This window comes from Rubrobacter taiwanensis, from assembly GCF_004337705.1.
In the GTDB taxonomy this organism is placed as follows: domain Bacteria; phylum Actinomycetota; class Rubrobacteria; order Rubrobacterales; family Rubrobacteraceae; genus Rubrobacter_C; species Rubrobacter_C taiwanensis.
The window spans coordinates 1-56993 of sequence record NZ_SKBU01000019.1 but is presented as its reverse complement, the minus strand read 5'-3'; the positions used below and the strand labels follow the sequence as shown (position 1 = coordinate 56993).

Annotated in this window: 53 protein-coding genes; 24 read left to right on the top strand and 29 right to left on the bottom strand. The window is 68.4% G+C overall.

Annotation, left to right across the window (positions count from 1 at the left end; genetic code table 11):
* Positions 1 to 196: 196 nt before the first annotated feature.
* Together E0L93_RS11230 and otsB are read left to right on the top strand one after the other, a co-directional pair.
* Positions 197 to 1216 carry an SIS domain-containing protein gene (locus E0L93_RS11230; protein ID WP_132691996.1) on the top strand — a complete coding sequence of 340 codons (1020 nt, stop codon included), beginning with the start codon at positions 197 to 199 and terminating at the stop codon, positions 1214 to 1216.
* 60 nt (positions 1217 to 1276) lie between these two features.
* On the top strand, positions 1277 to 2074 hold the full coding sequence (otsB, locus tag E0L93_RS11225) for a trehalose-phosphatase (RefSeq protein ID WP_132691948.1): 798 nt from the start codon (positions 1277 to 1279) through the stop codon (positions 2072 to 2074).
* Between the two features lie 4 nt (positions 2075 to 2078).
* Here the strand turns inward: otsB and E0L93_RS11220 are convergent, their stop codons facing one another.
* The 8 genes from E0L93_RS11220 to E0L93_RS11185 form a co-directional block, all read right to left on the bottom strand.
* Positions 2079 to 3554 (bottom strand): alpha,alpha-trehalose-phosphate synthase (UDP-forming), encoded by a 1476-nt coding sequence (locus tag E0L93_RS11220; protein ID WP_132691946.1) that lies wholly within the window; start codon positions 3552 to 3554, stop codon positions 2079 to 2081.
* Positions 3555 to 3598: 44 nt separating this feature from the next.
* A complete protein-coding gene (locus E0L93_RS11215) occupies positions 3599 to 4840 on the bottom strand; it encodes a glycosyltransferase (protein WP_132691944.1) in 1242 nt (413 codons plus the stop codon).
* An 81-nt stretch (positions 4841 to 4921) separates the two neighbouring features.
* The gene (locus E0L93_RS11210; protein WP_132691942.1) at positions 4922 to 5377 is read right to left on the bottom strand and encodes an ATP-binding protein; all 456 of its coding nucleotides are present in this window, start codon (positions 5375 to 5377) and stop codon (positions 4922 to 4924) included.
* A gap of 122 nt (positions 5378 to 5499) precedes the next feature.
* Complete coding sequence (locus tag E0L93_RS11205) at positions 5500 to 6390, bottom strand: slipin family protein (protein WP_132691940.1); 891 nt, start codon at positions 6388 to 6390, stop codon at positions 5500 to 5502.
* 22 nt (positions 6391 to 6412) lie between these two features.
* Positions 6413 to 6799 (bottom strand): NfeD family protein, encoded by a 387-nt coding sequence (locus tag E0L93_RS11200; RefSeq protein ID WP_165874315.1) that lies wholly within the window; start codon positions 6797 to 6799, stop codon positions 6413 to 6415.
* Positions 6800 to 6982: 183 nt separating this feature from the next.
* A complete protein-coding gene (locus E0L93_RS11195; RefSeq protein ID WP_132691936.1) occupies positions 6983 to 8548 on the bottom strand; it encodes a C40 family peptidase in 1566 nt (521 codons plus the stop codon).
* A 255-nt stretch (positions 8549 to 8803) separates the two neighbouring features.
* Complete coding sequence (locus E0L93_RS11190) at positions 8804 to 9160, bottom strand: hypothetical protein (RefSeq protein WP_132691934.1); 357 nt, start codon at positions 9158 to 9160, stop codon at positions 8804 to 8806.
* Between the two features lie 125 nt (positions 9161 to 9285).
* Complete coding sequence (locus tag E0L93_RS11185; protein WP_132691932.1) at positions 9286 to 9882, bottom strand: CDP-alcohol phosphatidyltransferase family protein; 597 nt, start codon at positions 9880 to 9882, stop codon at positions 9286 to 9288.
* 120 nt (positions 9883 to 10002) lie between these two features.
* Here E0L93_RS11185 and E0L93_RS11180 point away from each other — a divergent pair, with 120 nt between their 5' ends.
* Both E0L93_RS11180 and E0L93_RS11175 read left to right on the top strand, forming a co-directional pair.
* Complete coding sequence (locus tag E0L93_RS11180) at positions 10003 to 10836, top strand: hypothetical protein (RefSeq protein WP_132691930.1); 834 nt, start codon at positions 10003 to 10005, stop codon at positions 10834 to 10836.
* A 7-nt stretch (positions 10837 to 10843) separates the two neighbouring features.
* Positions 10844 to 11479: a site-2 protease family protein gene (locus tag E0L93_RS11175; protein WP_132691928.1), complete on the top strand. Its 636-nt coding sequence runs from the start codon at positions 10844 to 10846 to the stop codon at positions 11477 to 11479.
* A 130-nt stretch (positions 11480 to 11609) separates the two neighbouring features.
* On the opposite strand, the gene E0L93_RS11170 is transcribed toward E0L93_RS11175, so the two are convergent.
* The 6 genes from E0L93_RS11170 to E0L93_RS11145 all read right to left on the bottom strand — a co-directional run bounded on the left by E0L93_RS11170 (position 11610) and on the right by E0L93_RS11145 (position 19108).
* Positions 11610 to 13292, bottom strand: coding sequence for a sensor histidine kinase (locus E0L93_RS11170; protein WP_165874314.1), 1683 nt, complete (start codon positions 13290 to 13292; stop codon positions 11610 to 11612).
* Positions 13293 to 13368: 76 nt separating this feature from the next.
* Positions 13369 to 14034 carry a response regulator transcription factor gene (locus E0L93_RS11165; RefSeq protein ID WP_132691924.1) on the bottom strand — a complete coding sequence of 222 codons (666 nt, stop codon included), beginning with the start codon at positions 14032 to 14034 and terminating at the stop codon, positions 13369 to 13371.
* A 97-nt stretch (positions 14035 to 14131) separates the two neighbouring features.
* A complete protein-coding gene (locus tag E0L93_RS11160; RefSeq protein ID WP_132691922.1) occupies positions 14132 to 15904 on the bottom strand; it encodes a DEDD exonuclease domain-containing protein in 1773 nt (590 codons plus the stop codon).
* A complete protein-coding gene (locus E0L93_RS11155; RefSeq protein WP_132691920.1) occupies positions 15894 to 16925 on the bottom strand; it encodes a helix-hairpin-helix domain-containing protein in 1032 nt (343 codons plus the stop codon). Before E0L93_RS11155 ends, E0L93_RS11160 begins: the two co-directional genes overlap by 11 nt.
* Positions 16919 to 18172, bottom strand: a complete 1254-nt coding sequence (locus E0L93_RS11150; protein WP_132691918.1) for a molybdopterin molybdotransferase MoeA — start codon at positions 18170 to 18172, stop codon at positions 16919 to 16921. Before E0L93_RS11150 ends, E0L93_RS11155 begins: the two co-directional genes overlap by 7 nt.
* 105 nt (positions 18173 to 18277) lie before the next feature.
* Complete coding sequence (locus E0L93_RS11145; RefSeq protein ID WP_165874313.1) at positions 18278 to 19108, bottom strand: tryptophan 2,3-dioxygenase family protein; 831 nt, start codon at positions 19106 to 19108, stop codon at positions 18278 to 18280.
* 153 nt (positions 19109 to 19261) lie between these two features.
* Between E0L93_RS11145 and E0L93_RS11140 the strand changes: the two genes are divergently transcribed.
* The gene (locus E0L93_RS11140; protein WP_132691914.1) at positions 19262 to 19996 is read left to right on the top strand and encodes an HAD family hydrolase; all 735 of its coding nucleotides are present in this window, start codon (positions 19262 to 19264) and stop codon (positions 19994 to 19996) included.
* 10 nt (positions 19997 to 20006) lie between these two features.
* Here the strand turns inward: E0L93_RS11140 and E0L93_RS11135 are convergent, their stop codons facing one another.
* Both E0L93_RS11135 and coaA read right to left on the bottom strand, forming a co-directional pair.
* Positions 20007 to 21374 (bottom strand): FAD-dependent oxidoreductase, encoded by a 1368-nt coding sequence (locus tag E0L93_RS11135; RefSeq protein ID WP_132691912.1) that lies wholly within the window; start codon positions 21372 to 21374, stop codon positions 20007 to 20009.
* 62 nt (positions 21375 to 21436) lie between these two features.
* Complete coding sequence (coaA, locus tag E0L93_RS11130) at positions 21437 to 22414, bottom strand: type I pantothenate kinase (protein WP_132691910.1); 978 nt, start codon at positions 22412 to 22414, stop codon at positions 21437 to 21439.
* Positions 22415 to 22490: 76 nt separating this feature from the next.
* Here coaA and E0L93_RS11125 point away from each other — a divergent pair, with 76 nt between their 5' ends.
* Both E0L93_RS11125 and E0L93_RS11120 read left to right on the top strand, forming a co-directional pair.
* Entirely contained in the window at positions 22491 to 23204 is a 714-nt protein-coding gene (locus tag E0L93_RS11125; RefSeq protein WP_132691908.1) for an SDR family NAD(P)-dependent oxidoreductase, read from the top strand.
* Positions 23205 to 23397: 193 nt separating this feature from the next.
* Positions 23398 to 25149, top strand: coding sequence for a proline--tRNA ligase (locus tag E0L93_RS11120; protein WP_132691906.1), 1752 nt, complete (start codon positions 23398 to 23400; stop codon positions 25147 to 25149).
* Between the two features lie 10 nt (positions 25150 to 25159).
* Here E0L93_RS11120 and E0L93_RS11115 read toward each other — a convergent pair whose 3' ends face one another.
* Positions 25160 to 26413 carry a NupC/NupG family nucleoside CNT transporter gene (locus E0L93_RS11115; RefSeq protein WP_132691904.1) on the bottom strand — a complete coding sequence of 418 codons (1254 nt, stop codon included), beginning with the start codon at positions 26411 to 26413 and terminating at the stop codon, positions 25160 to 25162.
* A gap of 115 nt (positions 26414 to 26528) precedes the next feature.
* Between E0L93_RS11115 and E0L93_RS11110 the strand changes: the two genes are divergently transcribed.
* The gene (locus E0L93_RS11110) at positions 26529 to 27698 is read left to right on the top strand and encodes a phosphopentomutase (protein WP_132691902.1); all 1170 of its coding nucleotides are present in this window, start codon (positions 26529 to 26531) and stop codon (positions 27696 to 27698) included.
* A gap of 10 nt (positions 27699 to 27708) precedes the next feature.
* Here the strand turns inward: E0L93_RS11110 and ptsP are convergent, their stop codons facing one another.
* A complete protein-coding gene (gene ptsP / locus E0L93_RS11105; RefSeq protein WP_132691900.1) occupies positions 27709 to 29337 on the bottom strand; it encodes a phosphoenolpyruvate--protein phosphotransferase in 1629 nt (542 codons plus the stop codon).
* 283 nt (positions 29338 to 29620) lie between these two features.
* Between ptsP and E0L93_RS11100 the strand changes: the two genes are divergently transcribed.
* Genes E0L93_RS11100 through E0L93_RS11070 form a run of 7 tightly spaced genes read left to right on the top strand, consistent with a single transcriptional unit; the run spans position 29621 to position 36388 of the window.
* Entirely contained in the window at positions 29621 to 30925 is a 1305-nt protein-coding gene (locus tag E0L93_RS11100; protein ID WP_165874312.1) for a thymidine phosphorylase, read from the top strand.
* Positions 30922 to 31638: a DeoD-type purine-nucleoside phosphorylase gene (locus tag E0L93_RS11095; RefSeq protein ID WP_132691896.1), complete on the top strand. Its 717-nt coding sequence runs from the start codon at positions 30922 to 30924 to the stop codon at positions 31636 to 31638. Before E0L93_RS11100 ends, E0L93_RS11095 begins: the two co-directional genes overlap by 4 nt.
* Positions 31639 to 31676: 38 nt before the next feature.
* Positions 31677 to 32963 carry a nitrogenase component 1 gene (locus tag E0L93_RS11090; protein ID WP_132691894.1) on the top strand — a complete coding sequence of 429 codons (1287 nt, stop codon included), beginning with the start codon at positions 31677 to 31679 and terminating at the stop codon, positions 32961 to 32963.
* Complete coding sequence (locus E0L93_RS11085) at positions 32960 to 34405, top strand: nitrogenase component 1 (RefSeq protein WP_132691892.1); 1446 nt, start codon at positions 32960 to 32962, stop codon at positions 34403 to 34405. The genes E0L93_RS11090 and E0L93_RS11085 overlap by 4 nt, the downstream gene beginning before the upstream one ends.
* 34 nt (positions 34406 to 34439) lie before the next feature.
* Positions 34440 to 34706, top strand: coding sequence for a hypothetical protein (locus tag E0L93_RS11080; RefSeq protein WP_132691890.1), 267 nt, complete (start codon positions 34440 to 34442; stop codon positions 34704 to 34706).
* Between the two features lie 45 nt (positions 34707 to 34751).
* On the top strand, positions 34752 to 35540 hold the full coding sequence (locus tag E0L93_RS11075; protein ID WP_132691888.1) for a MerR family transcriptional regulator: 789 nt from the start codon (positions 34752 to 34754) through the stop codon (positions 35538 to 35540).
* The gene (locus E0L93_RS11070) at positions 35537 to 36388 is read left to right on the top strand and encodes a hypothetical protein (protein WP_132691886.1); all 852 of its coding nucleotides are present in this window, start codon (positions 35537 to 35539) and stop codon (positions 36386 to 36388) included. The genes E0L93_RS11075 and E0L93_RS11070 overlap by 4 nt, the downstream gene beginning before the upstream one ends.
* A gap of 299 nt (positions 36389 to 36687) precedes the next feature.
* Here the strand turns inward: E0L93_RS11070 and E0L93_RS11065 are convergent, their stop codons facing one another.
* A complete protein-coding gene (locus tag E0L93_RS11065; protein ID WP_132691884.1) occupies positions 36688 to 37035 on the bottom strand; it encodes a hypothetical protein in 348 nt (115 codons plus the stop codon).
* A gap of 43 nt (positions 37036 to 37078) precedes the next feature.
* On the opposite strand from E0L93_RS11065, the gene E0L93_RS11060 reads away from it, so the two are divergent.
* The 3 genes from E0L93_RS11060 to E0L93_RS11050 are packed head-to-tail and all read left to right on the top strand — an operon-like array spanning position 37079 to position 38811.
* Positions 37079 to 37468: an ArsR/SmtB family transcription factor gene (locus E0L93_RS11060; protein ID WP_132691882.1), complete on the top strand. Its 390-nt coding sequence runs from the start codon at positions 37079 to 37081 to the stop codon at positions 37466 to 37468.
* Positions 37469 to 37495: 27 nt separating this feature from the next.
* Complete coding sequence (locus E0L93_RS11055) at positions 37496 to 38593, top strand: S1C family serine protease (protein WP_132691880.1); 1098 nt, start codon at positions 37496 to 37498, stop codon at positions 38591 to 38593.
* The gene (locus E0L93_RS11050; protein WP_132691878.1) at positions 38593 to 38811 is read left to right on the top strand and encodes a hypothetical protein; all 219 of its coding nucleotides are present in this window, start codon (positions 38593 to 38595) and stop codon (positions 38809 to 38811) included. The genes E0L93_RS11055 and E0L93_RS11050 overlap by 1 nt, the downstream gene beginning before the upstream one ends.
* Position 38812: 1 nt before the next feature.
* On the opposite strand, the gene E0L93_RS11045 is transcribed toward E0L93_RS11050, so the two are convergent.
* The gene (locus E0L93_RS11045; protein WP_132691876.1) at positions 38813 to 41557 is read right to left on the bottom strand and encodes a bifunctional acetate--CoA ligase family protein/GNAT family N-acetyltransferase; all 2745 of its coding nucleotides are present in this window, start codon (positions 41555 to 41557) and stop codon (positions 38813 to 38815) included.
* 168 nt (positions 41558 to 41725) lie between these two features.
* On the opposite strand from E0L93_RS11045, the gene E0L93_RS11040 reads away from it, so the two are divergent.
* A complete protein-coding gene (locus tag E0L93_RS11040; protein ID WP_165874311.1) occupies positions 41726 to 43792 on the top strand; it encodes a heavy metal translocating P-type ATPase in 2067 nt (688 codons plus the stop codon).
* A complete protein-coding gene (locus tag E0L93_RS11035) occupies positions 43789 to 44703 on the top strand; it encodes a cation diffusion facilitator family transporter (protein WP_132691872.1) in 915 nt (304 codons plus the stop codon). The genes E0L93_RS11040 and E0L93_RS11035 overlap by 4 nt, the downstream gene beginning before the upstream one ends.
* Positions 44704 to 44714: 11 nt before the next feature.
* On the opposite strand, the gene E0L93_RS11030 is transcribed toward E0L93_RS11035, so the two are convergent.
* The 8 genes from E0L93_RS11030 to E0L93_RS10995 all read right to left on the bottom strand — a co-directional run bounded on the left by E0L93_RS11030 (position 44715) and on the right by E0L93_RS10995 (position 52097).
* Entirely contained in the window at positions 44715 to 45695 is a 981-nt protein-coding gene (locus E0L93_RS11030) for a quinone oxidoreductase family protein (protein ID WP_132691870.1), read from the bottom strand.
* 9 nt (positions 45696 to 45704) lie between these two features.
* Positions 45705 to 47105, bottom strand: a complete 1401-nt coding sequence (locus E0L93_RS11025) for an amidohydrolase family protein (RefSeq protein ID WP_132691868.1) — start codon at positions 47103 to 47105, stop codon at positions 45705 to 45707.
* Positions 47106 to 47119: 14 nt separating this feature from the next.
* Complete coding sequence (locus E0L93_RS11020) at positions 47120 to 47947, bottom strand: dioxygenase family protein (protein WP_165874310.1); 828 nt, start codon at positions 47945 to 47947, stop codon at positions 47120 to 47122.
* 143 nt (positions 47948 to 48090) lie between these two features.
* Positions 48091 to 49176, bottom strand: a complete 1086-nt coding sequence (locus E0L93_RS11015) for an Ldh family oxidoreductase (protein ID WP_132691864.1) — start codon at positions 49174 to 49176, stop codon at positions 48091 to 48093.
* A 12-nt stretch (positions 49177 to 49188) separates the two neighbouring features.
* Positions 49189 to 50337, bottom strand: a complete 1149-nt coding sequence (locus E0L93_RS11010; protein ID WP_132691862.1) for a thiolase — start codon at positions 50335 to 50337, stop codon at positions 49189 to 49191.
* Positions 50334 to 50714 carry a Zn-ribbon domain-containing OB-fold protein gene (locus tag E0L93_RS11005; protein WP_132691860.1) on the bottom strand — a complete coding sequence of 127 codons (381 nt, stop codon included), beginning with the start codon at positions 50712 to 50714 and terminating at the stop codon, positions 50334 to 50336. Before E0L93_RS11005 ends, E0L93_RS11010 begins: the two co-directional genes overlap by 4 nt.
* Positions 50711 to 51385, bottom strand: coding sequence for a 3-oxoacid CoA-transferase subunit B (locus tag E0L93_RS11000; protein WP_207890447.1), 675 nt, complete (start codon positions 51383 to 51385; stop codon positions 50711 to 50713). Before E0L93_RS11000 ends, E0L93_RS11005 begins: the two co-directional genes overlap by 4 nt.
* Before the next feature lies 1 nt (position 51386).
* The gene (locus E0L93_RS10995) at positions 51387 to 52097 is read right to left on the bottom strand and encodes a CoA transferase subunit A (RefSeq protein ID WP_132691858.1); all 711 of its coding nucleotides are present in this window, start codon (positions 52095 to 52097) and stop codon (positions 51387 to 51389) included.
* A gap of 110 nt (positions 52098 to 52207) precedes the next feature.
* Between E0L93_RS10995 and E0L93_RS10990 the strand changes: the two genes are divergently transcribed.
* The 4 genes from E0L93_RS10990 to lspA are packed head-to-tail and all read left to right on the top strand — an operon-like array spanning position 52208 to position 54656.
* A complete protein-coding gene (locus tag E0L93_RS10990) occupies positions 52208 to 53113 on the top strand; it encodes a LysR family transcriptional regulator (RefSeq protein WP_132691856.1) in 906 nt (301 codons plus the stop codon).
* Positions 53110 to 53979, top strand: coding sequence for a polysaccharide deacetylase family protein (locus E0L93_RS10985; protein ID WP_165874309.1), 870 nt, complete (start codon positions 53110 to 53112; stop codon positions 53977 to 53979). Before E0L93_RS10990 ends, E0L93_RS10985 begins: the two co-directional genes overlap by 4 nt.
* 32 nt (positions 53980 to 54011) lie before the next feature.
* Complete coding sequence (locus tag E0L93_RS16465; protein WP_279387491.1) at positions 54012 to 54134, top strand: hypothetical protein; 123 nt, start codon at positions 54012 to 54014, stop codon at positions 54132 to 54134.
* A 54-nt stretch (positions 54135 to 54188) separates the two neighbouring features.
* Complete coding sequence (gene lspA / locus E0L93_RS10975) at positions 54189 to 54656, top strand: signal peptidase II (protein ID WP_207890446.1); 468 nt, start codon at positions 54189 to 54191, stop codon at positions 54654 to 54656.
* Positions 54657 to 54658: 2 nt separating this feature from the next.
* Here the strand turns inward: lspA and E0L93_RS10970 are convergent, their stop codons facing one another.
* Positions 54659 to 56878, bottom strand: a complete 2220-nt coding sequence (locus E0L93_RS10970; RefSeq protein ID WP_132691850.1) for a PAS domain S-box protein — start codon at positions 56876 to 56878, stop codon at positions 54659 to 54661.
* Between the last annotated feature and the right edge of the window lie 115 nt (positions 56879 to 56993).

Below are 56993 nucleotides of genomic sequence, written 5' to 3'. Positions count from 1 at the left end.
AGATATACGCCAGCCCCCGCCTCCACCACCCGATTCTTGCCATCCCCCCTTGCAGCCCCCCTTACTCCCTCATATCATGTTGTCTATACCATTTATGCGGGGTTCTCTGCTGCGCCGGTTCGTGAGGGGGATGGCGGGGTGCTCCGATCGGGCAATCTGGAGGTAGTGGAGTGAACGGGGGTGGGTTGTGAGCAAGATGCTCCGGGAGATACACGAGCAGCCTGAGGTGCTCGGGCGCGTAATCGAGGAGGGGTGGGGAGCGGTACATGCGGCGGCGCGGGCGCTGCGCACCCGGGGGTTTCGCTCGGTCATGATCGCGGCCCGGGGCACTTCGGACAACGCCGCTCTGTATGCCAAGTATCTCTTCGAGGTCAATCTGGGCACTCCGACGGCCCTCGCTTCGCCTTCGGCCTTCACCATCTACGAGAGCGAGATGAATCTCGGCGGGGTTCTGGCCGTGGGCATCAGTCAGTCCGGGGAGAGCAGGGACGTACTGGAGACGGTACGCCGGGCGGGTGATCTTGGGGCTGCGACCCTCTCCCTCACCAACGACGAGGGCTCCGCGCTCGCGCAGGCCGCGGAGTTCCACCTCCCTCTGCGGGCGGGGAAGGAGGAGAGCGTTGCGGCGACCAAGACCTACACCGCGGAGCTGCTGACGCTCTACCTGTTCGTGGAGGCGCTCAACGGGCGGGCGACCCCGGGTGGGGCGGTCCGCGAGCTGCCGGAGCAGGTTCGGGCGGGGTTGAAGCGCGGGTGGGAGGGAACGGCCCGCTACCGCTACGCTGACTATCTGGTGGTCACCTCGCGCGGCTACAATCTGGCAACGGCTCAGGAGGCGGCCCTCAAGCTCATGGAGACCTCATACGTGGTAGCGCAGGCGTTCTCCGCTGCCGACCTCCGGCACGGCCCGATAGCCATGATCGGTCGGGACTTCCCTGTGATCGCGATCATCCCCCCCGGCCGGACGCGTCCGGGGATGGTCTCCCTCGTCCGGAGCCTCAGGCAGCGGGGGGCCGACGTTGCGGTGGTCTGTGATGAGGAGGGCCCGGTGCGGGAGGCTCCCTGCGGTTTCCTTCTGCCCGGCCCGTGTCCCGAGGAGCTCTCGCCCGTGCTGTACGCCGTGCCGCTACAGGTGCTCGCCCACGATCTGGCACGCCTCAAGCGCCTCGACCCGGACGCGCCCCGGGGGCTCAGCAAGGTCACCGAGACCTGGTAGTCGGGTGGCGAACGCGCGCATCCTTGCCGCCGCTGCGCGCCTGGCGTATCCTCAACCTGCATGAGCGAGAGAGCGTGGCAGAGGCTGGAGGAGTGGAGCCGGGATCTGCCGTCCGTCGGCGTCTTCACCGACATAGACGGTACGCTGGCCCCCATAGTTCCCACCCCGGACATGTCCGAAGTTCCGGAGAAGCTGCGGAGCACCCTCTCCATACTCGCCGACCGGTGCGCAATCGTGGCCGGCGTCAGCGGCCGGACGGCCCGCGACGCCTACGACCTCCTCCGGCTGGACGGCATGGTCTACTTCGGCAACCACGGCTTCGAGCTGCTGCGCGACGGCGCGATCTGGGTGATACCTGAGGCCCGGCCCTACCGGGAGACCGTCGAACATCTGGAGCGCCGCTGCCGGGAGGAGCTGGGACCGCTGGGAGCGTTCGTGGAGAGCAAGGGGATCACAGCCTCCATCCACTACCGCAACGTACCGCCCGAGGTCGGCGAGCGGTGCCGGGAGTTCGTCACCCGGGAAGGGGAGCGGCTGGGGCTCAGGATCACGGTCGGCCGCGGCGTCGTGGAGGCGCGGCCTCCGGTGAGCGCGGACAAGGGCACGGCCGTCCGCAGGCTGGTGGAGGAATACCGGCCGAAGCGGGCACTCTTCGCCGGCGACGACACGACCGATCTGGACGCCTTCCGGGAGCTGCGCCGCCTGCGCGACACCGGCGCGTTGAAGGAGGCCCTGATCGTCGGGGTCGAGAGCGAGGAGGGACCGCCGGAGATAGTGCGGGAGGCGGATCTCGTCGTGGACGGCGTAGAGGGCGTGGGGAGCGTGCTGAGGCTGCTGGCCCGCGGGGCGGCCTCCTGAGCCGCTACTCCCTCACCGGATGCCGCCGCATGTACCGCCGGATGTCCTCGAACTGCGCCTCGACCCAGTCCTCGATGGTATTGGAGAGGACGGTCTCCTTGAGAGCTGCGGCACGCCTCTTTCGTTCTTCCTCGGACATGTTAAGCGCCCGGTAGATGGCCTCGGCCTGCTCGTCTATGTCGAACGGGTTGACCGTCAGAGCGTGCTCGCCGAGCTCCTCGTGTGCTCCGGCGTTCTCCGAGAGGATGAGGACGCCGTTTTTGCGGTTGACCACCGCCGACTCCTTGGCGACGAGGTTCATCCCGTCGAAGACCGGGTTCACGAGGATGGCGTCGTAGTTGCGGTAGGCGGCCACGGCCCGGGGGAAGTTGTCCTCCATCGAGAGCTCGATGGGCTTCCAGCCGCCGGTTCCGTGCGCGGCGTTCACCCCGGCTATCACGTCCTGGATCGTCTCAGCGTATTCGGCGTACTCCCGGATGTCGCCGCGCGAGGGCTGCAGCTGAGCCAGGAAGGTCACCTCTCCCCTCATCTCCGGGTGCCGCTCCAGCATCCTGCCGTACGCCTGAAAGCCGCGCACGATGTTCTTGGAGAGGTCCATCCGGTCCACCCGGACCAAGAGCCTCCCCGGCAGCTTCGAGACGTACTCCCGCTCCTCTCTGAGCACCTCATCCCGCTCCGAGATCTCCTCGAACTCCCCGGCGTCTATGGAGATGGGGTACGCCCGCACCCAGACCTCGCGTCCCCCGTAGCGCACGGCACCCCTCCCGAAATCTACCTCGGCCCCTAGCAGCTGCGAGACGGTATCCAGGAAGCTGCGCGCGTAGCGCCGGGTGTGAAAGGCGAGCACGTCCGCCTGCAGGAGGCTGTGCAGCAGAGCCTCCCGGATGTCGCGGGGCAGGATGCGCCAGTAGTCCGGCTGCGGCCACGGTATGTGCACGAAGAGCGAGAGGAAGGCCGCCCGCCGCAGCCGCTCCCGCACCATCAGCGGCGTCATGTAGAGATGGTAGTCGTGCAGCAGCACTATCGGGAAGCGGTCGTCCTCCCCGATGACCTGCGCCACGGCCGCGGCGAAGTTGCGGTTGACCGGGAGATACCCCTCCTCCCAGGCGCGCCGGGTGCTCTCCCCCAGCTCGGGCTGATAGGGCATGTTGTAGAGGTAGTGCTGAACGAACCAGAGGAGCGGATTCGCCATGTGGTTGTACATGAGGTTGTAGGCCTCCGGGCCATGCTCTACCAGCCTGACGCGCAGATCCTCGACCTCCACGGCGCTCTCCGACTCGCGCGCCACCGCCACGTCCTCGTCGGTCATCGCCGAGGCGATCCATACGGTATCCCGGCGGCGGGAGACGGCGGTCAGCGCCGTGACGAGCCCCCCTGCCCCGCGGGAGTAGGCGCGCTCCTCAGACTCTCCGTCCCGCTCGAAAGCGACCGGCCCCCGGTTGGAGACGATTACCAGCCGGCTCTCCTCACTGACCCCCACGGACTCACGCTCCTTCCAAACCCCGCGTCCGACAGGCTACCATCCTAGACCCCCAGCAGCTCGGCGAAGAGCCTCAACTCGTCGCGCAGCAGGCGCGGGGTGAGGAAGTGCCGGCGCACGTACTCCTTGCCCCGGCGGCCCATCTCGCGCGCCATCTCCGGGTCGTTCAGGAGCTTTACGCAGGCCGAAGCGGCCTCGGGTATGGAATCTACCAGCAGACCGGCGCCGGGCGGGACCTGCATCGGGATGCCACCCACGCGGCTGGCCACCACCGGACGCCCCTTCCAGAGCGCCTCGGTGACCACCAGCCCAAACCCCTCCCGGATGGACTTCTGGATCACGACGTCTGCCCGGCTCTGGAAGGCGTTGACCTCGATGGAGCCGACGTTGGTGAGGTTCGAGAACAAGAAGATGTCCTCGTCGCCGGCGGCGTGCTCGACCGTCCTGTTCCAGTAGTCCCAGCCCTCGGGGTCGTCGTGCGCCATCGACCCCACCAGGACGAGCTGGATCTCCGGGACCTCCTCCTTCACCATCCGGTAGACGTCTATGACCCCCATCGGGTCCTTCCAGGGATCGAAGCGGGAGACCTGCAGCAGGATGGGTCTGCTCGCATCGACCCCGAACTGATCCACGATGTAGTGGGCATCCTCCGCGGGAAGGGCCATGTTCTTCGGCGAGAGCGGATCTATGGCCGGGGGTATGAAGACGGGCTTCTTGAAGTCGACGCCCGGCGGGGCATAGCTCTCCATGGTGAAGACCTGGGCATCGTAGTCGAGGAGATACGGCAGCAGGTATTCCATCACCTGCCCGTTCGGGGTCGAGGTGTCTATGTGACACCTCCAGATCCACTTCCTCTCTTCGGAGATGTGCTCCGCGAAGTGCCTGAGAAGCGCGGGCTGAGGGTCGTGTATGAAGAAGATGTCGTACTCGTCCTCCAGCGCCGCCGCCGACTGCCGGTTGTACTCCTCGTAGATGGCCCGGTCCTCGATGGTCAGCTCGAAGGCGGATCCCTGCAGCGCGTTGTGGAAGCCCTTGGTGACGTTGAAGAACGCCTCGGCTCCGAACATGACCTCCCACTCGCACCCGAGCCCCACGTCCCGCATCAGGGGCACGAGCGTGTAGAGTATCTCCGCCACCCCGCCGCCGAAGGCCGTGGCGTTGACGTGCAGCACGCGGGCACCCTCCAACCGTCCCGCCAGCTCGGCAACCTCCTCGTAGAGCTCACGGGGTATGATGCTCCTGTAGTCCGCGAAGGACTTGTGACCCGGATTAACCCGCTGCAGCAAGCCGTCTCCCGCCGTGTCGAATCAGCAACGCCAGGCAGATCATTTTATGCCGGCCCCTCCGGGCGGTAAAGGACACCACCGCTAGATGTCACCGCCCGCCGAGGATGTACGCTCCTCGGCGGCCCGCCGGAGCATTCTGAGCCGGGTCCCAGTGCCGGAAGAGTTCAGGCTCAGCTCGTCCACCAGGCTCCGGATCACGGCCAACCCGAACCCGCCGGAGGTGCCGGCGCCGCGCTCGAAGCTCTCCACGTCGAAGCCTCCGCCCGCATCCGTGACGGAGACCTCCACCGCGCCCTGCATGAGGTGGTACTCGATCTCGAAGGACTCGACGTTCGCGTGCCGGATCACGTTCGTGACGGCCTCCGTCACTGCGAGCTTGAGGTCGTAGATGTCGTCGGCGTTCAGCCCGGCCGCCCGGCCGACCCCGGAGACGATAAGCCGCGCCAGCAGGATGTACTCCGGCCGACTGGGTATCTCCAGCTTCACCGGTTCTGATGCGCTGAAACCTATGGCCCTCTCTTCGTCCCTGGCAACCATCAGTTTCTAACTAGTACGGTCGTACGCAGTCCGGGGATCTCTCCCGGCCTACTTGTTACCCGGTATGCCGGACCGTTAATCAGCCGTAAAACCCGGAATATTTTATTGGTTTTTCGGGAAGATTACACGTCCTCCCGCTCGGCCTTGACCTCCCCCATGGTCTGCCTGTAGATCTCTCCGGCCTCCTTCTCCTCCTTGCGCCGGACCTCGGGAGATTTCCGGTCCGCCTCGTAGCCGTCCCGGTCCAGGAAGGGACGGAAGAGGTCCAGCGGTACCGGCAGGATGATGGTGGAGTTCTGCTGGTTGGCAATGTCGTTCATCGTCTGGAACATCCTGAGCATGAGCGCCTGCGGGCTCTCCAGCCGGTCGGCGGCCTGCCGCAGCCGCTGCGAGGCCTGATACTCGCCCTCAGCGGTGATGATCCTGGCCCGCCGGTCGCGCTCGCTCTCGGCCTGGCGCGCCATGGCCCGCTGCATCTGCTGCGGGATCTCCACGTCCTTGACCTCCACCACGCTGACCTTGACGCCCCACGGATCGGTCTGCTCATCGATTATGGCCTGCAGCTCCTCGTTGATGGCCTCGCGGTTGGTGAGCAGGTCGTCGAGATCCTTCTTGCCGAGCACGCTCCGGAGCGTGGTCTGCGAGATCTGGCTGGTGGCCAGCACGTAGTTCTCGACCTCGATGACGCTGCGGTTGGGGTCCAGCACCCGGAAGTAGACGACCGCGTTGACGCGCACGGGCACGTTATCCCGCGTGATGACATCCTGCGGCGGCACGTCCATGGTGACGGTCCTGAGGTCCACCTTGACCATCCGGTCTATGATCGGGATCAGGAAGAAGAGCCCCGGCCCCTTGGCCCGGCCCTGAACCCTACCCAGCCGGAAGATGACGCCCCGCTCGTACTCGTTGACGATCCTTATGGCGCTCGCGAGGATGAACATCCCGAAGAGCACCGCCGCCAGAAGTATTACCAGCGCTCCGAAACCAGCCTCTTGCAATAGACCCAGTGTCATAGAGAAGACTCCTCCTTCTCGCCTAGCTAGCTCGCCCGGGCCCTCCCTCCGGCCCGGCGGGACGCACTATCACCGCGTTCCCTCGAAAACCGACGATCTCTACTCTATCACCTGACCCGATCACGTGCGGCGCATCCCGGGCGGCCACGGCCCGCCACCGCTCCCCGCGCACGAAGACCCAGCCGGAAAATTTCTTTCCTACCGGCTCGCGCACCACGCCGACCTCCCCGATCATGGCCTCGAATCCGGTCGCCGGAGGCTCCCCGCGCGCCTCGAGCAACCTGCCGAACATCCCGGCAAAGAGCACCCCCAGCACGGCTAAAAGCCCCAGCAACACCCAGAGCGAGACCCTGAGGTAACCGTCCCACCCACCGAACGCAACGGCCCCGGCGGGCAGAAGCCCGCACAAGCCCCCGGAACCCGAAGCGGCACACCGCTCTGGTCCCCCTGCAGCCACCGGGCACGGTGAAAGATGGAGAAAAGACCGGAACATCTCTCACCGATTCTACCACGGGGTCCGCAACCCAAAGAGAGAGGCCGGATAGGGCTCCGGCCTCCCCTAGAGAAGCGTCCCGCGCTCCTGTGTCCGGCCCTAGAGCAGCCGCTTGGCGCCCACGTAGCCGTTCTGCCAGATGGCCTCCTCGCGAACCACGGTCCCCGGGTACGGCGCGTGGATCACGGTCCCGTTACCAGTGGCGATGCCCACGTGGGTTATGCCACCCCCGCCCATGGCCCAGAAGACCAGATCGCCGGGACCGCCGTTGGACGGGCTCCCGTAACCGTACTGCCCAGCAGCCGAATGCGGCAGGGAGATGCCGAAGGCCCGGTAGACCATCATCGTCAGCCCCGAACAATCCACACCGGCCCGCGAAGCCCCGCCCCACTGATACGGGACACCCAGCCACGTCCGGGCCTCGGCAACCACCGCAGAACCCGAACCCCCGCCAGAGGAGGTCGCCGGCTGCTGCGCGGGCTGCTGCTGCGCAGGCTGCGACTGCTGCGGCTGCTGCTGCGCGGGCTGCTGCTGCGCGGGCTGTGCCTGCACCGGCTGCTGCTGCGCGGGCTGCTGCTGCGCAGGCTGCGACTGCTGCTGCGCGGTCCCGCCGTCACTCTCCACGGCGCCCTGCGCCCCGGAAGGCTGCTGCGCGGCCTCGGCCTGCTGCTGAGCCTCAAGCTCCCGCTGGCGCTCTTGCTCGGCCTGCTGACGCTCCAGCTCGGCAGCGGCCTGCGCCTCGGCCTGCAGCCGGGCCTGCTCTTCGGCCTCGGCCCGGAGGCGAGCCTCCTCCTCGGCGGCGGCCTCAGCCTGCGCCCGGAGACGCTCCTGCTCCTCGGCCTCCCTCGCCGCCTCAGCCTGCGCCCGGAGGCGAGCCTCCTCCTCGGCGGCGGCCCGGGCCTCGGCCTGCCGGCGCTCCAACTCGGCAGCGGCACGCTCCGCAGCGGCCTGGAGCTCCTCCAGCCGCTCTCCCTCGACGGCCTGCTGCTGCAGCGCGACCGGCTGCGAGGTGGGAACGGCCTCAGCCTGCGCCTGGGCCGCAGCCTCGGCGGCGAGCCGCGCCTGCCGCTCCTCTTCAGCCCGGATAATCTGCCGCAGCTCGCCGTTGAGGGAGGCCAGATAAGACTCGGCCTCGGCCTGCAGCTGCGCAGCCCGCGTCCGCTGCTCAGCTGCCTCCTGGACGGCGGCGGCCCGCTGCGCGCGCTGCGCCTGCAGATCGGCCCTCAGCGACCGCAGCTCCTCGACGGCAACCTGCACCCGGGCCACCCGCTGGCGCTCTTCCTCGAAGATCCTGAGCATCAGGTTGATGCGGGCCGCGAAGTCCCGGAAGTCCTGAACCCCCACCAGCACGTCGATGAACGCCAGGCTCCCGCTCTGGTAGACCTGGCTGGCCCGCTGCCCGAGAGCCGCCCGGGCCTCTTGCAGCTCCGCCTCGGCAGCCTCCAGCTCGGCGTTGATCTCCTGAATCCTGGCATCCGTCTGCCCAAGCTGGAAGACCGCGTTGTTGTACGACTCGTAGGACGCGGCCGCCTGCATCCGGATGCCGTTCAGCTCCTCCTGCGCAGCGGCGATCTCATCCTGCTTGCTCTCCACCTCACTCTGCGGACTCGCCCCGGCAGTCAGGGAGAACGAGAGCGATAGAACGGCTATCAGCCCGAATAGCACAAGAGACTTTACCCTTTGAGGCATAAAGCTCCGGTCTCCTTCCGGTCTCTATTGGTCTCAAAAGGGGATCTCTAGAAGGAATCCCCCCTCCTCTGCATCTGCCGGCACTCTAGCCGTTACCGAAATGTAACGCAATCCCCCCAGACCAGACTCTACCGCCCAGCCTGCGTGAAAACGGCTTAAATAAAGGGATTTCTCCGTTCCCGCCGCAACATGAAAATTTAATATTTTTTAACATTTGGAGTATTTACTTAATCAGTGGGCGAGGGGGCGGAGGCGGAGGAATGCCTGCCAGAAGCGGCGTTTGGCGCTCCGGTCTTCGAGGGCCGGGGCGAGGGGCGGCAAGCGCAGGGCGGCCGTGCCGTGCCGCCAGTCGATCCAGACTCCCTCTGAGGCTTCGAGGAGGCTGGTACGGGCGAGGGGGTATCCGGCCTCGTCCACCCGGCGGGCGGACTGAGGGCCGACGACGACGAGGGCGCGGGGTTCGGTGCACAAGATCTCCTGACGCAGGAGCCCTCCGGAGGACCATGTGAGGTACGCTCCGGCGAGGCGGATGGCGTCGAGGCTCTTTAGGATCGCCTCCGTCTCCGGGGGGGTTTCGGGGACGGGCATCACGAGCAGGACGCCGGAGGAGGCGTCACCGGCGGGGGCCGGCAGCCCTTCGGCGGCGGCCCTTCCGGCCAGGGCGTCCGCCTCGCGGCGGAGCTTAGCCAGGTACTCCCGGGGGCGTCCGGCGGCTACGACCCGAGCCTCCTGACGTGCAGGATGCGCTGCACGGTGGTCACGGCCGCGCCCGCGGCGACTGCGGCGACGCCGACGGTCATCAGGCCGAAGATGGAGAAGACGGAGAGCAGCAGCACCCGGCCCGGCCGTTCCAGGAGCCCGACCTGGCATTTGTAGCCCAGGCCTTCGGCGCGGGCGCGAGCGTAGGAGGTCATGAGGGAGAAGGTCATAGCAGCGGCGGCCAGCAGCGCGCCGGAGGGGTTGGCGGTAATGGCGTAGTAGTAGATTATCCCCATGAAGATGGCGGACTCCGAGAGCCGGTCCAGCGTGGAGTCGAAGAAGGCCCCGAAGACGGTCATCTGATTGGAGTGCCGGGCCACGGCTCCGTCCAGGGTGTCGAAGAGGCCGGCGAAGAGCATCAGGGCTCCGGCGCTCTTGATGTAGCCCAGCCCGAAGAGGACGCCGGCCATCACGGAGAGTGCCCAGCCGGTGGCGGTCAGGGTGTTGGGCCGAACTCTCATGCCCGAGAGAAACCGGACGAAGGGCTGTATCAGATGCAGAAAGCGCTCTTTGTAGGAGATGCGCCGCCGTTCGCCTTGAGGCAGACTCAACTGACCGCTCCTTCTCCTCGAGGGACCTCGCCGTTGATTCTAACCGATTGTACTCGGAAAACGACCCTTTCATCCCGCGCAGACAACGGGCTCCCCGACCTTGTATAATCCGGAGCTGTTATGAGAGGGGGCAACACCCGTCGCAAGGGCGTGAGGCCCGGGCGTCCCGCCCGGCTGGACATCCGCCCCGACGTCGGAAAGATCGCCATCAGAGAGCAACGACTCCGCAACCGGCAGGCGAAGCGCCAGGCGGAGAGGAACCGCCTCTACCGCCGCCGCCGGTCGGCCGCGCTGGGGCTGGTACTGGCGGTCACTCTGGTCTTGCTCGCGGCGGCCTTCGCGCAGAACTCCGGCTCGCCGGAGAACTATCTGCCGATAGATCCCAACGCGGCGGGGCCGGACACCGTCATCGCCGGCGTGGACGGAGTAGAGATCTCGATACCCGTCCGACCGGCCAACCTGACAGGGCTGGGCTATCATCCGGACGGCGAGCATCTGCTGGAGCTGGAGCCCCGCGGGAAGGATCTCTCCGCCAGCCCGCTGGCCCGCATCTTCTTCGGCGGCTCGACCCCGGAGGGGATCGGGTACTACATAATGGAAGCCGCAGGCCGGCCCGGTCCCGCAACCGGGGCGCTGGACGTGGGCGCAGAGGCCGGAACCCCGGTCTACTCGCCGGTGACGGGTACGGTCACCGCCATCCGGCCGGACCCGGTGATCCCGGAGGCGTTCGTCATCGAGATAAAGCCCGCCGACCGTCCGGATCTGCGGGTGATGATCTCCGGCGTGCGGGAGCTGAACAGCCCGGAAGGCGGGGTCGATGCCCCCGTGACGGCCGGGATGACCGAGCTGGGGGCCGTGGCCGATTCCACGGAGGTTCTGAAGCCGCAGCTCGCTTCCTACGTCTCCTCCGGTTCGGGCAACCACGTCACCATCACGGCCGTGAGGGTCGGCTAGCGCCGGCATGATCCTCTCCCTGTTCGAAGCCAATCCCGCGCTCGCGGTCGCCATAGTTCTGGGCTTCGTCGTGGGGATCACCATCCACGAGGCGGCGCACGCCTATTCGGCGCTCCGGCTCGGAGACGACACGGCCTACCGGCAGGGCCGGGTCACGCTCAACCCGGCGGCGCACCTGGACGTGCTGGGCAGTCTCGTGCTCCTCATGGTGGGCTTCGGCTGGGGCCGCCCGACCCCGGTGGACCTGAGGAAGCTGCGGGGCGGCATGTGGGGCCCCGTGGCGGTGGCGTTCGCCGGCCCCCTCTCGAATCTGATCCTCGTTGCGGTCTGCGCCGTCATCTACCGCCTGCCCGGCGTGCAGGGCGAGTACCTGGTGGGGATCGTCGCGGGCGTGGCGTTCGTCAATGCGCTGCTCTTCGTCTTCAATCTCATCCCCATCCCGCCGCTGGACGGGGCGAAAGTGCTCTTCCCGTTCCTCCCCCGCTCGATGGACGGGCTCGTAGGCTTCATGAACCAGTACGGCCCGCTGATACTGCTGGGCCTGATCCTCATCACCATCTTCGTGCCGGGCGTCTCGGCCTTCGGCTTCATACTCTCCGTGGTCCGGCCCATACTGGCCCTCTTCGGACTGCCCTCCCTCTGAAAGAGAGGTACGCCTGGTTCGCAGGGAGGGGGGAGAATTTCAGACGAACCAGGCGCTACCTCGTGCCCCAATTGTTGCACAGATCTGTTTCCCAGCGGCTAAGGAGAGGTTATTTAACTTGTAGTTGAGGTTAAGTTTTGTTCAGCGGGAGCGCGAGGGTGAAGGTGCTGCCCGCATCGGGCTCGCTCTGCACCCGGATCTCCGCCCCGAGGTGGGTGGAGATCTCGTGCGCCAGGGCCAGTCCCAGCCCGGTCCCGTCCGCCCGGGAGGAGCCGTGCGCCCGGTAGAAGCGCTCGAAGATGTGCGGCACGTCCTGCTCCGGGATGCCGCAGCCGTGGTCTATGACCCGGATCTCGGCCTTCTCGCCGTTGCGGGAGAGCTCCAGCTCGACCGGCTCGTCCTCGGGTGAGTACTTGATCGCGTTATCCAGCAGGATGGAGATCACGCGCTGGAGCTGGATAGGGTCCGTTCTCACCTGGGGCACGCCTTCTTCGGCTCGGACGCGGATCTCCCGCTCGGCGTAGCGGAACGCCGAGCGTGCCTCGTAGAGCAGTTCCTCCAGATCCACGTCCTCCAGCCGGAAGGTTACCGCGCCCGAGTCCAGGCGCGAGAGATCCAGCAGCGTGCGGGCCAGATTCTGCAGCCGTTCGGTCTGGAGCTTCATGTCCTGCAGAAAGGATTTGCGCACCTCCTCATCCTCCTCGTCCTCCAGCATCTCCAGATAGCCGGAGAGCGCGAAGAGCGGGGTCTTCAGCTCGTGCGAGGCATTGGCGATGAACTCCGCCTTGGCCTTCTCAATCCGGCGCTCCTCGGTCACGTCCCGCAGAATGGCCAGCGCGCCGTCCTCCAGCGGCGCGGCCCGCACCTCGATTATCTTCTCCGCCGAGTGCACCTCCGGCTCGGTCACCGGTTCGCCGGCGAACCGCGCCTTGGCCAGAATCTCATACAGCCGGCGCTGGAAGTCCTGGTCAGAGGCCGCCAGCAGCTCCCGCGCCCGCTGGTTCAGGAAGGTGGTGTTCAGGTCGCGGTCCACGCCCACGACGGCGTCGGTCATGCCGTTGAGGATGGTCTGGCCGCGCTCCTTCTCGACCTGTATCTGGCGGAAGGCCGCCTGCAGCGAGGCGGCCATCGAGTTGAAGGTCTCCCCCAGGGAGCCCACCTCGTCCCGGAGCCGGGTCTTGATGCGCTCGTCGAAGTTCCCGCGCGCCAGCCGCTGGGCCGCCAGCCCCAGCCGGCTGATGCGGCGCGAGATCTGGTCCGCCACCAGATACCCCGCGACCCCGGCGATGAGCAGCGCCAGAGCCCCGGCCAGCAGCGCGATCCGCTCGATGCTCCGGATGGCGGCCGTGACGTTGTCCGAGTCGCTCTGCGTGATGTACCGGACGAAGACCACGGCCGCCCCGGCGTCGCGCTGGCCCTGCAGGTTCACCGGCGCGGCGTAGGTGGCCAGCTCCTGCCCCTCGCGCTCCCCGGTCTCGATGGGCTCTATGCTCTGCTGCGGCCGCCCGCTCGCGACGGCCCGCTCTACCACGTTCTGGTCCCAGTTGTCCAGAGTACCGTTGACTATCTGCCCCCCGTCCCCCAGAACCACGCCCCACTGCACCCCGCGGCTGGTGGCGTAGGACTCTATGACCTCCGGCGTCAGCGTCCGGTTCTCCTCCCGCAGCTCCTCCACCAGAGCCACAAATCCCTCGCCTACCTGCGAGAAGTTGGCCTCGCTCGTCTGCCTCAAGGTGTCCTCAATGCGGGGACTCACAAAAGCGTAGGCCGTGAAGACGGCCAGAGCCGTGATCAGGACGAACAGCGCCGTCAACCAGAGACGGATTCCGGCCCGGGGCCTGAACCGGGACCATCCGCGCCGCTTTTTCGGAACCTTACCGAATCCCTTCCTAGCGGAAAACATACCCCACACCCCGCGCGGTGTGGATAAACTCGGGGTTACGGGGGTCGCGCTCGATCTTCTCCCGCAGATGCCGGATGTGCACGTCTACGGTGCGCTCGTCACGGAACTCATCCCCCCACACGCGGGTCAGCAGAGCGCTGCGCGAGAAGACCCGCCCGGGGCTGGACGCCAGCGTTATCAACAGCTCGAACTCCGTGTAGGTGAGATCCACCTCCCGCCCGTCGACCGTGACCCGCCGGCTGGGGATGTGGATCCTGAGCCCGTCGTAGTTGAGCTCCTCGGTCTTCTGGCCCGCCTGAGCGGCGACCCGCCGCATTATCGCCCGGACACGCGCCACCAGCTCCCGCACGGCGAACGGTTTGGTCACGTAGTCGTCCGCACCCAGCTCCAGCCCCACCACCCGGTCGATCTCGTCGTCGCGGGCGGTGAGCATAATGATCGGAACGTCGCTCTGGGCCCGGATCCGGCGGCAGACCTCCATGCCGTCCAGCTTGGGCAGCATGATGTCCAGGATGACGAGGTGCGGCTCGAAGGCAGCGACCTCCTCCAGCGCAGCCTCGCCGTCGCCCGCCACCCTGACCTGAAACCCCTCCCGCTCGAGAGCGTGGGTCAGAAGCTTCTGGAGCGAAGGCTCGTCGTCGACCAGAAGTATTCTGTGTGCCCTCTGAGAGACGTCCTGCTCCGTAACCTTACAATCCTCCTACAACTCTTTTTGTTAATCAAAATTCTACCACGTTAACGCCGCCGGACTACCGGCCGAGGATCTGCCGCGCGGCCGCCGGAAGATCCCCCGGCTCCAGCAGCGGGATCACCTCCACGGCCGGGTAATGCCGGCGCAGGTAGGCCGCCACGATGCGTGCCTCGTCCGCGGGAGAGCCTTTCTCTCCCGCCGGCGCCTTCAGTGCCCGGCCGGCGAGACGCCGCATCTCTTCCTCCTCCCCGGCTCCGAAGCTGCGGTGGGCGATTAGCCTCCCCCGGTTCAGGACGAAGACCTCCACCCTCTCCGGCTCCGGGGACGGGCACACAGCCGCCCGGACACACCCGCCGTCCAGCACCGAGCGCGCCAGCCGGATCCTTTCTATCCCGGAGATGATGTCCCGCAGCCGGGAGGCCGCCTCGAAGCGCAGCTCGCTCGCCAGCCGGTCCCGCTCGGCCGCAAGCGCTCTCAGGTGCCGCTCACCGCCCTCGCCCCGGAGCAACTCCACCACCTCCCGGACGACGGCGCTCCGGTAGGTCTCCGGGTCCATGCCCGTACACGGAGCACAGCGCCCCATCTGGCCGTAGATGCAGGGACCGTCCCCCGGTGCACATCGCCGCAGCGGGAAGACCCTGCCCAGAGCCTCGATGCAGACGTCCACCGCCCCCGCGCTCCGGTAGGGACCGAGCAGAACCGCTCCCTCGCTCTCCTCCCCGGCGGGCACTCGCTCGGGCACCGGATACTCCTCCCGCAGGTCGAAGCGGAGATACCACCGCGCCTCCGGCTCCCGCCCGGCGGTGTTGTACGGCGGCCGGAGCCGCCTTATCTCCCTCGCCTCCAGCACGAGCGCCTGCAGCTCGGTCTCCGTCTGCCGGAATCTGACCTCCGCCACCTCCCGCACGAGACGTCCGATCTTGCGCCGCCCGTCCCCCCCGGAGAAGTAGGTGCGGACCCGTCTTCTGAGATCCCTGGCCTTCCCCACGTACAGAACCCGGCCGGCCCCGTCCAGGAAGTAGTAGACGCCGGGCGCGGAGGGCAGCCCTTCGGCTAGGTGCCGCTTCCGGGGCGGGAGGCGGCTCCCGCGCCCCCGGACCTCCAGCGCCTCCCCGACCGTGCGGACGCCCGCCTCCCGCAGCATCTGCAGGAGCTTGAGGAAGATCTCGGCGGTGGCCGCTGCGTCGGAGAGGGCGCGGTGGTTCGGGCTCTCCCGCACGCGCAGGTGCCGGGCCAGCGCCGCGAGCCGGTAGCGCCGGAGCCCCGGCACGAGCGCCCGCGCGAGCCTCAGGGTGTCCAGGACGGGGTTGGGGAGGGGCTCGCCGCCGCGCGCCGCCGCAACGAACGCGCAATCGAAGGCCGCGTTGTGACCCACGAGCACCGTCCCCTCCGTGAACCGCTCGAAGCGGGGTATCACCTCGGCGGTCTTCGGAGCGCCGGCGACCATCGCGTCCGTGATGCCGGTGAGGCGGGCCACGAACGGCTCTATGGGCCGCTCCGGGTTCACCAGGGTGGAGAACCGGTCCACCACCCGACCGTCCTCTATCCTGACGGCCCCGATCTCGGTTATGCCGCCCCCGTCGGCCGAGGATCCGGTAGTCTCAACGTCGAAGACCACGTAGGGAGCCTCCCGGAGGGCGGCGGAGCGCAGGTCCAGCGTCAGCAGCCTCCCCTGTGCGTCCCGGCGGAATCTGGGATCGCCCGCTACCAGCCGTTCCACGTGCGAGCGGGCCTCGCCGTCCCCGCCCCGGAGCTTCAGGAATTCGGCGGCGATCTCCTCCGGGCTCACGGGGCCCCGGGCGGCCACGAACCCGTACAGGCTACCGGACACCGGCCTCCACGCCGGCGGCCTCGGCGATGACCTTCGCCTGCGCCGCCGTCACGCCGGGTATCCGGACGAGGTTCTCGAAGGTGTATTCGTGGTCCAGGAGCCCGCTGGCCAGTACGCGGTCGCGCGTCTTTGGGCCCACGCCGGGCAGCCTGTGCGTATGAAAGACGAGCCCGCGCTGGATGCGTAGCTCCCTCACCCCGGCCAGCCGCTCCCCCCCGAGGAATATCCGCTCCAGCACCTCCGCGAAGCGCTCTATCTGCTCCGGGTGGTACACGCCGCGGCCCATCAGAGCCGGGGTCATGGGCATCGGGTGCAGCAGATTAGCGTCGCGCACGGTGGTGTGCCCCGGGGGCTCGTTCCCGCTCAGGGGATCGGGGTCGCCGAGCCGCTGGGCCCGCGCCGCGTGATCGAAGACCTGCGCCGGGACGTCCCCGGAGAGGTCCAGCTCCGTGATCACGGGCTTCCCCCGGAAGCGGTCGTTGCGGTTGGCGGCGTAGAGGAAGATGCGCCCGCTGCGCTCGTTGCGGTAGAACTCCACCACGGCCCGCGCCCGGTCCTCCTTACCGATGCCCGGCACCCGCGCCAGCGCCTTGACGTCCTCCGAGAGGATCATGCCCTCCAGCTCGTCCGGGTCCACCGCCTCGGCGGCCTTGGCCGCCGCCCGCCGGTCCACACCGCGCACCGGCTCCAGCATGCCCGGTACGCTCCCGGGATCCACGCCCCTCCTCAGGTGGTTGATCTTGCGCACCGCCGTCCAGACACTGTGTCGCTCCCAGCGCCAGACGTACTCGCGCACCCGCTCGACCGCCGCCGCATCCTCCGGGACGAACTCGATGGTGACGGCATCACCGACGTACCGGCCGTTGGCGCCGGGGATGCTCTCCGCGGACTCCATCACCTGGACCTTGACCGAGGGCGAGTAGAAGGAGAAGTGAACGGGTATGCCGGGCGCGACCTCCTTCATGAGGCGTCTGCGGAACACGGCTTCCTCGGGCTCGAACATGCGGGAGGATTCTAGCATCTCTCCGCCCCGCTCCGGCGCAGCAGCACGTCCTCGCGCAGCACCACGGCCTCGACCTCCTCACCGGCGGGGACACCACCGGTCTCGGGTCCGATCATGGCCAGAGCATCCGCCTTCGTGAGCGAGGAGATCAGGCCGGAACCCTGCGCGCCGACGGACGTAGCGCGCCAGCCGCGCCGCGTGCGCTCCAGCCGCACCCGCATGGCGTGCAGCCGCCCGTAGGCGTTCTTCACCTCCTCGTCGAAGTACACCCGGATGCGCGGCCGCCTCCGGTCCTCGCGGCCGGCCATCTTCACCAGGGCCGGGCGCACGAAGAGCTCAAAGCAGACCATCGCCGAGACCGGGTTGCCGGGTATCCCGAAGACGCGCACGTCCTCGCGCGCCCCGAAGAGGATCGGCTTTCCGGGCTTGAGCTTCACACCCCAGAAGATGCGCTCAACCCCGAGCTCGTGCATCGCCTCCCGGACGAGATCCTTCTCGCCCATCGAGACCCCGCCGCTGGTGACGAGCACGTCCGCCTCCCCGAGCGCCTCCCGGATGGCGGTCCGCAGGGCGGCGGCATCGTCGGCCGCGGGTGAGACCTTGCGCGCCGCGGCCCCGGCCTCGCGCGCCTGCGCGACCATGGCGAAGGAGTTGGAGTCGTAGATCTCGCCCGGCGCGAGCTCCCGCTCCCCCGGCTGCACGAGCTCGCTGCCGGTCGAGAGCACGACCACCTTCGGCCGCCGGTAGACCGGCAGGCTCCCGTAGCCCTGACTGGCGGCCAGCGCAATCTCCGGCGGGCCGATCTCGGTGCCCGCGGGCAGGATGACGTCCCCCTCCCGCACGTCCTCTCCGGCCCGCCGGATGTTCGCCGCAGGGGCCACTTCCTTCCTGAGCTCGAAGCTCTCTCCCCAGCCCGAGGTACCCTCGACCGGCACGACGGCATCCGCCCCGGCCGGGATCACGCCACCGGTAAATATCTTTACGGCCTCTCCTTCCCCGACGTCCCGCTCCGCCGGACGCCCCGCCGGGGCCTCGTCCACTACGCGGAACTCCCGTCCGACCTCCGCGTCCGCGCTGCGGATCGCGTACCCGTCCATGGCGGAGTTGTCGAACGGCGGGGTGTCGAATTGCGCCCGCACGTCCTCAGCTACCGCGAGTCCCTGAGCCTCCTGCAGCGGGACCCGCTCGACCGGCAGCCTCCCGGTGTGCTCCAGCACCAGCCGGAGCGCCTCGTAGAAGTCCAGAAGTTTCTGTTGAGTCTGCATCTCTCGCCCTCTCCTCCGGACGGAGGAACACCCCCGTCCCTTGCGTGTATACCGGCCAGACCCGGATAAGATGATATACCACCGGAGAGCGCCCTCTTGTGCCCGCTACCCCCGCCGGCGCTCCCAGAGCTCCTCCCGGGCGCGCCAGAGCTCGGGGAAGAAGTCCGCGCGGCCGGTGGCCACGCGGTCTAGATAGCTTACGCCCGAGGTGTGCCCGGTCCCCTCCGTGTCCGGCCCGATCTCCCGCTGGGCGGTGCGGGCGTGGGCAAAGCGCCAGATGCGGAACTCCTCGTCGAAATCCAGCAGCGCCTCGGCCAGCAGCATCAGGTCGCCGTGAGGGTTCTTCTCCGGCGCAACCACGTAGATGTCCGCAGGCCCCACACCACGCCGCTCGAAAAGCCGCCGCAGCTCCGAGGCGACGGACGGCCGGTTCCACAGCTCCTCCAGCCGGTCCGTCCACAGCTTCGAGGGCACACCGCGCTCCGGGTCCCCCGAGGGTTCGGCCTCCAGGAAGCGCCGGAACCCCTCGTCCCGCAGCCCGGCCAGCAGCTCCACCTCGTGCCACTGCGAGCTCTCGGTGCCGCTGGCGGGCGCCAGATGCTCGCGGAAGGCGAAGAAGTCGCTCGGGGACATCGTCTCCAGCACCCGCATCATCGGGGAGAAGAGCTTGAGGATCGCGACGCATCGCCGGACGAGCCAGGTGGCGAGCGGCACGTCGTCGTCCCGCAGCGCCACGACGATCCGCTCCAGATCGAAGCGCAGCTGCGCAAACCATAGCTCGAACGCCTGGTGCGTGATGACGAACAGGTGCTCGTCCGGGTGGCGCAGCTCCTCCGGAGCGGGCTGGAGGCTTAGCATCTCCTGCAGACGCAGGTAGCTGCAGTAGTGCGTCTGGCCGGGCTCGCTCACCACGTGCCCGCAGGAAAGCCTGTGCATCCCTGGTGCTCCTTTCCCGATCCGCGCGGTCCGGACACCCCCGGCGCGCGGGCTTGCGCTCCGGAAGCATTCTACCCCGCTTCGGGCGAAGCAGAGCCCGCCGAAGCGGCGTATCATCCGCCCTGTGTACGTATTCTGCGCAGGGAGCGGCCAATGAGCAAACGTCTGGCGGTTTTCGACGTGGACGGCACCCTCTTCCGCAGGGGACTCGTACCGGCTCTGACGCGCAAGCTGGTGGACGAGGGCGTCTTCCCGGAACGGGTGCGCGGGGAGCTGAGCGAGGACTACTACGCCTGGGTCGAGCGCCGGGGATCTTACGAACGCTACGACCGGATGGTGGTGCGGCTGTTTCAGAGGGAGCTGAAGGGCATCACGCTGAAGGAGCTGCGCCGGTGCGCCCGGCTGGTGGTGGAGGAGCGGGGCCGGAGGCTGCACATCTACACCCGGGATCTGGCCCGGCGGCTGAAAGCGGCCGGGTACTTCCTGCTGGCCATCTCGGGCTCGCCGGAGGAGATCCTGAACACCTTCGTCAAGCCTCTGGGCTTCGACCGGGCCATCGGCACGCTGCTGGCCCGCGACGAGCGGGGCCGGTACACCGGGGAGGCGGTGCGCGATGCCTTCGCGAACAAGCGGCGGGTGCTGGAGGAGTTCCTGGCGGCGACGGATCTAGGCCTCGAAGCCTCCGTCGGGGTGGGCGACACCCTCTACGATGTGGGCTTTCTGGAGATGGTGAAGACCCCGATAGCCTTCAACCCCAACCGCAGCCTCTTCGAGGTCGCCCTGCGGCGGCGCTGGCCGATCGTGGTGGAGAGGAAGGACGTGACCTACAACCTCGCGGTTCCGCTGCGGGACCCCCTCCTGGCGGAGGGAACCCGGTGGGTGGGTTGACGAAAAGCCCTCAGGCCCGGCCGAGGGCGCGTACCGTGCCGGGCGGCTCCGCACCGGGCAAGACCGAGCGGGCCAGCGCCGGGATCAGGAGTCCGGGCCGCGCCAGCGCCGCCGGGGGTCTGAGGACGTTCTTGACCTCCAGCAGGGTGCGCGCCGCGGCGCGGTCCTCGGTGGCGAGCCGCAGGACCTCTCCGGAGATTCGGTCGAACAGCCGCCTCAGGGCCGTGGGCTCCCCCGCCCACTGCCGGTCGCTGGAGACGCTGGCGGTCCAGCAGGGAGCGACGGCCCGGACCTGCCGCCGGTGGAAGCGCCGGCCGAATCCCCTACCCCCCGGGCAATCCTCCAGCGCCGCAGCGCTCAGGGCCGCGGCGGTCATGCCCTGTCCGTAGGCCGGATTCATCACGGTAGCGGCGTCGGCGAAGACGAGCAGCCCTTCGGGCATGCGGCGGAGACGCTCGTAGTGGCGGCGGCGGTTGGCCGTGTTGCGGAAGCCGTAGACCGGAGAGACCGGCTCCAGGTTCCGGATCACCTCGTAGATAAGGGGGTCCGGCAGGCTGCGGGCGAACTTTAGAAATCCTTCCGCCTCGGAGGGTGGATAATCGCCGCCCATGCCGATCATGACCGCCGTAAAACGGTCCCCCTCGACCCGCCGGAGAACCCCGCCGCGCGGGTTCTCCGGCCAGCCCGGCAGCACCGCGAGGGCCTGCCAGTCTCCGTCGAAGTCCTCCGGCACCCGGTACCACCGGGTGGCGTAGCCGAGCCGGGCGTTCACGACGGTCTCCCGTGGCGGTTCGTAGCCGAGCTCCTCCAGCCACCGCGGAGCGCGGGAGTTCTGCCCGCTCGCATCCAGCACTACATCCGCCGGGAGGGTGAACTCCCCGCCCCCGCCGCGAACCCGCCCGCGCACACCGCAGACCCGATCTCCCTCGGTCATGAGGCCGGTGACCTCGCGGCGCTCCAGGAAACGGATGCGAAAGTTCGCGCGGAGCCGGAGCCGGATGTGGTGCTCCAGCAGGGCGCGGCTTGCGGAGCGCATCGTGATCCCGGACACGAAGCGCGGCAGCCGCCCGGCCGGAAGCGCCGTGACGACATCGGCGGTCTGGTCCATGAGCGGGGCGCCGGCCGCGGCCAGCTCGGCGTCCAGTCCGGGGAAGAAGCGCTCCAGAAGCTCGCTGCCTCTGGTGGTGAGGCTGTGCAGGTGCCGGTCCTGCGGCACGCCCGGACGCGGAGCGGGTGTCTCCGGCAATCCGTCGCGTTCGATCACCGTCACGCGCCCGGCGCGCTCCAGGAGCACCCGCGCGGCCAGCAGCCCCCCGACCCCGGCCCCGATCACCACGGCGTGATCCGCCATCTTCCGTACACGCTTCACCGGCAGCATCGCGACGGGGATTCTAGCCTCCCTCTTCGGCGCCTGCAGCGAATTTGCATACGCGAAGCGGCCTACAGCTTCCGGAGCCTGACGCGCCGGACCGAGTGATCGGCGGCCTTCTCCAGTATTAGGCGCGCCCGGGAGCGGGTCGGGAGGATGTTCCGGCGCAGGTTGAGGCCGTTGATCTCGTCCCAGATGCTGCCGGCCACCGCGCGTGCCTGGCGCTCCGGGAGATGCGCGTAGTGGCGGAAGTACGAAGCCGGGTTCTTAAAGGCCGTCTCGCGCAGGGTGAGGAAGCGCTCGATGTACCAGTTGCGGACGTCCCGCTCGTCGGCGTCCACGTAGATCGAGAAGTCGAAGAAGTCCGAAACGAAGAGCCGGGGGCCGCGGGTACGCGGAGGGCTCCCAGTCTGCAGGACGTTCAGACCCTCCAGGATCATGATATCCGGCCGGCGGACGACCTGTCTCTCTCCCGGCACGATGTCGTAGGCCAGGTGCGAGTAGACCGGGGCCTCGACCCTCGGCCGCCCGCTCTTGACGTCCGCGACGAACCTCACCAGCCGCCGGAGGTCGTAGCTCTCCGGGAAGCCCTTGCGCTTCATCAGGCCGCGCCGCTTTAGCACCCGGTTCGGGTAGAGGAAGCCGTCGGTCGTGACCAGGTCCACGCGCGGATGGCTCGGCCAGCGGGAGAGGAGCGCCCGCAGGATACGGGCCGTCGTGCTCTTTCCGACCGCGACGCTGCCCGCGATCCCGATTATGTACGGCACCCGGGCCTCGTGGCTGCCCAGGAAGGTGCCGGTCGCCCCATGCAGGGCGCGCATCGCCTCTACGTAGAGGTTCAGAAGGCGGGAGAGCGGGAGGTAGATGTCCACCACCTCTCCCAGCGAGACCCGATCGTTGAGCCCGCGCAGGTGCTCAAGGTCCGCCTCGGAGAGCGTAAGCGGCGTCGCCGCCCGCAACCGGCTCCACTCCGCCCGGGTGAACTCCAGGTACGGCGAGAGCCCGGACTCCCGCTCCGCTGTCCGCTCTTCCGGCAACACGGAGGCCATCTTAGCGGCTTCCGCACCGGCCGCAACCGGGTGGTAGAGTTCTCCTGCCCCTGCAAACGAGCACATGGGAGGGATCTTGAGCGAGAAGATCGCGGTCATACTCGGGGCGGGGCCGGGCCTCGGGGCGGCGGTGGCCCGCCGCTTCTCCGGCGAAGGGTTCGCCGTGGCACTCATGAGCCGCCGCCGGGAGTCGTTCCTGAGGGCGCAGCGGGAGATCGAAGAGCGCGGCGGGCGGGTACTCTCCGTCACCGCCGACGCTGCGGACGCCGCCTCGGTCGCATCCGCCTTCGACCGGGTGCGTGACGAGCTCGGCGCCCCGGAGGTTCTGGTGTACAACGCCGGGGCCTTCCGGATGGGCGGCATCCTGGAGGTCCCGCCGGAGACCTTCGAGGAGTGCTGGCGGGTCAACTGCGCCGGTGCCTTTCACGCAGCGCAGCAGGTCCTCCCGGAGATGGCGGAGCGGGGCCGGGGCACGGTGCTGCTCACCGGGGCCACCGCCTCCCTGCGCGGTTCGGCGAATTTCTCGGCGCTGGCGGTCGGCAAGTTCGGGCTGCGGGCGCTGGCGCAGTCCATGGCACGGGAGTTCGGCCCGCGCGGGATACACGTGGCGCACGTGATAATCGACGGCCAGATCGACACGGAGAGGGTGCGCGAGATGTACCCTGGCCGCGAGAGCCACACCATGCTCTCACCCGAATCCATAGCCGAAGTCTACTGGCAGCTTCACGCTCAGGACCCCACCGCCTGGACGCTGGAGCTGGATCTGCGCCCCGCAGTGGAGCGCTTCTGAGCGTACCGGACCCGGGGAGATGTGTCGGGTGGAGTGCCGGAAGAAGCCGACCGGCCGGAGATCAGAGAAGGGCGCCCGGCACCGTACGGCCCGCCGTGCGAAGCCGGAGCTTTGAACGGCCAACCCGCCGCCCGTATACTCTTGCCACCTGCCAGGCACTCTGACATACACACCGGGGGTCGCACGAATGCGAATGAGCCAGATGTTCTCCCAGACGCTGCGTCAGGCGCCCGCGGGCGCAGAGGTAAAGAGCCACCGGCTGCTCCTGAGAGCCGGGTTCATCCGGCAGCTGGCGGCCGGGCTCTTCAGCTATCTGCCGCTCGCCAAACGCTCCCTCGCCAAGATAGAGAACATCCTGCGCGAGGAGATGAACGCCATCGGCGGGCAGGAGATCTCCATGCCCGTAGTACACCCGGCGGAGCTCTGGAAGGAGACCGGCCGGTGGTACGAGATCGGGTCCGAGCTGGGCCGCTTCAAGGACAAGAACGAGCGCGAGATGGCGCTGGCCATGACGCACGAGGAGGTGATCGGAGATCTGGTACGCAAGGAGATCCGGTCCCACCGCCAGCTGCCGCAGTTGCTCTACCACATCCAGATCAAGTGGCGCGACGATCCCCGCCCCCGCGCCGGTCTGATCCGCGCCCGCGAATTCACCATGAAAGACAGCTACAGCCTGGACGCCGACGAGGAAGGGCTGGACCGGCAGTACCGCAACCACTATCAGGCGTACTTCAACATCTTCAACCGCTGCGCGCTGCCCACCCTGGCCGTCCGCTCCGACGTGGGGATGATGGGCGGCAGCATGGCGCACGAGTTCATGTACCCGACGCCGATCGGGGAGGACACGCTCCTGATCTGCGACGCCTGCGGCTACACGGCGAACCGCCAGATCGCGGAGTTCCGGAAGCCCCCCGCTGAACCCGAAGAGCCCCGGAAGGCCGAGAAGATCGAGACCCCGGGCGCGGACACCATCGAGAAGCTGGCGCGCTTCCTGGGCATCCCCGAGTCCAAGACCGCCAAGGCGTTCTTCGCGGTCGCCACGATCACCGAGGGCACCGAGGACGTGGAGAGGTTCGTGCTGGCCGTCGTGCGCGGCGACATGGAGGTGAACGAGACCAAGCTGGCGAACGCGGTGAGGGCCAAGGAGCTGCGCCCGGCACGGGAGGAGGAGATCCGGCACGCCGGAGCCTCGCCCGGGTACGGATCCCCCGTCGGGGTCAAGGACGCCCTCGTCGTCGTGGACGACGCCGTGAAGGACTCGCCCAACCTGGCCGCCGGGGCGAACGAGGACGGCTACCACCTCATCAACACGAACTACGGCCTCGATTACGAGGCGGATATCGTGTCCGACATCGCGCTGGCCGGGGAGGGCGACGCCTGCCCGCGCTGCGGCGAGGCGATGCGCACCACGCGCGGCGTGGAGGTCGGCAACATCTTCAAGCTCGGCACCCGCTACAGCGAACCCCTGGGCTGCACCTTCCTGGACGCCGAGGGCGACTCGAAGCCCGTACTCATGGGCTCCTACGGCATCGGGGTCGGCCGGCTGCTGGCCTGCGTGGCCGAGGAGCACAACGATGAGAACGGTCTTGTCTGGCCGATCACGGTCGCCCCCTACGAGGTGCACCTGATCTCCCTGGGCGGCGGCGAGGCGGTCGCCGAAGACCTTTACCGGGAGCTGACGGGCCGCGGCGTGGAGGTACTCTACGACGACCGGGACGAACGCCCGGGCGTGAAGTTCAACGATGCGGACCTGATCGGGAACCCTATCCGCCTGACCGTGGGTGCCCGCTCCCTGGAGCGGGGCGGGGTGGAGCTGAAGCTGCGTCGCGAGCAGGAGAGCGAGCTCGTCCCCGTGGAAGAGGTGGCGCAGAGCATAGAGAGGCGCCTCGCCGCCCTGCGGACCGAGATCGAAGAGAGGGTCGTCGAAGTCCCCTTCGAGGAATAAGCCGGCCCGCTCAGCCGATCAGGACCCCGGCGATGGTGGCGCTCATCAGGTTGGCGAGGGTCCCGGCGAGCACGGCACGCAGCCCGAGCTGGGCGATCTCGCTGCGCCGGGAGGGCGCGATGCCGCCGAGGCCGCCGATGAGGATGGCGATGGAGCCGAAGTTGGCGAAGCCGGTGAGCGCGAACGTTATGATGGCCTCCGCCTTGTCCGAGAACTCGTCCGCCCGCGGACCGAACTCCACGAAGGCCACGAACTCGTTCAGCACCAGCTTCTGGCCCAAAAAGCTCCCGGCCTCTATGGCCTCGCTCCACGGCACCCCGATGACGAACATCACGGGGGCGAAAACGTAGCCCAGGATGAGCTGGAAGGTCAGCTCCCCGTAGCCGAAGAGGCCGCCGGCGGCGCCCAGGATGAGGTTTATGAGCGCGATGAGCGAGATGAAGGCGATGAGCATCGCGCCCACGTTCAGCGCCAGCCGCAGGCCGTCCAGGGCGCCCACGGCGGCCGCGTCTATTACGTTGCGGGGCTTTTCGGTTCCCGCCGGGGCCTCTCCGGCGACCACCTCGTCCACTTCGGCCACGGCCTCGCCGGAAGCGGTGAGGGGCGTCTCGGTCTCGGGCATGAGCATCTTCGCCATGAGAAGCCCGCCCGGAGCCGCCATGAAAGCGGCCGCGATCAGGTACTCCAGCCGCGCGCCGAGCAGCGCGTAGCCCACCAGCACCGAGCCCGCGACGCTCGCCAGCCCGCCGGTCATCACGGCGAAGAGCTCGCTGCGGGTCATCTTCTCCACGAACGGCCGCACCACCAGCGGAGCCTCCGTCTGACCGACGAAGATATTGGCCGTAGCCGACATGGACTCGGCCCGGCTGGTGCCGAGCAGCCACTGGACGGCTCCGCCCAACAGCCGGACAACCCACTGCAAAATGTGCAGGTGGTAGAGCACGGCCGTAAGTGAGGCGAAGAAGATGATGACCGGCAGGACCTGGAAGGCGAAGATAAACCCCACGCCCTCACCCTCCAACACACCCCCGAAGAGGAACTCGATACCGTCTTCCGAGGCCCCGATAACGGCCTGGACGCCGCGCGCGAGGGTCTCGAGCGCGGTGCGTCCCGGCTCCCAGTAGAGCACGATGACGGCGAAGGCGACCTGGATCGCGAGAGCCCCGAGCACGGTGCGGGGCCGGATGGCGCGGCGGTTGGAGGAGAAGAGAAACGCGATGGCGAGAATGAACAGCATCCCGCCCATACCCCACAACACCTGCATGCCGGCACCTCCTGCCTCTCCGGACCCCGACGAGCGCAAACGTTAATCTTCGCTGCGGGCTCTGTCAAACGCAGCGGCTGTATACTACTCTAACCCGGACCCGGAAAGGAGCCCCATGGGACGGAGAGCCGTGGTGATCGTTCTGGACGGCGTGGGAGTCGGCGGCGCACCGGACGCCGCAGAGTTCGGCGACGAGGGCGCGAACACGCTGGGGAATACCGCGAGAGCCGTGGGCGGGCTGGAGGTTCCCAACCTGCAGGCGCTCGGGCTAGGCAACATCGCGGAGATAGCAGGCGTGGAGCCTGCACGTTCGCCGCGGGCATCCCACGGGCTCATGGTCGAGCTCTCGGCGGCCAAGGCGACGCTCGTCGGACACTGGGAGATGATGGGGATAATCTCGGAAGAGCCGCTCCCCACCTACCCGGAGGGCTTCCCGGAGTGGATCGTGGAGCGATTCGAGCGCGAGACGGGCCGGAAGGTTCTCGGCAACCGGCCGGCGTCGGGGACGCAGATAATAGAGGAGCTCGGGCCCGAGCAGGAGAGAACCGGAGCCTGGATCGTCTACACCTCCGCCGACTCGGTCTTCCAGGTCGCCGCCCACACCGGCGTGATCCCCCTGGAAGAGCTCTACGAGGCCTGCGGGAAGGCCCACAGGATGCTGATCGGCGAAGGGAAGATCCTCGTCGAGCGCGTGATCGCCCGCCCCTTCCACGGCTCCCCCGGAGCCTACGAGCGCGAGAACGAGAACCGCCACGACTACGGCATCCCGCCCCCCGGCGAGACCTACCTGGACCGGATAGAGGCCGCCGGCCATGAGGTCGTCGCCGTCGGCAAGATCAATGACCTCTTCGACGGCAAGGGCATAACCCGCCACCTGCCCGCCCCGCCGGACGACGCCGCCAAGGTAGACGCCGTCTTGGAGTCGCTGGGAAGCGTAGGCTCCGGCCTCGTCTTCGCGAACCTCGTGGACTTCGACGCGAAGTACGGCCACCGCCGCGACCCCGAGGGCATGGCCGGAAACCTCCGCCGCTTCGACGGCCGGGTGCCGGAGCTTCTGAACGCGCTGACGCGGGAGGACATCCTCATCATCACCGCCGACCACGGCAACGACCCCACCTACAGAGGCACCGACCACACCCGCGAGCGCGTCCCGCTTTTGGTCGTAGGTGGCGGTACGCCGCGCGACCTCGGCGTCCGGCGCGGGTTTGCGGACATCGGGGCCACGGTGGCCGAATGGCTGGGCGCGGAGCGGAACTCCCTGCCGGGAGAGAGCCTTCTCTCCTGAGAGCCCTGCCCTACGGGAGCTCCGAAACCGCCTTCTTCGCCCGCGGGATGGACGGCGGGCTCATGCTGAGCTCCGTGACACCGAGCTCGACGAGCCGGGGTATGAGCTTCGGGTCGGCGGCGGCCTCTCCGCAGACGCCGACCATGATGCCGGCCTCCCTCGCCGCGCCGCACGTTATCTCGATGAGCCTCAGCACCGCCGGGTGATCCGCCCGGTAGAGGCGCTCGAGCCTCTCGTTGCCCCGGTCCACGGCGAGCGTGTACTGCACGAGGTCGTTGGTCCCGAGGGAGAAGAAGTCCGCCTCTCTGGCGAACTCCCCGGCGCACAGCGCCGCCGCCGGGGTCTCGACCATGATGCCGGTCTCCAAGGGCCCGTACTCGGCGCCCGCCCCCTCGAGCTCGGCCCGGCACTCGTCCATCATGCGCTTCGCGGCGCGCAGCTCCTCCACATCGGAGACCATCGGGAACATGACCTTCAGGTTCCCCGCCACGGCCGCCCGCAGGAGCGCCCGGAGCTGCGTCTTGAAGAGCTCCGGCACGTCGAGGCTCATGCGGATGCCGCGCCAGCCCAGGAACGGGTTCTCCTCCTCGGGCTGGTCCACGCCGGGGAGATCCTTGTCGCCGCCGATGTCCACCGTGCGCACGATCACGGGCCTCCCTCCGAAGGCCTCCGCGACCCCCCGGTAGGCCTCGTACTGCTCCTCCTCGGAGGGCAGCTCCGGCCGCTCCATGAACAGAAACTCGGTGCGGAAGAGCCCGACGCCCTCCGCACCCCAGGCGAGGGCGTCCTCCACCTCCTGCGGGGAGCCGAGGTTGGCCGCAACCTCTATGCGGCGCCCGCTACGCGTGCGGGCCTCGATCCCCCGGTACTCCTCCAGCGCCGCCCTCTCGGCATCAGCCTCCCGCCGCCTCTCTTCGAAGCGGGCTACCTCATCCGGGTCCGGGTCGGCTATGACGTAGCCCTCGTCGCCGTCTACGGCGACCACCTCCGCCCCGAAGGCGTCCTCGAGCCCTTTCCCGAGCCCCACGACGGCCGGGATGCCCAGCGAGCGGGCCATGATAGAGACGTGCGAGGTCTTCGAGCCCTCGGCGGTAGCCAGGGCGAGCACCTTCTCCTTTGGCATCCGGGCGGTCTCGGAGGGGGCGAGGTTGCGCGCGAGCACGACGGAGGGCCTCTCTAGGCCGGCGAGCCCAGCGGCGGAGACGCCCATGAGCTCGGCGGCGATCTGGCGGGTCACGTCGCGCACGTCGTCGGCGCGGGCGGCCAGGTACTCATCCTCCATCGCGGCGAACATGCCCGCGAACTCCTCCCCCACGGCGAGCACCGCCGACTCCGGGCTCTCAAGAGCGCGCACGCGCTCCTCGACGCCCCCGGCGAGCTCCGGGTCCTCGGCGAGCTCGATGTGGGCGTCCAGGATCTCCGCCTCCCCGGAGCCCGCCTCGCGCAGCTCGTCGCGGGTGCGCGAGATCGCGGCGACCACAGCCCCGACCGCCTCCCGGAACCGCGTGAGCGCCGCCCCGACCTCGGACTCCTCGATGGTGGCCCGCTCCGGCTCGAGCTCCCGGGGAGCGTGCACGAAGGCGGGACCGATGGCAACGCCTGCGGAGGCCGCCACGCCTTCGAGGCGCCTGCCGGGCATCCCCGCTACCGTCCCTCTCCGGTACGGAGGGACTCCGGCACGGTCATCACTTCACGCTCGGTCATCTGCCGCTCCTTTCCCCTGCGGGATTCGATCGCTCAAGCTGAGAAGGCGGCGAGCCGAAGCCCCCGAACGGCCCGTGCCGGGCCCACTCTCCTCAGCGCAGCCAAGCCGGTGCCGGAGATTATAGCATCGGCCCTCCCGCACCCCGCCGCGGTGCCTTGAGCGCGGGGTGCGGGTAAGATGGAGTCCGCTGCAGTCGGGTGCCCGGGAGGAGAAGGTTTTGTCGTATGTCGAGGCGGCGCTGGAGGCGATAGAGGAGAAGAAGCGGGGGGGCAGGCTCCCGGAGGGCCTGATCCGGACGGTCGTCGAGGGCTACACCGCGGGGGAGATCCCGGATTACCAGATGTCCGCGCTCCTGATGGCGATCTTCATCCGCGGCATGGACTACGGGGAGACGCTGGCGCTCACACGAGCTATGGCGGAGTCGGGCGAGCGCTACTCCTTCCCGGAATGCGTGGACAAGCACTCCACGGGCGGGATAGGAGACAAGATCTCGCTCACCTCCCTCCCGGTGGTGGCGGCCTGCGGCGCACCGGTCGCCAAGCTCTCGGGGCGGGGGCTCGGCTACACCGGCGGCACGGTAGACAAGCTGGAGGCCATCCCCGGCTTCACGTGCGCGCTGGACAGGGAGCGCTTCGAGCGGCAGGTGAGAGAGATCGGGCTGGCCATCGTGGAAGCCGGCGAGCTAGCTCCGGCGGACAGGGCCATCTACGCCCTCAGAGACGCGACCGGCACGGTGGACTCCTTGCCGCTAATAGGCTCCTCCATCGTCTCCAAGAAGGCGGCGACCGGAGCCGGGCACCTGCTCTACGACGTCAAGTGCGGCTCCGGCGCGTTCATGCACACGCTGGAGGAGGCGCGGGGACTCGCGGACCTGCTGGTACGCCTGAGCACCTCGCTCGGCATTCGCGCCGCGGCGCTCATCACGGAGATGGACCAGCCGCTGGGGAGCGCCATCGGCAACTCGCTGGAGGTCAGAGAGGCGCTGAGATTCCTCAGGGGCGAGAGGGTCGCAGGCGATCTGGACGCTCTGGCGCGCGAGATAGCCGTCCGGCTCCTGCAGCTCAAGGGCGTGGAGGAGCCGGAGCGTCAGGTTGAGGAGGCCATCTCCTCCGGCGCGGCATACGAGAAGTTCCGGGAGTTCGTCCGCGCTCAGAGCGGGGACGACCGGGCGCTGGAGCACCTGGAGGTCTCGGACGAGATTACCGAGGTGTGCGCCCCGGCCGGCGGCTATCTGAGGCGTGCCGAGGCGATAAAGCTCGGCCGGGCGGCGCTCGCGCTGGGGGCGGGCCGGGAGAAGAAGGGGGATGAGGTGGACCCGGCGGTCGGGCTGGAGGTCTGCGCCAAGGTCGGGGACCGGGTGGAGGCGGGGCAGACCCTCGCGCTCATCTACGGTGCGCGCAACCTGCGGCGCGCGGCCGAGCTCGCGGAGGACGCCTTCGAGATCGCGCCGGAACCCGTAGAGCCCATCCCTGCTATTCTGGGGAGCGTCTGGGAGGCAGCAGGTAGAGAGGGGGAGCGTTGAGCCCGATACACATCAGAGCCGAGCCCGGAGACTTCGCCGAGAGCGTGCTGATGCCGGGGGACCCCCGGCGCGCCCGGTACATAGCCGAGACCTTCTTCGAGCGGCCCAGGCTGGTGAACGAGGAGCGCGGGATGCTGGGCTACACCGGGGAGTTCGAGGGCCGGCCCGTCTCGGTGCAGGCCACCGGCATGGGGTGTCCGAGCGCCTCCATCGTCACCGAGGAGCTCATCATGCTGGGGGCGAAGAACCTGCTCCGGGTGGGGACCTGCGGCGGCTACCACCCGGAGATGCAGCTCGGGGATCTGGTGATCGCGACCGCCGCCACGCCGCAGGACGGCACGGTACTCAGGCTCACGGAGGGTCTTCCCTACGCTCCGGCGGCGCACTTCGAGGTGGTGCACGCGGCCTACCACGCGGCGGAAGCGGCCGGGCGCAAGACCTTCTTGGGTCCGGTGGTCAGCTCGGACCTCTTCTACGACACGCTGCAGGAAGCCCAGAAGCGCTGGAGCTCTCTGGGCGTGCTGGCGGTGGAGATGGAGGCGGCCGCCATCTTCACGCTGGCGGCGATGCGGGGCGTACGGGCCGGATGCCTGCTCACGGTCTCGGATACGCTGCACACCGGGGAGCCGGTGCGCATCTCGGACGAGGACATGAAGCGAGCCGTGGACAACATGATGGAACTCGCGCTGAAGACGCTGACTGCTCTGAGCTAAAATCCAAATCGGGAGCCCGGGGCCGGGAGGCGGGGACCTTGACGATCCTCAACGAAGCGGGGACGCCGGACACAGTCTCTCCCCTGTACTGCATAGGACATCTGGGAGAGGCGCTGCCGCACGCTCTCTTCGTGGTCGTCGGCACCCGGGCGGAGGCCTTCGCCGCCCGGACGCTCCTCTCCACATTCGGCCCGGACTGCGCCCGCACCGCGTACGTGGTCCTGGATCCGGAGCCGCCGGAGCGGGGGGCTCTGGCGGCCGAGGTCGGCCGGGCCGCCCGGCGTTACCGGGAGTGCGAACTCTGCATCCTGGTTGTGGGCCGTACCGCCCGCCTGCTCGGGATAGACCTGAGCGGCGAGGCCGGCCTCATCGAACGGCGTCTTCACCTCGCAGTTCACGCGCTGGAGCTCCCGTCCGGCGGCTTTACGACGAGCCTGGAGGACTCCGCACTCGCGGCCCTGCTGCGTCGCGCCCCCGCAGATGCCCCCGGCCGGGAAGAGGGTCCGCCGAAGGAACGGGGCGGCTTTCTGAGCGGCCTTCTGGGGCGGCGTCCGGAGGACTCCCGCACCCCGGGCCTGAGGCCGGTGGTGCTCGCCGGCCGGGCATCTCCGGACTGCCGCCGGAGGCTGGCCGGCGAGCTGGAGCAGGCCGGGCTCGAGGTCGCCGGCTTCATCCCCAGCCCCCCGCCGGAGGAGATGCCCCCGGTGGGCCCGGAGACGGTTGTCGCCCCGCTGCAGCCCTACCTGACCGAGACGCTCCGGGCCGCGCAGGAGCGCGGAGCCGGGGTAGTGCACACCCTCGCGCCCGTCGGGGTGGACGGAACGGCGCGCTTCATCCGGGACGTGGCGCGGGCGGCCGGACGCGAGATCAACGAGCTGGCCCGCGCCCGGGAGGCGCTTGCGGAGGTGGAGGGCTTGCGCAACCGGCTGCGGGGTCTGCGCGTCTTCCTCACCGGGGACACGGGGCTGGAGATTCCGCTCGCCCGCACGCTGGCCGGAGCGGGAGCCGTGATTCTGGAGGTCGGGACCCCGCGCATCGCGCGGCCGGCGCTCGTCCCCGAGCTCCAGACGCTGGGAGTGGAGATAGACATCGTGGAGGCTCCGGAGTGGACCCGCCAGATCGAGCGCGTGGAGGAGAGCCGGCCGGATCTGGTCATCGCCGGTCCCGGGCTCTACGCCCCGCTGACCGCCCGGGGCCACCTCTGCCGGCTCTCGCTGGACTTCCTGAGCGGGGATATCTACGGCTACGCCGGCGCGCGCCGGCTGCTGGAGCTCTTCATCACCCCGCTGGACCGGGCGTCCAAGCTGGACGCTCTGGAGCTATGAGGGTTCTGCGCGGCGTCTACGAGGGGCCGGGCAGCCACGGCATCCTGCGAGTGGCCGCGAGCATGCGGGGTGTGCGGGCCGTGTTCCGGGCGCTCCCCTCGGAGTGGCACTTCCCGGCCCTGCTCGGGGGCTACGCCCGCTCCGGCACGGCGGCTCCCGTCACCCTGAGCCCGGTCATCCCGCCGTTCGAGAGCTCCCGAGCCCCGGGCGACTTCGCCGGGGACCTCTCGGCGGCGGTCCGCCGTCACGCTCCGGATGCCGTGCTGGTGGCCCGCTCGGATACGGCGCTCATCTCCGGCGAGGAGCCGCCGGAGATGAGCTTCCCTCCCGACCGGCGTACGGGCAGGAGCCCGAAGCTGATCCGGAGCGACTGGGAATCTCCGGAGGTCGGGGAGGTGGAGGCCGCGAACCTGGCGCTACTGGAGCTGGTACAAGCCTTCGCCAACCGGCCCCGCTCCCGCACGAAGGAGCCCTCCGTCAACCTCTTCGGCGCGCCCGTGCTGGAGCCTCTGGCCGCCGCGGAGCTGGCCGAGATGGAGCGCCTGCTGGGCCTGATCGGGGTCGAGATCAATGCCGTCGTGCCGCTCGGAGCGGGTGCGGAAGATCTGGCGCGCCTGCCGCGGGCCTGGGCCAGCGTCGTCCTTCACCGCGAGTTCGGGGAGGCGGCCAGCCTGTACCTGCAGGACGAGTTTAAGATCCCGCGCGTCGCGGCGCCGATCCTGGGGGCGGTGGGGACGGGAGCTGCTCTGCGATCCATCGGGGAGCTGTGCTCGCTGGACGCCTCGGACGTCAACCGGGTCATCTGGGGCGAGCTCGCCAACACGGCCAGACTTCCCTGGTATGCTCGCATAACCCCGCCGGAGGTTCTGGAAGGCCGCCGGGTGGCCGTATTCGGAGATCTCACCTATGCGCTGGGGCTGGGCTACACCTGCGCGCGCGAGCTCGGGATGGAGGTGATCTGGAGCGGGACCTACCTGCTCCACATGGAGCGGGACTTCATGTGGCGGGCCGAGGCGTTCACGGACGAGGCGTTCGCAACCGACGATCCGGACGAGGTGGCGGCCCGTGCGGAGAGCTCGCGGCCGGACCTCCTGATCGGGACGGCTCTTGAGGCCCCCGTAGCCGACTCTTTGGGCATCCCCTTCCTGGAGCTCTGCCCGCCGCGCTCGCACCATCCCCTCTCCCCCGCCCCACTCATGGGCTACGCCGGCACCGGTGCGATCGCGGACGCCCTCGATGCGGCGCTGCGCCGGCATCGCAGCGAACCGCCCCCCGCCGGAGACAATCTCCCCTGGAACGAGGACGCTCTGGAGGAGCTGCGGCGCATCCCGCCGTTCCTGCGCGGCCGGGCGCGGCGTCTGGCCGAAGAGCACGCCCGGCGGGCAGGAGCCTCCGCCGTGACGCGCGAGATCCTGCAAGAGTCAAGGACCCGAGGCCGCTGAAAGGTGAAAGCTCCCCGCTATAATGTGCGGTGCTTTGGGTATCAGGGACTTCATCCGGAATCTGGAGAAGCACCGGGAGAAGGTGCAGCAAAGCGGTGCCCTGCCGGAGGAGGAGCGGCGAGAGATCCTGAGAGAAGCCGAGATGATGGTCGGCATGGCCGACCATGCCATAAAGTCCCTCGAATCGGCCCTGAACAACCGGCATCTCAACCTGAACGAGGAACACGCCGTCCGCTTCGCCCAGGACGTCTTTGCCTATCTGCGCGACCAGGAAGAGGATATAAAGGCAAAGCTCCGCTGAGCGCTTGACCTTGCCGCAAGGTCAGAGTTTAGACTCATCTTCGAGATGAGCAGGCGGTTGAAGATCGGGGATGCGGCGAAGCTCGCGGGCCTGACGCCGAAGGCGGTGCGTCACTACGAGGCGCTGGGGCTTCTCACGCCGGAGCGTTCGGAGTCTGGCTACCGGTTGTACGGTGCGGACGAGCTTCTGCGGCTGCACCGCATCAAACGCCTACGGGAGCTGGGTCTCTCGCTGGAGCAGGTGCGGGAAGTGCTCGCGGCCCCGGACGGCGGCCAGACCCTGCGCCGGGCGCTCGAGGCCCTGCACGCCGGGGTGCTGGAGGAGATCCGGCATCTGCAAGATCGGAGAGCCCTGCTAGAAGCGCTGCTCGCCCGCGAAGACCTAGAAGCGCCGGACACCTCTCCCACAATGCGGATACTGGAGCGGCATCTGGGAGAGCATCTCCACGACGAGGTCAGCCCGGAGCTGCTGGAGCGGGAGCGGCGGCTGTGGGCAACGCTCGACGCCTTCCGGTGGCCCGCGGAGTACGGCGAAGCCATAGAGAGCATGGCCCGCTACTTCGCGCAGCATCCGGAAGAGTACCGGCGTGAGCTGGCCATCGCCGGACGCGTGGCGGACATCGCCGATCTCCCGGAGGACGCACCGGAAGTGGAGGCGCTCGCGCGCGAGTGCGCCCGGCGGTACAGAGCGCTATCCGAGGAGGAGATGACCGGTGGCGCGGAGGGTGTCGGCGGCGCGGAAGGGGAGGTGCTGGTAGAGATTATCGCCTCGCAGCTCGCTCCGGCCCAGCGGCGGTTCGTCGAGCTGCTCCGGAAGTACCTGGAGGAAGAGTGAAGCGCCACGCCCTGAAGTTGTCTCTTCCGGGAATCATCCTGGCGGAGGCCGCGCTGGTGTGGTCCGGGGTGCTGGATCTGCGGGACGCGATCCTTATCGTCGTGGCGCTGGAGGCCGCGCTACTGTTCGCCGTAGCCGGAGAGCTTGCGCTGGCCTTTCGCGGCTACCGCCGGGCGCGCTCGGCAGGGATGGACGGCCGGCGGGCGGTGGAGGAGGCGCTCGCCGCAGTACTGCCGCGCAAGCTCGCCCGGCTGGCGGTGCTGGAGCTGCGGCTGATGTTTTGCCTCTTCCGCTGGCCCTTCCAGCACAGAAAACCGGAGGAGTTCACCTACCACAGAAGCTCTATGATGTGGGTGCTGGCCGTGATGGCGCTGCTCGTCGCGCCGGTGGAGCTGCTCGCCGTACATCTCCTCATCCCCTGGGACTGGTTGAAGATAGCGCACCTGGTTCTGGGGGTGTACGCGATCTTCTGGCTTCTGGCCTTCCCGGCCTCGCTCGCCACCCTCCCCCACCGCCTGGAGCCGGCCGGGCTCAGGCTCCGCTACGGAGTCTTCGCCGAAGGCTTCATCCCCTACGCGGAGATCTCAAGCGTGGAACTCGCCCGTAGAACCGCCCTAAAGTCCGGTGACGGCCTGCAGACGCAAAACGGCTCGGCATGCCTGGCGATCAACTGCAAAACGGACGTGACACTGCGCCTGAACGAGCCACACCGGTTGCAGGGCTTCCTGCGCCGCACGGAAGAAGTGGAAGAGATCCACGCCGCAGTGGACGATCCGGAGAGCTTCGTTAGGGAGCTGCGGGAGAGGTTATCGGCCGTAACTGACTCACGCGTCGCAGGCGTGCGGTAGGCGTGTTCACTTCCCGGCCCGCAATCCCCAGACCAGCAACGCCGCCAGCCCCAGTGCCGCCACGAGCGCCGAGGAGAGCAGGATGACAGACCACACCAGCAGCCCGGCGAGCAGGAAGCCTCCCGCTGCGCTGCCGAGCAGGAAACCCGCTGCTCCGAGCGAGGCTCAGGCCCCGTAACCGCCCCGGAACGAGCGTGCTCTCCCCCACCGCACCCAAAATACCGCCCGAACACCCAGACCCCCGAGAACCCTCGCAGGACAACTCTAATACAATGTATTGTAATTGTAAATTCTATTATTTATCTTAATATACGTTTTGTAAGAGTGGCTGAGGTTGGGGAGAGTTCGTAGCCGTCCAGGTAGTGGTCCAGGAGCCGAGGGAGGTCGCGCATCCGGCGTTCGGAGAGTTCTGCGTGGGAGATGCAGACGTACAGGGAGCCCGCCTCCTCTTCGGCCGTGATCTCCAGCTCTCCGCCCTCGCCGGAGAGGAGGATGTCGGTGAGGACGGCTTCGGCGGCGACGGCGAGGTCGTGCAGGTCGTTGCCGCGCAGCCCGGCCACGGCCGCCCGCCAGGCGATGTAGTGGCGGGCCCGGCCGACGCGGGCCAGCTCCGCCGGGACCATCAGCCTGTCCCGCTCTTCCCGCATACACTAAGGATACCCGCCACCGCGGGTATATAATGGCAGTGTCATGCACGAGACGGAGAGAACGATCAGCCGAGCGGCCTGTGAGGAGACCGGGATACACCCCGAGCAGGTGGAGGCCGCGCTCGACTCCATGCCCTCGATGGATGAGGTGTACGGCGCCAGCGAGCTCTTGAAGGCGGTCGGTGACCCGACCCGGATGCGCATCCTCTCGGCGCTGATGGGACGCGAGCTGTGCGTCTGCGACATCCAGGCGGTACTGGGGATGAGCCAGTCGGCGGTCTCGCACCAGCTCCGGGTGCTGCGGGCCAGAGATCTGGTCAAGTACCGGCGGGAGGGAAAGATGGCCTACTACTCGCTGGCCGACCAGCACGTAGTGAACCTGCTGCGGATGTCCCTGGAGCACGTCCGGCACTCGCGGCAGGCCCGAGTCTGACAGGAACGCCGCAGGAGGTGTAAGAGCTTGAAGCTTGCAAGGCTGGTTTCCCTGCTGGCGGTCGTGGTCTTGTTCCTCGGCGGCTGCGAGCTTTTGACCGCGCAAGATCCTGCGCAGGAGCGGGCGGCCAACGTGGTGCAGAGCGCCCCTCCGCCGGCCGCCGAGGTTCCGGAGGACGAGCCGGTAGCCCGGGTAGCTTCGCAGGTAGGACCGTCGGTGGTGCAGGTGAACGTTGAGGCCATCCAGCTCACGCCGTTCGGACCCCAGAGCCGGGAAGGGCTGGGGAGCGGCGTGATCTACCGCGAGGACGGCTACATTATCACGAACGCACACGTGGTGGGGGACGCCGGCGCCGTAAACGTGGCCTTCGCGGACGGTAGCACCGAGCGCGGCGAGGTGGTGGGCACCGACCCGTTCACCGATCTGGCCGTGGTGCGGGTGGACCGCAACGGCTTGCCCGCCGCAGCGTTCGCCGACAGCGGCGAGGTGGTCGTCGGCCAGCTCGCGGTCGCGATCGGCAGCCCGTCGGGATTCCAGTCCACGGTCACCTCCGGGGTGGTCAGCGGGCTGAACCGCGAGATCCCGGCCGAATTCACCCAGGGCGTCCAGTCTCCGGCGTTGGTGGACTTGATCCAGACCGACGCCGCCATCTCTCCCGGCAGCTCCGGCGGGGCGCTGGCCAACCGGGAGGGGGAGGTAATCGGGATCAACGTGGCTTACCTGCCTCAGACCCGCTCCGGAGCACCCGTGGAGGGCATCGGGTTCGCCATCCCCTCCACCACGGCCGCCTCGGTCGCCGATCAGATAATCGAGACCGGCGAGGCCGTACACCCCTTCCTGGGGATCGCCCCGGTGGACCTGACGCCGGAGATAGCTGAGCGGTTCGGCATCCCGGCTGACTCCGGCGTGATAGTGGCCGAGGTGGTCCCGGACAGCCCGGCCGACGAGGCCGGACTCCGGCGCGAAGACGTTATCACCGCTGTGGACGGAACCCGCATCGAGGGCTCCGGTGATCTCTTCGCCGTCCTGCGCGAGTACCGCCCCGGAGACACGGTGCAGCTCACCGTAGTCCGGGACGGGTCGGAGCAGACGGTAGAGCTTACGCTGGCCGAGCGCACGAGCTGATGACCGGACGCCGCATAAAGGAGCTGGCCGCCATCCTCACCATAGGGGACGGCGTGATCGCCATCCTCTCCCCGCGCGGTCATGCGCTGCTCTGGAGGCTCGGGCCCGCCCGGGCACCCGCGGACTGGTTCGCCGCCCGCCCTAACCTGCTGCGCCTCATCGGCGCGGTCCAGATCGCCTGGGGCGTCTGGCTCGCCCTGCAGCAGCACAAAGGGTAAGCTACGCCCCCACGGGGGCGCGCAGGTCTATCTCGGCCTTCACGAGCTGCTCCTCGGGATCGTGGCGCAGCTTGAAGCCGAGCTTCTTGCAGATGCGCTGCATGGCGCGATTCTGGGGCAGGATGTCCGCGATTACGCGCCGCAGCCCCTCTCTACGCCCGACCTCCAGCAGCCGGCTCAGAAGCCCGGTGCCGAGCCCCTGGCCCTGGTAGGGGTCGCTGACGATGAGGGCGAACTCCGCCTCGGGAATGCCGTGCAGCTTGCTGAGGCGCCCGACGCCCAGTATCTCGCGCTCGCCCGTCTCCGGGTTCCGGCGTTCGGCGACCAGCGCCATCTCCCGGTCGTAGTCCACGAAGCAGATGCGCGTCAGCCGCTCGTGCGCGGTGCGCTGGCTGAGCCGCATGGCGCGGAAGTAGCGCATGTAGACGCTCTCCTCGGAGAGGGTCTCATGGAACTTCACGATGAGCGGCTCGTCCTCCGGGCGGATGGGCCGGATGGTAACGGGAGTCCCGTCCTTCATCTCCGTCCGCTCCACGTACTGCTCCGGATACGGCCGGATGGCGGGCCGCGGCAGCTCGCCTTCTTCGGTGTCTGCGTCGTGCAGCAGCACCCGGGCGTCCAGCGCGATCAGGCGCTCGGAGGAGGCCAGCAGCGGGTTTATGTCTATCTCCCGGATCCAGGGCTGCTCCACCACGAGTTGCGAGAAGCGCACCAGGAGCCGTTCCAGCGCCCCGAGGTCTACCGGGTCGCGGCCGCGCACACCCTGGAGCGCCCGGTAGATGCGGGTGCGCTCCATCAGCCGGCGCGCCAGGGTGGTGTTGAGCGGCGGCAGCCCGAGCTCGTAGTCCTCCATGACCTCCACGAGCGAGCCGCCGCTGCCGAAGAGCAGCACCGGCCCGAACTGCGGGTCTATGTTGCTGCCGACTATGAGCTCGTACCCATCCAGCGGAACCATCGGCTGCACCGTGACGCCCTGGAAGTCTTCGGCGCTCACGCCGCCCCGGATCTCGCGGAAGGCCCGCCGGACGGCGTCCCCGTCCTTCAGATCCAGCTTCACACCGCCCACATCCGTCTTGTGGGTGATGGTCTCGGAGTTGAGCTTGAGCACGACCGGGTACCCGATCTCCCCCGCGGCCTCTACCGCCTCGTCCTCGCCCTCCGCTACCCGGGTCTCGACGGTCGGTATGCCGTAGGCGGCGAGAAGCTGTTTGGACTCGGCCTCGGTGAGCAGCGTGCGGCCCTTCCCGCGCACCCTCTCTATGATCTCCCCCGCCGCGCGCTCGCGATCGGACTCCCCGGGTTCGTCCGCCAGAACCGGCGTCTCGTAGAGGCTGCGCAGGTTGGAGCTGTAGCGCCACATGTAGTTGAAGATCCGCGCTGCGGTGTCCGGGTAGGCGAAGGTCGGAATGCCAGCGCGGTTGAGGATCTCACGCCCGGCCGCTATCTCCGCCCCGCCCATCCAGCTGGCCAAAATGGGCTCCCGCCCCCGCGCCTGCGACCGGAGATGCTCGGCGGTCCGGGTGGAGTCGGTCATCGCCTGCGGGGTCAGGATCACGAGCGCCCCGTCACTCCCGGGATCTTTGCGCGCGATCTCCACCGCCTTCGTGTACCGCTCGGGGTCGGCATCGCCGAGTACGTCCACCGGGTTGCCGCGGCTCCAGGCCTCCGGCAGAAGCGCGTCCAGCTCGCCCATGGTCTCGCCGGAGAGCCGCGCCAGCTCTCCTCCACCGTCGATGAGCGCGTCGGTCGCGAGTACGCCGGGACCGCCGGCATTGGTGATGATGGTGAGGCGCGGCCCCTGCGGACGGGGCTGCTTGGAGAGCGCCTCCGCCATGTAGAAGAGGTCGGATATGCTGTCCACGCGCAGTACCCCGCTGCGGCGGAAGGCGGCATCCAGCACCCGGTCGCTGCCGGTGAGCGCCCCGGTGTGCGAGGCGGCGGCCTTAGCGGCGGCCTCGGTCCGCCCCGCCTTGATAACGATGATCGGCTTGGAGAGCGCAACCTCGCGGGCGGCGGAGAGGAAGCTCCTGACATCCCCCACACTCTCCATGTAGAGCACGATGCTTTTCGTGCGCGGGTCGTCGCCGAGGTAGTAGATGAGATCCCCCCAGCCCACATCCAGCATCGAACCGATGGAGACGAAGTACGAAAATCCCACGTTCTCCTGCAGGCTCCAGTCGAGGATGGAGGTCAGAAGCGCCCCGCTCTGGCTGATGAACCCCACGCTGCCGGGCAGCGCCATGGCCTGCGCGAAGGTGGCGTTGAACCCGGTATGCGGACGCATTACGCCCAGACAGTTCGGCCCAATGAGACGCATCCCGCCCCGGCGTGCCTCCTCTAACACCCGCTCTTCGAGCTCGGCGCCCTCAGAACCGGTCTCCCGAAACCCGGCAGAGATCACTATCGCGCCCTTCACCCCAGCATCCACACACTGCCGGACCACCCCCGGCACGGTAGGCGCAGGCGTGGCGATCACGGCCAGATCCACCGGCTCAGGCACCTCCCCAACGGCCGGATAGGCCCGGATGCCCATCACGCTCTTGCGCCTCGGATTAACCGGATAGACGACCCCGCCGAAAGAACCCTCGATCAGATTCCGCACCAGCGTGTTCCCGACGCTGCCGGGAGCGTCGCTCGCCCCGATAACGGCCACAGTGCCCGGACCAAAGATCACGTCCAGCGAATGCTTCTCATAGCGGAGTATGTCGTGCGCAGGATCCGTCCCAGGCGTGGGATATGGCTTCATAACTCAAACTCTCCTAAGAACTCGCCGCAGCTACTCTCCCATGAACCTATTCTACGCAGGCTTCCTACCCCAAAACCGCAACCCGTTCACACCCCTTGTACCCCAACACCGAAAATGGTTTAATCCTCACAGATATATGAACAATTGCTCATGGATAGGCGAGGTACTGTGCGCAGGACGAGGCTGAGAGTGGAGGGCATGGACTGTCCCTCGTGCGCGGCGAAGATAGAGTCGCGGGTCGGCCGGATACCGGGGGTGAGCGAGGTCCGGGTGAGCGTGGCGGGTGGGACGCTCGCCGTGTGGCACGACCCCGAGCTTGCGCCGGGCGGGGAGATTGCGCGGGCGGTGGGGGCTCTGGGCTACCGGGCGGAGGAATCTCTGGAGGAGCGGCCGCGCCGGGCGGGGGTTGCTTCGCTGCGGCTGGCGGGTGTTCTGCTGGCTCTCGGCTTCGGGTTTGGGTTCGCCGGGGCTCCGGGGTGGGTCGGGGACGGGGCGTTTGCGGCGGCGCTGGTGTTGGCGGGGCTCCCGATCTTCCGGCGGGCGTGGTTGGCGGTGCGGAACCGGTTCGCGCTGGACATGAACGTGTTGATGAGTCTGGCGGCGGTGGGGGCTGCCGGTCTTGGGGAGTGGGCTGAAGGTGCGCTCGTGGTCTTTCTGTTCGCGGTGGGCAACGCGCTGGAGGAGCGCGCGGCGGGAAGGGCGCGGCGTTCGATCCGGGAGCTGATGCGGCTCTCTCCGGAGCGTGCCTGTGTGTTGCGGGGTGGCGGAGAGGAGGAGGTTCCGGCCGGGGAGCTGCGCCTCGGGGACGTGATCGTGGTACGGCCGGGCGAGAGGATAGCGGCCGACGGCGTGGTGGTGGGGGGAGTCTCGGCCGTGGACCAGTCCCCCATCACCGGGGAGAGTGCTCCGGTTATCCGGCGGGAGGGAGATGAGGTCTTCGCCGGGACGATCAACGCCGAGGGCGCGCTGGAGGTGCGGGTTACCCGCCGGGCCGGGGAGACGACCATCAGCCGCATCGTGCGGATGGTCGAGGAGGCGCAGGAGCGCCGCGCCCCCGCTCAGCGGTTCGTGGACAGGTTTGCCCGGTATTACACCCCGCTCGTTGCGGCGGGGGCGGCGCTCGTCTTCCTGGTTCCGTCGTTCTTCTTCGGCGGGGCGTGGGACGAGTGGTTCTACCGGGCGCTGGTACTGCTTGTGATCGCCTGCCCGTGCGCGCTGGTCATCTCGACCCCGGTGAGCATCATCTCGTCGCTGACCGCTGCCACGCGCGAGGGTGCGCTCATCAAGGGCGGAGCCTTTCTGGAGGCATTCTCCGGGTTGCGGGCCGTGGCGCTGGACAAGACCGGCACGCTCACCGCCGGCCGGCCGGCGGTCACGGAGGTCGTACCGCTGAACGGCGCATCAGAGGAGCAAGCTCTGGAGCTCGCGGCGGCGCTGGAGGACCGGAGCCAGCACCCCGTCGGGCGCGCCATAGCCGAGCACGCCCGGCGGCAGGGGATCGTTCCGGAACCCGCCGCTTCGTTCACCTCCCTGACCGGACTAGGGGTGAAGGGAGTGGTCGGGGGCCGGGAGCTGCTGGCCGGGAGCCCGGAGCTGTTCGCCATTCCGCTGCCGCCCGAGGTGGAGCGGCTGCGCGAGCGGGGGGATACGGTCGTGCTGCTCGGGGACGGCAGAGAGCTCATCGCGGCGTTCGGCGTGGCGGACGCCGGGAGGGAGGGCGCAGCAGAGAGCGTGGCGGCGCTGCGGAGATCCGGGGTGGAGGAGATCGTGATGCTGACCGGGGACGGCGAGCGTGTGGCGCGCCGGGTAGCGGAGGGGCTCGGGATCGGCTACCGGGCCGGACTGCTGCCGGAGGAGAAGCTCGCCGAGCTGCGGCGGCTGCGGGAGCGGCACGGGCCGGTCGCGATGGTCGGGGACGGGATCAACGACGCTCCGGCGCTCGCCGAGGCAGACATCGGGGTGGCGATGGGGGCCGCCGGGACGGATGTAGCGCTGGAGAGCGCCGATGTCGCGCTCATGAGGGACGACCTCTCGCAGCTGGCGCGGCTCGTGGAGCGCTCGCGCCGTACGATGCGCGTGATCTGGCAGAACGTGGTCTTCTCCATCGGCGTGAAGGCGGTCTTTCTGGTGCTGGGCGCGATGGGTATGGCCGACCTGTGGATGGCCATCTTCGCCGACACGGGCGCGATGCTGCTCGTGATCGCCAACGGCCTCCGGCTGTTGAGGCGCTCATGAGCGGCACTCACTCCCACGCGCACGATCCGGCGAGGAACCGGCGGGCACTGACCGCGGTGCTGGCCATGACCGCCACGTTCATGGTCGTGGAGGCCGTCGGCGGGCTCCTCACCGGCAGCCTCGCGCTGCTGGCCGACGCCGGGCACATGCTCTCCGACAACGTAGCGCTCGCGCTCGCCCTCTTCGCCTTCTGGCTCTCCGGCCGCCCTGCCACCCCGAACCGGAGCTTCGGGTACAAGCGGGCCGAGATCCTGGCGGCCCTCTTCAACGGCGCGACGCTGGTGGCGATCTCGGTCTGGATCTTCGTCGAAGCCTACCGGAGGCTGCTCGATCCGCCGGAGGTTCTGGGCGGCTGGATGCTCCTGATCGCCTTCGCGGGACTCTGCGTGAACGCGGCGGGGGCGGCGATCCTCCTCCGCTCCGGTAGCAAGAGCCTCAACCTGCAGGGAGCGCTCCGGCACGTGCTCGCCGACGCGCTCGGCTCCGCCGGGGTCATAGCCGCCGCGCTCGTTATAGTGCTCACCGGCTGGCGCTACGCCGACCCCCTGATCAGCGCCGGGATCGGGCTGCTCATCGTCTTCAGCTCCTGGAAGCTCCTGCGCGACTCGGTCAACATCCTGCTCGAAGCCGCTCCGCCCGGCATGGACGCCGCGGAGGTCGGTCGGCGCATGGCGGAGCAGCCCGGCGTCCGCGAGGTGCACGACCTGCACATCTGGACCATAACCTCAGGCTTTCCGGCCCTCGCGGCCCATGTCCTCGTCGAGCAAGACGAAGACTGCCACGCCCGCCGCCGCGACCTGGAGGCTCTCCTGGCCCGGGAGTACGGTATCGAGCACACCACGCTCCAGGTGGACCATGCCGGAGACCACGGCCCGCACGGGGTACGCTTCCTCCCCAGAGATCCGGAATAGGAGGGAGCCGCTTAATCCATGACGAGCAGCACCCGACCACCCGCCTCCCCGCTCTCGACCCGGGAGTAGGCCTCTCCGGCTTGCTCGAGCGGGTAGCGCCCGGCCACGGGCGGGGGGCGCAGGATGCCCGCTTCGAAGCCGGGGAGCAGGCTGCGCAGCACATCCCCGCTGCCCGCGGCGTCGAGCCGCGAGGTCATGAGCCCAAGCAGCCGCAGCTCCCTGCGGTAGAAGTCGAAGAGGTCGAAGGAGACCCGCCGCTCCCCTACCGTCGCGAGGACGACCATGCGCCCTCGTTGCGCGAGGCTGTTCAGGCAGGGCTCGAAGAGCGGGCCGCCGACGGCGTCGAGGACGAGGTCCACGCCCCTCCCCTCTGTTGCGGCCATGACGGCCTCCGGCACGTTCTCTCGGGAGGTGTCTATGACGACTCCGGCTCCCGCCTTCCCTGCGGCCTCCCGTTCCGATCCGTCTCTGACCGCCCCGATCACGAGGGAGGCTCTCTTCCAGCGCGAGATCCCGGCCGCCGCGCTCCCGACGCCGCCCGCCGCCCCGGTGACGAGCACCGTCTCCCCGGCGGAGATCCCGCCCAGATCCATGACCCCCATGGCGGCGGCGAGGTACGCGAGCCCGGAGGCCCCGGCCCCCTCCAGATCTAGCCCCTCCGGCACGGGCACCGCGGCGCCACGAGGCAGGGTCACGTATTCGGCGTGGGTGCCGTCGCGGGTGAAACCCAGCTCTCCGCCCCCGGTGCCCCACACCTCCCTGCCGAGAAGGTCCTCCGGGCCCTCCACCACGATCCCGGCGAAGTCCCGGCCCGGGATGCGGGGCAGGGTGGTCATGGGGAACGAGCCGCGAACGTTGAGCACGTCGCTGCGGTTCACCGCGGCGGCCCGCACCTCCACCAGCACCTCGCCCTCCTGAGGTTTAGGGGTGGGAACCTCTACCGGGCGCAGCGCGGAGGGCTCCCCGTAGCGCTCCAGCAAAACGGCTCGCACAGCCCGCGCTCAGGCCCCGACGCCCGGCGCCGCCTCCCCCGCCGTGCGCGGGGTAGTCCAGTGCGGCAGGGGGCCAGCCTGCGCGACGAGGTAGTCGCGCGAGTCCTCGGCGAGGCCGCGGGCACGCTCCAGGTCCGCGTCCACGAGCCTGCCACCGCGCTTGAGGGCGCGCCCGTTCACCCACACGGAGTCCACGTTGGAGGTGTCCATGCTGCACACCACCGTACCCACCGGATCCACGACGGGCGCGGCGTTGACCCGCTCGATGCTCAGCATGACGACGTCGGCCTTCTTGCCGGGGGTGAGGGAGCCGGTCCTGTCGGCGAGGCCCACGGTGCGCGCGCCCTCGATGGTGGCGAACTCGAGCACGTCGCGCGAGGAGAGGAGCGGCGGTATCTCCTCCAGCTCCTCCTCGAAGACCCGCTCGTGGACCCGAACCCGCTCGGCGGCGAAGAGGAAGCGCATCTGGGTGAAGGGGTCGCCGGGGACGCTGGTCACCACGTCGCAGCTCAGGCTGGGCCGGATACCGTGCGCCAGGACCTCCCCGGTCGGGGGCATGCCGTGGCCCATCGTCATCTCCACCATGGGGGCGATGGAGACGGTGCCGCCGGTCTCCGCGATGAGCCGGAACTCCCGGTCGGTGAGGTGGTTGCAGTGGATGTAGGTGATATCCGGGCCGAGCAGACCGAGGTCGTGGAGCTGCTCGACCATCCTGAAGCGCCCGGCTACGGGCCCCATCCCGACGTGGACGCTGATCGGGACACCGACCTCCCGGGCGAGCTCCCAGTCGTGCCTGACGACCTCCGGGGTGCAGAAGCCGGGGCCGCGGGTCCCCATGGCGAGGGTCATCAGGCCCTCGTCGGAGGAGAAGTACCTCTCGCGCACCCGCCGGATATCCTCGGGGGCCTTCAGGGTGCTGTTAAACCACCAGTCGGCGAGGGAGGTATTGGGGTTGCCGTAGCAGTAGACGGCGCGGATGCCGGTCTCGGCCAGCGCCCGGATGGCTTCGTCGGCGTGGTCGGGGGTGTTGTTGATGTGCGACCAGTCCAAGAGCGTGGTCACCCCGGCGTCTATGGCCTCGAGCGTGCCGAGGAGGTTCCCAGCGTAGACGTCCTCCGGGCGGTAGGCCGGAGCTAAAGTGTCGAGGACGAGCTGGAAGTAGCCGTCGAGGGTGACGTCGGGGGCGATGCCCCGGATCACGGTCTCCCACGTGTGCCGGTGGGAGTCGATAAAGCCCGGGATGACGATGGCGCCCGAGGCGTCGACCACCTCGCAGCCGGAGGCGTCTACGGACGGCGCAACCGCCGCGATCTCCTCGCCCTCGATCAGGACGTCCCCGCCGGGGATGTCCCCGATCTGGGGGTCCATGGAGATGATGTGTCCGCCACGGATCAGGGTTCTTTCGGCCATCTTCCCTCCTCCGGTCAGCCCCGCACTACGGGCTTGAGCTTTATGTCGAACTCGCAGGTGTAGAACGGGCCGTCGAGGCCCCGGCGCGAGATCTCCTCCTCGTCCTCACACCTCTCTAGCGGCCTGACCAACTCCGGCTTGACCGCCCCTATGGTGTCGTTCTCCAGGTAGGGGTCGTCCGGGAAGAAGATCTGGGTCGTGAGCGTCTCATGCCCCTCCGCCTCGGCTATGAGGTGTATGTGCGCCGGACGCCAGGGGTGCTGCCCTATGGCCTCCAGCAACCTCCCCACCGGGCCGTCGGTCGGCACGGTGTAGGGCTTGGGCACCATGGTCTGGAACTCGTAGCTCCCGTCCTCCTCCACCCCAAAGCGGCCCCGGAAGTTGTAGTCCGGCTGCCTCTCGTCCCAGACGTCGTAGCCGCCGGTGGGGCCGGTCTGCCAGACGTCGAGGACCGCGCCACTCAGCGGCGTGCCGTCCGTGGAGGTGACCCTGCCGCGCACGAAGAGCACGTCGCCCTCCTCGATACCCTCGTACTCCTCGTAGATCTTGACCGGCTTCTCCCGCCACGGTGGGTTCTCGCGGTAGAGCGGACCCTCCACGTCGCTCGGGGTGGCAGCGCCGTCCTCGTGGGTTATGGAGTCCACCAGGACAGAGGTCTTCGTCACGTCGGAGAGCAGGACGAACTCGTCCTTCTTGCCGACCTCGGTTAGAAAGCCGAGCACCGCCAGCCACTCCTCTTCGGTCACCCGATGCTTCTCGATCAGCTCGTGCAGCGCTCCGATGGCCTCCGGCAGTATCCGCGCCAGCCGCTCGTTGCGTACCTCTCTTACCACGTCAGCCACCGCCGCTCCTCCTTCCCGTAACGCGAACACCCGCCCGGCGGGCCCCGCACCACCCTATTTAGCAAACCTCCTCATCGTCATTATCTTGAACCATCCATGATACGTCAAATACTGTTTTTCCGGCTATTTATATAATTTTTATCTCAGTCTGTGATTGTCCGGGGGTGTGGCCGGAGTCTTTCGGCCGGAACGCCGTAGCGTTTGGCGAGGCGCAACAGTTCGGCGTGGATCTCGGGGCTGAGAGGGATTCCGTGGGTGCGGCGTTCGGCCTGACGTTCGTGGCGGCCGTCGCCGGGCATCCGGACGCGTTCGAAGCCGGGGGCGGGCGGGCCTTCTCTGGTCTCCCGCTCCTTCTCGTCCATGCGGGCGAGGAACTCATCCAGCGGCATGAAGGCTTCTATATCGATCGCGGAGAAGATGTGCCCGACTCTCTGGGGGGCCGGGTCGTCGTACATACGGGGCATGGTGGCTCCGAAGCTGGCTCCGGTCAGGACACCGGAGAGGATATCCAGCATGATGGCCAGTCCTGAGCCCTTCGGTCCGCCGAGGGGCAGGACGCTACCTTTCAGCGCTTCCTTTGCGTCGGTGGTCGGCAGGCCGTCTTTCGTTATCGCCCAGCCCTCCGGTATGGGTTCGTTGTTCTTGGCGGCGAGTATGATCTTGCCCCGCGCCTGTTCGCTTGTGGCCATATCCAGCACGGCCGGGCGGCCGGAGCTCGACGGGACGGCGATGGAGAGGGGGTTAGTGCCAAGGGTGGGGCGTCTGGAGCCGTGGGCGGCCATGACGGGCGAGGTGTTCATCGAGCAGATCCCGACCATCCCCTCGTGCGCGATCTTCACGGTCCAGTAGGCCGCCGTGCCGTTGTGGTTGGAGTTGCGGACGCCGACCCAGGCGCTGCCCGTCTCTCTGGCCTTCCGGACCACGAGCTCGACCGCTCTCTCCGAGGCCACCTGTCCCCAGCCGTTGTTCGCGTCCAAGAGCGCCGTCGAGGGTGTCTCGCGCACGAGTTCTATCTTCGTGACCGGGGAGACGAGTCCCTGCTCCATCCGGCCGAGGTAGTCGCTCATCCGGGTTACGCCGTGGGAGCCCGTTCCGGCGAGGTCCGCATCTACCAGCGAGTCGGCGACGATTTCGGCATCGTTCCGCGGGACGCCGGCGGACTCGAGAATCCGTGTACAGAACTCCCGCAGATCTTCTTCTTTCACCCGGATCTTTTTGGATTCGACCATGGAGACTCCTCCTCACAGAGCATTCGCCGAGCCCAGGACGGCCGTCACCTGGCTGGATAGCACGCCGCCGTTGCCGTGAGCGAGGGCGACCTCCGCGCCCTCCACCTGCCGCTCGCCGCACTCGCCCCGCAGCTGCCTTACGGCCTCGACCAGCAGGAGCAGGCCGTACATGCCGGGGTGGTTGTACGAGAGCCCGCCGCCGTTGGTGTTGACCGGAAGCTCTCCGCCGGGGGCTATGCGGCCGTCCTCCACGAAGGGGCCGCCCTCGCCCTTCTCGCAGAACCCCAAGTCCTCCAGAAACAAGATCGGGTTGATGGTGAAGGCGTCGTAGAGCATCGCCACGTCCACCTCTTCCGGACCGACACCCGCCATCTCGTAGGCCCGTCGTCCTGAATCTACCGCTGCGGTCACGGTGAGGTCCGGCATCTCGGAGATGTTGCGGTGCCAGTGGGCCTCGCCCACGCCGAGCACGTAGACGGGGGGCTTGCGCAGCTCTTCTGCGCGTTCGGCGGAGACAAGAATCAGAGCGCCGCCGCCGTCGGTCACCAGGCAGCAGTCCAGGAGGCTCAGGGGCGAGGAGATCATGCGCGAGGAGAGCACGTCCTCGACGCTCAGGTGATCGCGCCTGAAGGCCTTCGGGTTCAGCTTCGCCCATTCCCTGGCGGCAACGGCAACCTCGGCGAGCTGTTCGCGGGTGGTCCCGTACCGGTACATGTGCCGGGAGGCGGCCAGAGCGTACATGCTGACCGGGTAGCGCGGGCCGTAGGGGGTCTCGTAGGGATCGGGCGGGTCGCTCACGCCGCGGAATCCGCCGTCGGAGAGCTGAGTAGAGGCGTAGGCGATCAGGGCCACCTCGCAGAGCCCGGCCACTATGGCAGACGCCGCGTGCAGCAGGTGCGAGACGAAGGAGCTGCCACCCATCATCGTCGCGTCGGAGTAGCGAGGGCGGATGCCGAGGTACTCCCCAACGGAGAGCGTCGGCATCTGGTAGTAGACCGAGGCGCTGAACAGCCCGTCCACCTCTTCTCTGTTCAGACCGGCGTCCTCGAGCGCGCGGCTCGCCGCCTGCCCGATGAGGTCCAGCGGCGTGAAGCCCGGCCCGACCTCGCCGAGATCCGACTCGGCCGCCCCGACGATCGCCACCCTGCCCCGGAGGCTCAACGCTCCTCCCCGCGGAAAACCGCTACGGGCTCTCCTCCCTCCAGACGCACCTCGAAACGCACCCGCGCCCCGATCTCGACCTCCTCCGCGGGAACGCCCTCAACCCGGCTCATCATGCGGAAGCCCTCATCGAGGTCCACCAAGACGACGCTGCGGGGCTCGCGGTTCCGGCTATGCACGGCGGTCGTCGCGTAGACCGTTCCCCACCCCGCGCTCTCGCGCCACTCCAGCGCGCCGCTCCCGCAGACCGGACACAGCACCCGCGGGTAGAAGACGGCGGACGAGCAATCGGTGCAGCGCTGGTAGGCGAGCCGGCCCTGCCTCAGATGGTCCCGGTACACGGCCGCCGGAGCCCCGCTCTCTCCCGGACCCCTCAAAGACCCTCCCTGGCGGATTCCGCCCCGATCTCCGCGGAGACGCGGAAGGGAGCGAGGGTATTCGCGCGCACCCACTCGAACGCCGAGTCCGGTGCCACCTCCTCCAGTACGAGCCCTTCCTCGTCTACGGAGAAGGTGGCGTGCTCGGTCACGACGAGGTCCGCCGGGCGGTCCCCGGTGAGCGGGAAGGAGCACTCCTCGACGATCTTGGGCTCGCCCCTCTTCGTCAGGTGCGTGGTCGCCACCACGACCGTCTTCGCCCCCGCGAGCAAGTCCATCGCCCCGCCCACGCCCAGGACCGGCCGGCCCGGGATCGCCCAGTTGGCGATACGCCCCAGACGGTCCACCTGCAGGACGCCCAGAACCGCCACGGAGACGTGGCCGCCCCGGATCATGGCGAAGGACTCGGAGCTGGAGAAGTAGGAGGCCCCAACGTCCTCCGTGATCGGAAGCTTTCCGGCGTTTATGAGCTCGGGGTCCAACCGCCCGGGCCCGGGCGTGGGACCGGCCCCGAGCATGCCGTTCTCGGTCTGCAGGAAGACCCTGACGCCCCCGGGCACGTGATCGGCCACGAGCGTGGGGATGCCGATGCCGAGGTTGACCACGTCGCCCGGTCTCAGATGCCGGGCGACCCTGCGCGCGATCTCATGCGCCACCGGACTCGCCGACAACTCACCCACCTCCCGTCCGGTCCAAGAGCGGCTCCGGCCCGCTCCTGAGCGTGATCTCCGCCCGCACCAGATAGTCCACGTACAGGTGCGGCGTTACGATGTGCTCCGGGTCCAGTTCCCCGGCCCCGACGATCTCGTCCACCTCGGCGACGACCACATCCGCCGCAGTGGCCATCTCCGGATTGAAGTTGCGGGCCGTCTTGTAGTAGGTCAGGTTGCCTAAAGCGTCCGCCCGGTGAGCCCGGATGAGGGCGATATCCGCCCGCAAAGGTTTCTCGAAGAGGTAGAGCTGCCCATCTATCTCCCGCACCTCCCGCCCCTCGGCCAGCTCCGACCCCACCCCCGTCCTGGTGTAGAACCCCCCGATCCCCGCACCCCCGGCGCGTATGGCCTCGGCCAGCGTCCCCTGCGGGACGAGCCTGACCTCCAGCTCACCGCGGCCGTAACGCTCCAGAACGTCCGGGTTGCTGGTGAAGTAGGAGCCGATCACCCGCCGGATCTTGCCCGCAAGCAAAAGCTTCCCCAGCCCCTTGCCCGGCTCGCCGACGTTGTTGCTGATCGTCGTGAGATCCCTCACCCCCGGCGAAGCAACAAGCGCCTCAAGTATCGTCAGCGGCGTCCCCACCAGACCGAACCCCCCCACCATGACCGTGCTGCCCGACCCTACCAGAGCCGCAGCCTCCTCCGCAGATATGAGCTCACTGCCTACCATGCCGCAAGATATCTCATCCAAACTCCTCATACCTAATTCTGATCTCAGAAGAGTAATACGTCCAATACATTTACTTGACCTATTAATACATATCCTGTATAAATCCAGGCATGAATCTGCAGCGGCTGCGTTATTTCGTCGTTGTGGCGGAGGAGTTGAGCTTCACTCGGGCGGCTGAGCGGCTGCACATGGCGCAGCCTCCGTTGAGCTATCAGATTCGGCAGTTGGAGGAGGAGCTTGGGGCGCGGCTCTTCTACCGCAACAAGCGCAACGTCCGGCTGACGGAGGCCGGGCGGCTGCTTTTGGAGGAGGCGCGGCGGCTTCTGGTACACGCTGAGCAGGCGGCCAGCGTAGTGCAACGTGCCGGGCAGGGAGAGGTGGGGCGGCTATCCGTGGGGTTCGTACCTTCTGCCGCCAACCGGATACTCCCTCCGCTTCTGCGGGCTTTCGGCGAGCGTTTCCCGAGCGTAGAGCTGCTGTTGCGGGAGGCGGATCCGGATCGTTTGCTTGGATCTCTGGGTGACGGGCGTGTGGACGTGGGCTTTCTGTACCTGCCGCTCTTCGAGCAGGGCTCTCTGGAGTCTCGGTCCGTCTCGCGCGAGCCCTTCGTCGCGGTTCTGCCGGATACGCATCCTCTGGCGGCGAGGCCCCGGGTAACGCTTCAGGATCTCGCGGAGGAGCCGTTCGTGCTCACTCCCAAATACCGGGGGGCGGGGTTGCGTGACAAGATCGCGGCGCACTGCCGGCGGGCAGGGTTCGAGCCCAGGGTGGTACAGGAGGCCTGGCTCATGCAGACCACAGTCAGTCTGGTCGCCGGGGGCATAGGAGTGACGCTGGTCCCCGCCTCGCTGCGGAACCTCCAGAGGACCGGTGTCGTCTACAAGGCTGTCGAGGGCCTTTCGCCGGAGATAGAGCTCGGAGCCGTCTGGCGGCGCGGCGATACCTCTCCGGTTCTGAAGGCCTTCCTGAACGTGGTCGGGGAGGTTACCGGATGGGGGGAAGGAGGCGGACGATGAGCGATGCGAGCGGCGCAGCCGCCGGCTGGGATTCACAGCGTCCCCACGCCGCGGTCAGCGTGACCTTCGACAATCTGGGGGAGGCTGCAGATCTGGAGCGCGGGCTGTGGCCCGGAGGAGAACCGCTCGGGCGTCACTTCTCGGTTAGGCGCGTACTGCCGCGGGTGCTGGATCTGCTGGACGAGTCCGGCATCCGGGCCACGTTCTTCGTCGAGGGCCTTAACGCCCGGATCTACCCCGAAGCGCTCCTGGAGATCGCGAGCCGCGGCCACGAGCTGGGATACCACGGCTGGCGGCATGAGTACTGGGCGGGTCTGAGTCCCGCCGAGGAGGTGCAGCTGCTGGAGCGTGGAGTCCGCGAGATGGAGAGGCTGAACCTTCGGCTGCGGGGCTTCCGGCCGCCGGGGGGGCGGCTCAACCCTTCCTCGTGGGGTCTGCTCGCGGAGCTGGGCTTCACCTACTGCTCACCGGCGGGGGAGGGAGCGGGCATGCTGGAGGGGCTCGCCGTTCTGCCCTTCGACTGGCGGCTGATAGACGCCTACTACTATCTGCCGCGTTTCGGAGAACTGCGCAGGGCCGACACGGGGTCGGAGGACCCCCTGCCTCCCCACCGCTTCGGGGAGAGGGTCCGGGCGGTCCTGGAAAAGATCGTCGGAGAAGGCGGCTACGCATCCCTGCTGTTCCACCCGTTCCTCGCGGACCGGGAAGAACGCTTCCGGGTACTGAACGAGGCGCTTGGGGTGCTGCGGGATCTCGTCCGGAGCGGCAGGGTGTGGTGTGCTCCCTGCGGGGAGGCCGCCACCCGGCTGCACGAGCGCCGCGCAGCATTCGCCGGCGGCCTCCGGCTCGACCTCACCCAGACCTGAGGCGGCCCGCGGACATCTTAGAGCAGGCGCGCATGACGCAGGGTATAGAGAGGGTGGAGCAGATCAAATACGCCGTGCTGGAGCGCAGCGGCGGCGCCTCGATCATCCCCTGGCCAAGCGAGGCCGCCAGAAGACGGCCGTATGGTACGATCTGACCATCCGTGAGTGATCATCCGCAAAAGGGAAGAGCCGGCCGCCGGAGAGCCGCGGTGCCGGGAGCGGCCCTGATCGCGGCCTCGGTCTTCGGGGTGGACTACGTGCTCAAGCGGGCCGTGGAGTCCTCCATGAACATTGGGGAGAGCGTGCCGCTGATCCCCGGCGTCTTCCACCTGACCTACATCGAGAACCCCGGCGGAGCGTTCGGTATCCTGGACGGGAGCCCCGGCATCCTGATGATCGGGAGCATCATCGCGGTGGGCGCGGTGCTCTGGATGCTGCTCGCCCACCCTCCATCCCGGTACGTGACCTCCGGATGCGGACTGGTGCTCGGCGGGGCGGCCGGGAACCTCTTCGACCGCATCGCCGCCGGGGCCGTGACCGACTACCTGGACTTCCGCATCTGGCCCGTCTTCAACGCCGCCGACGTCGCGATAGTCGCCGGCGCGCTGATGCTGGCTGCGGCGGCGTTCCGCGCCGAGAGAACCAGACCGGAAGAGAGCCACTCCTCCGGGGAGTAGACCTACGCGGAGCCGATCGGGCTCCGCACTTCGGGCGTATCCGCAAGGCTCTGAGCCACCGGCAGGTAGATGGACATGCTGGCCCCGCCCCCGCGCCGGTTTGCAGCTTCCATCCGGCCGCCGTGTGCCTCCACGATGGTGCGGGCTATGGCGAGCCCCAGGCCGGTGCCTCCCCCGGAACGCCCGTCGCTGCGAGCCGTCTTGCCCCGGTAGAAGCGGTCGAAGACGCGCGGCAGATCTTCGGCGGGGATGCCCGGCCCCCGGTCCTCCACCCTCAGATACAGCTCGCCGCCCGCGGTAGCCGCGGTCAGGGTTATCGGATCTCCTGTGGAGCCGTACTTGGCGGCGTTGTCCACCAGGATAAGCACGGCCTGCTCGATGCGGGCGGGATCAATCCTGAGCCAGCCCTCGCCGCAGAGTGAGGCTTCGAAGGCCGCGCCGCGCTCCCGAGCCAGAGCCTCCGCGCGGCCGGCCAGCTCGACCAAGAAGAGCGGTACGGCCACGGCCTTGATCTCTAGCGGTGGCGAATCGGAGTCCGAGCGGGCCAGGAACAGGAGGTCGTCCACCAGCCGAGACATACGCACCGCCCCCACCGCTATCTGCTCCAGCTGCTCTATGTGGGGGCAGTCGCGTGCGACGTGCAGTCCCACCTCGGCGTTCGTGCGGATCATGGTCAGCGGCGTGCGCAGCTCGTGCGAGACGTCGGCGAGGAAGTCCGTTTTGGATTGCAGGGAGCGCGCAAGCTCCTCCTCGATGCGCTTGCGCTCCGTGATGTCCCGGTTGGTCTCCAGCACCAGCCGCCGCCCCTGTGATTCAACCAGCTGGTGACGGCTCTCGACGATCACCTCGCGCCCGCCGCGCGTCGTGTGACGCACCTCGCCCGACCAGACGCCGTCGCGCCGGAGCGCTTCTTTCAACTCGTCCACCGTTATCGGGTGGACGGTCTTGAGCAGCCGGTGGCTCACCCTGCCGGCAGCCTCCTCCTTGCTGTAGCCGTAGAGCCGCTCGCATCCCTTGTTCCACTCGACGATACCCTCTTCCAAATCCCAGACGAAGATAGGCTCGTAGGAGAGGTCGATCAAAGCCGCATACCGGCGCAGCTGCTCCTCGGCCCGCTTGCGCCCGGTGATATCCCGGAAGTACCAGACCCGGCCGTAGTAGACGCCGTCCGCGCTCCTGACCGGCGCGCTGTAGCGGTCCAGGACCCGCCCGTCTCTCAGCGGGATCTCCTCGTGGCTCTCCTCTTCCGGGTGTTCGTAGAGGTACCCGACCCGCGCCCGGAAACCCACGGGGTCCTCGACCTTCTCCACGACGAACCGCAGCACGTCCTCGTCCCGCCGGGAGTCCATAACCTCCTCCGGGACGCTCCAGATCTCGACGAAACGCCGGTTGTAAGAGAGGATCTCTCCGCCCTCCGAGACGACCAGGATGCCGTCTATGGACGCCTCAGTCTGAGACTCCAGCAGCGCCTTCTGGAAGCGCAGCTTCTCCTCGGCCTGGTGGCGCTCGGTCACGTCGCGGTAGTTAATGACTATCCCGTGCACCAGCGGGTCATCCAGCCGGTTGGCTCCGACGGCCTCCATGACGTGGTAGCGGCCCTCCACGTCCCGCAACCGGAACTCGGCCGTCTGGAGCTCGTCCGGCCCGGAGGCCAGGATCCGGCCGAAGAAGTTCCGTTGTATGCCGAAGTCCTCCGGGTGGATGTGGGGCAGCTCGAACACGTTCCGGCCAACCAATTTCTCCGGCCGGTAGCCCAGGATTCGCTGATGCGAGGGGCTGTGGTAGATAATCGTGCCATCGGCCTCAAAGACGCTGATGATGTCCGAAGAGTTCTTGACCAGCGCGCGGAAGCGCTCCTCGCTCCGGGCGAGCTTCTCGTTCGTCTGCTGCTCCCGGGCGTAGAGGCTCCGGAGCTCGCCGACCATGCGCACCGTGGTGTACGAGAGCGCGGCCCCGATGAGGAACAGGCTCACAACGACAGCAATGAGGTTCCTCTGCGCCGCGGCGTTCGCGGCCCGCAGCCGGTCCAGCGCCGCCTCCGAGCGCTCCTGGGCCACGCGCTGGATCTCCTGTACAGCACCTTCGAGCGCCTCCAGCTCCCTCAGGCTCCGCTCGCCGGCCCGCGCGAAGGCCTCTGGCTCCTCCTCGCCCGCCTCGACCGCCGGGCGGAAGTCCGCGTAGTACCTCTCGGCCGTCCGGCGAAGCTCCTCCGACCGGGCCAACCCCGGATACCGGACGCCGACCTCCTCTAGCCTGAATTATTCATAGAGGAGGTTGAAGAGGAGGAGCCTACTCCTGTATACGGTCTAGTTGCTCTGTAACTGACCAAAGAAGGAG

What these genes read in the sequence shown, in the direction of transcription:
- E0L93_RS11135 (WP_132691912.1), bottom strand. Translation starts at nt 21,374, where the DNA reads ATGCTGCCGGTGAAGCGTGTACGGAAGATGGCGGATCACGCCGTGGTG.
- E0L93_RS16465 (WP_279387491.1), top strand. Translation starts at nt 54,012, where the DNA reads ATGACGCAGGGTATAGAGAGGGTGGAGCAGATCAAATACGCCGTGCTG.
- E0L93_RS11115 (WP_132691904.1), bottom strand. Translation starts at nt 26,413, where the DNA reads ATGCAGGTGTTGTGGGGTATGGGCGGGATGCTGTTCATTCTCGCCATC.
- ptsP (WP_132691900.1), bottom strand. Translation starts at nt 29,337, where the DNA reads ATGCCCGGCAGGCGCCTCGAAGGCGTGGCGGCCTCCGCAGGCGTTGCC.
- E0L93_RS11085 (WP_132691892.1), top strand. Translation starts at nt 32,960, where the DNA reads ATGAGGGTTCTGCGCGGCGTCTACGAGGGGCCGGGCAGCCACGGCATC.
- E0L93_RS11205 (WP_132691940.1), bottom strand. Translation starts at nt 6,390, where the DNA reads ATGACACTGGGTCTATTGCAAGAGGCTGGTTTCGGAGCGCTGGTAATA.
- E0L93_RS11035 (WP_132691872.1), top strand. Translation starts at nt 43,789, where the DNA reads ATGAGCGGCACTCACTCCCACGCGCACGATCCGGCGAGGAACCGGCGG.
- E0L93_RS11140 (WP_132691914.1), top strand. Translation starts at nt 19,262, where the DNA reads ATGAGCAAACGTCTGGCGGTTTTCGACGTGGACGGCACCCTCTTCCGC.
- E0L93_RS11155 (WP_132691920.1), bottom strand. Translation starts at nt 16,925, where the DNA reads ATGCTAGAATCCTCCCGCATGTTCGAGCCCGAGGAAGCCGTGTTCCGC.
- E0L93_RS11145 (WP_165874313.1), bottom strand. Translation starts at nt 19,108, where the DNA reads ATGCACAGGCTTTCCTGCGGGCACGTGGTGAGCGAGCCCGGCCAGACG.
- coaA (WP_132691910.1), bottom strand. Translation starts at nt 22,414, where the DNA reads ATGGCCTCCGTGTTGCCGGAAGAGCGGACAGCGGAGCGGGAGTCCGGG.
- E0L93_RS11045 (WP_132691876.1), bottom strand. Translation starts at nt 41,557, where the DNA reads ATGAAGCCATATCCCACGCCTGGGACGGATCCTGCGCACGACATACTC.
- E0L93_RS11210 (WP_132691942.1), bottom strand. Translation starts at nt 5,377, where the DNA reads ATGGTTGCCAGGGACGAAGAGAGGGCCATAGGTTTCAGCGCATCAGAA.
- E0L93_RS10990 (WP_132691856.1), top strand. Translation starts at nt 52,208, where the DNA reads ATGAATCTGCAGCGGCTGCGTTATTTCGTCGTTGTGGCGGAGGAGTTG.
- E0L93_RS10985 (WP_165874309.1), top strand. Translation starts at nt 53,110, where the DNA reads ATGAGCGATGCGAGCGGCGCAGCCGCCGGCTGGGATTCACAGCGTCCC.
- E0L93_RS11150 (WP_132691918.1), bottom strand. Translation starts at nt 18,172, where the DNA reads ATGCAGACTCAACAGAAACTTCTGGACTTCTACGAGGCGCTCCGGCTG.
- E0L93_RS11180 (WP_132691930.1), top strand. Translation starts at nt 10,003, where the DNA reads ATGAGAGGGGGCAACACCCGTCGCAAGGGCGTGAGGCCCGGGCGTCCC.
- E0L93_RS11110 (WP_132691902.1), top strand. Translation starts at nt 26,529, where the DNA reads ATGGGACGGAGAGCCGTGGTGATCGTTCTGGACGGCGTGGGAGTCGGC.
- E0L93_RS11175 (WP_132691928.1), top strand. Translation starts at nt 10,844, where the DNA reads ATGATCCTCTCCCTGTTCGAAGCCAATCCCGCGCTCGCGGTCGCCATA.
- otsB (WP_132691948.1), top strand. Translation starts at nt 1,277, where the DNA reads ATGAGCGAGAGAGCGTGGCAGAGGCTGGAGGAGTGGAGCCGGGATCTG.
- E0L93_RS11065 (WP_132691884.1), bottom strand. Translation starts at nt 37,035, where the DNA reads ATGCGGGAAGAGCGGGACAGGCTGATGGTCCCGGCGGAGCTGGCCCGC.
- E0L93_RS11015 (WP_132691864.1), bottom strand. Translation starts at nt 49,176, where the DNA reads ATGGTCGAATCCAAAAAGATCCGGGTGAAAGAAGAAGATCTGCGGGAG.
- E0L93_RS11050 (WP_132691878.1), top strand. Translation starts at nt 38,593, where the DNA reads ATGACCGGACGCCGCATAAAGGAGCTGGCCGCCATCCTCACCATAGGG.
- E0L93_RS11060 (WP_132691882.1), top strand. Translation starts at nt 37,079, where the DNA reads ATGCACGAGACGGAGAGAACGATCAGCCGAGCGGCCTGTGAGGAGACC.
- E0L93_RS11120 (WP_132691906.1), top strand. Translation starts at nt 23,398, where the DNA reads ATGAGCCAGATGTTCTCCCAGACGCTGCGTCAGGCGCCCGCGGGCGCA.
- E0L93_RS11190 (WP_132691934.1), bottom strand. Translation starts at nt 9,160, where the DNA reads ATGCCCGTCCCCGAAACCCCCCCGGAGACGGAGGCGATCCTAAAGAGC.
- E0L93_RS11075 (WP_132691888.1), top strand. Translation starts at nt 34,752, where the DNA reads ATGAGCAGGCGGTTGAAGATCGGGGATGCGGCGAAGCTCGCGGGCCTG.
- E0L93_RS11230 (WP_132691996.1), top strand. Translation starts at nt 197, where the DNA reads ATGCTCCGGGAGATACACGAGCAGCCTGAGGTGCTCGGGCGCGTAATC.
- E0L93_RS11025 (WP_132691868.1), bottom strand. Translation starts at nt 47,105, where the DNA reads ATGGCCGAAAGAACCCTGATCCGTGGCGGACACATCATCTCCATGGAC.
- E0L93_RS10995 (WP_132691858.1), bottom strand. Translation starts at nt 52,097, where the DNA reads ATGGTAGGCAGTGAGCTCATATCTGCGGAGGAGGCTGCGGCTCTGGTA.